This is a genomic window from Kitasatospora indigofera (assembly GCF_014655955.1).
GTDB classification, from domain to species: Bacteria; Actinomycetota; Actinomycetes; order Streptomycetales; family Streptomycetaceae; genus Kitasatospora; species Kitasatospora indigofera.
This window is the reverse complement of sequence record NZ_BNBO01000006.1, coordinates 201,630-258,055: the sequence shown is the minus strand read 5'-3', so window position 1 is coordinate 258,055 and position 56,426 is coordinate 201,630. Positions and strand designations below refer to the sequence as shown.

The window sequence follows — 56,426 nt, the reverse complement described above, 5'->3', positions numbered from 1 at the left end:
GCGGTTCGACGGCCGGGCGGCGCACAAGGGCGGGGACGGCGGGCGGGACGGCGGCCGCGACGGGCAGCGGGCGGCGGGCCCGGGCGGCCGGCGGGCGGACGGCCCGGACGCGAAGGCCGCGCCGGCTCCGCTGCCGTCGCTCGCGGCGGCGGACGCCGTGGCGAAGGCCGCCGCCGCCGTCCCCGACGGCCGGGTCGAGTCACTGGCCGCGGTCGCGGAGCAGGGCGGCGGCCGGGCCTGGCGGGCCGTGGTCGTCGGACCGGACGGGGTCCGGCACCTGGTGACCGTCGACGGCGTCGGCGGCACGGTGACCGGCAACACCGTGATCGGCGGCTGACACCGCCGGGCGGACGGCCGGCCCGCGGCGGCCGCGCCCTCGGTGCGGCCCGCAGCCCGGCCGCACCCCGGCGGCCCGGGCCGCACCCCGAACCTCGAAGAAAGGCGCAGACCGTGACGACCCTCTCGTCCACCTTGTCGGCCGTCAACCCGCTGGATGCGGGATCACTGCTCGGCGCGTTCGGCGCCCTGGGCATCGCCGTGGTGCTGTTCGCGGAGACCGGCCTGCTGGTCGGCTTCTTCCTGCCCGGCGATTCGCTGCTGTTCACCGCGGGTCTGCTGTGCACCGCCGGCGCCGGCGCCGGGCCCCGCCTCGACCTCGCGCAGGTCCTGGCCGCGGCCGCCGTCGGCGCCCTGGCCGGCGCCCAGGCGGGCTACCTCGTCGGCCGCCGGGGCGGCCGGGCCCTGCTGGCCCGCTCCCGCAGCAAGCGCCTGCACGAGGGCGCCGTGCGCGCGGAGGAACTGCTGGACCGCTACGGCCACGGCAAGGCCGTCGTCCTGGCGCGCTTCGTGCCCGTCGTGCGTACCGTCCTGAACCCGCTGGCGGGCGCGCTCGGCGTCGGCGTGCGGACCTTCACCCTCTGGCAGGTCGTCGGCGGTCTCGTCTGGACCCTCGGCCTGGTCCTGGCCGGCTTCGCGCTCGGCTCCTCGGTGCCGAACGTGGACCGGTACCTGCTGCCGATCGTCGCCCTGGTCGTCGTGGTGTCCCTGCTGCCGCTCGGGCTGGAGCTGCTGCGCTCCCGCCGCCGGGCGGGCGCGCGATGAGGGCCGGCCCGGTGCGGCTCGCCCTCGACGGCCGCGGCGTCGACGGCGGCCTCTACCTGCGGCTGGACCACTGGGCGCAGCACCTGCCGCCCGTGCTGCGCGGCGCGGTCGCGGCGTTCTCCGCCTACGGCCTGGGCCTGCTCGCGGTGCTGATGCTCGCGGCGTGGTGGCGGGCCCGGCGCGCCGACGGTACGACGATGGCCCGGGCGCTGGCCGTACCGCTCTGCGTGGTCCTGGCGTTCGCGGCCGACACACTGCTCAAGGGAGTCCTCCAGGAGCCCCGGCCGTGCCAGGTGCTGCCCGCCGCGCCGACCCTGGAGGCCTGCCCGCTGCCGGGCGACTGGTCGTTGCCGAGCAACCACACGGTGATCGCCTTCGCCGGCGCGGCCGCGCTGTGGCTGGTGGACCGCCGGCTCGGGGCAACGGCCCTCGTCCTGGCGGCGGCGCTGGGCGTCTCCCGGGTCCTGGTCGGCGTGCACTACCCGCACGACGTGGCGCTCGGTGCGCTGGTCGGCCTCGCCGCCGGCTACGGCCTGGGCCGGGCGGCCGGGCGCGGCGGGGTGTTGGTGGACCGCGCCCGGCCGGGCCCGTTGCGCCGGTGGCTCACCGCCTGACGGACGGGCCCGCGCCGACCCATGGCCCGCCCGGCCCCCGACCCTGCCCCTGACCCGCGCCCCCTGACCCCGGAGTCCCGCACTTTCCCCGGAGTGCGGGACTCCGGTCGTGCCCGGCCGGGCGGCGCGCCTCGCCGCGGTCGTGGGGCGCCCTGGCCCGGCCCGGACAGCTCGGGCCCGGAGCGGTTCAGCTCCGGGCCGATCGGGTCCGGGCCGATCAGGCGGGCGGGCGGGCCGGTCAGGCGGGCGGGTTCGGGCGGGTGAGTCCGAGGTCGTAGGCGAAGATCACGGCCTGCACGCGGTCCCGGGCGCCGATCTTCGCCAGTACCCGGCCGACATGGGTCTTCACGGTCGACTCCGACAGCACCAGGCGCTGCGCGATCTCGCCGTTGGTCCAGCCCCGCCCGACGGCGACCAGGATCTCCCGCTCGCGGTCGGTCAGGGCGGCTATCCGCCGGTCCTCGTCGGCGCCGCCGGGCGGCCGGCCCGGGAGGTGGCGCGCATAGGCGTCGAGCAGACGCCGGGTCACCGCGGGTGCCACCACGGCGTCCCCCGAGGCCACCGCGCGGATCCCCGCCAGCAGTTCCTCCGGACGGGCGTCCTTGAGCAGGAACCCGCTGGCCCCGGCGCGCAGGGCGGCATGAGCGTACTCGTCGAGGTCGAAGGTGGTCAGCACGAGGACCCGCGAGCGGCCGCCGGCGGCGACGATCAGCCGGGTGGCCTCGATGCCGTCCATCCCGGGCATCCGGATGTCCATCAGCACCACGTCGGGCCGCAGCTGCCCGGCCAGCCGCACCGCCTCGGCCCCGTGCCCGGCCTCGCCGAGCACGGCGGTGCCCGGCTGGCTCTCCAGCAGCATGCGGAAGCCGTACCGCTGCAGCGGCTGGTCGTCCACGATCAGGACGGTGGTCACGCCCGGCCTCCTGCGGCGTCCAGGCCGGGCGGGAGGCCGAGGCCGGGCGACGGGTGCGGATCGGGCGACGGGTAGGGATCGGGCGACGGGTCGAGGCCCGGCGAGAGGTCGAGATCGGCCAGCACGGACCACCCGCTGCCCGGGCCGGGCCCGGCGACGACGGTGCCGCCGTACAGCGCGGCGCGCTCGCGCATGCCGGCGAGCCCGTGCCCCTCACCCGGCGAGCCCGGCCCGCCGCCTCCGCCGGGCGGCCCGCTGTCCTCGACCCGGACCCAGAGCCGGGCGGCGTCGGCCGCCACCGTGACGCGCGCCCTGGTCGCCGGGCCGGCGTGCTTGAGCGAGTTGGTCAGCGCCTCCTGGACGATGCGGTAGGCCATCAGCTGAACCCCGCGGTCGAGCCCGTCCACATCACCCTCGGAACGATAGACGACCTCCGGTCCGGCGGCCCCGATCCGCGCGCAGAGCTCGTCGAGATCGGCGATGCCCGGCTGCGGGTTCAGCTCCGGGGCGCCGTCACCGCGTTCCCGCAGCAGGCCGAGCATCCGGCGCAGCTCGCCCAGCGCCTGGCGGCCGGAGTCGCCGATCAGCACCAGCGCCTCCCGGCCCCGCTCCGGCGACACCTCGGCGGCGTACGCGCCGCCGTCCGCGAGCGTGACGATCACGGACAGGTTGTGCCCGATGATGTCGTGCATCTCCCGCGCCACCCGGGTGCGCTCGGTGGCGGCGGCCAGCCGGCTGCGTTGGTCCCGCTCGATCTCCAGGCGGGCCGCGCGCTCGCGCAGCCCGGCGAGCTGCGCCCGGCGGATCCGGACCGCGATGCCGAGGGCGACGGCCGCCGTCGCCGCGCACAACAGGAAGAACAGGGCGTCCCACACGGCCACCGCGGCGGAGAGCCGGACGGCGACCACGCCCATGGCACCGGCCACCGCCGCGCACGCCCAGGCCAGGTGCCGGAGCCGTCCGTGCAGGGCCAGGCTGTACAGGGCGACGAGCAGCGCCACGTCCGCGCGCAGCGCCGTGCCGGCCGCCCACTGCAGCACGAACACCGCCGTGACGGCCGCACACGCGGCGGCCGGCCGGCGGCGCCGCCACAGCAGGGGCAGCAGCAGGCCCGCCTGGAGGGCCGTCGTCAGCGGCAGGGGGAGGCGGGTGAAGACGATCCGGTGCTCGCGCGGGCCCTCGCCGCCGTGCACCAGCTCGGGGAGGCAGAACACCAGGAAGACCACGGCCACCACCGCGGCGTCCAGGATCAGCGGGTGGGCGCGGTCCAGTTGTCGCAGGCGCTGACCCGCACGGGCCAGGTGGGTGAAGAACGGGTGCCCCGAGAGCGGGTCGCCGCCGGCCGGTCCGGCGGCGGCAGACACGTGGCGCCGCCCGGTGGCGGTGGCGGTGCCACTGCCCGTGCCGGTGCCAATGCCGGGGGCGGTGGCGGTGCTGTCCTGGTGGTTCACGGATTCACCTGTCCGTCGTGGGCGGGGAACGGCCGTCGCGGGCGCCCCGGCCGGCCGGGGCGCCCGCGGGCAGGGCGGGAGCGGTTCAGGTGTCGGTACGCGTCAGGCGTCGGAGCGCACCAGCCGGACGGCCGCACCGGCCAGCACCGCGACCGTCCACAGGACGAAGACCAGCAGCCCCGCCGTCGGGGAGAGCGTGCTCGCGTCGTGCTGCAGCGCGAACATCGCCTCACCGGCGTGGCTCGGCAGGTAGGGGCTGATGGTGTCCTGCCAGGAGCTGGGCAGCAGCGAGACCAGGCCGGGGACGAGCATCAGCGAGGCCACCAGGACCGAGATGCCGCCCGCCACGGAGCGTAGCAGCGCACCGAGCGCGACGCCGATCACCCCGACGAGCCCGAGGTAGAGGCCGGCTCCCAGCAGGCTGCGGAGGACGCCCGCGTCCGAGAGCGTCATCGCGGCCCGGGTACCGGCGAGGATGCGGCTGTCGGCCAGGAAGGCGACGAACACCCCGAAGGTGCCGAGCAGCAGCGCGACCGCGCCGTACGCGGCGGCCTTCGACCAGAGCACCGGCAGCCGGCGCGGCACCGCGGCCAGGGTGGAGCGGATCATGCCGGTCGAGTACTCACCGGCGGCGACCAGGACACCGAGGACGCCCAGCGCCAGCTGCGCGAAGTTGGTGCCGAACAGCGAGAGGCCCAGTGCAGTGGCGTCGGCGAAGTCTCGGTCCATGGGCCGGCCGGAGGAGATCCGCGACCTGAACTGGTAGGCGGCGATCAGGCCGAACGCGATCAGGAAGAGCAGGCCCAGGCCGCTCGTGATCCAGGTGGACCGCAGTGACCACATCTTGGCCCACTCCGAGCGCAGCACGCGCGCTCCGGTCACCCTGTGGACGGGGCGGGCCGGCCGCTCGGCGGCGGGCCCGGTCGCCCGGCTCGGTGCGACGGTGCTCATGCGGCACGCTCCTGGGGTTCGATGCCGGTGGTGGAGCCGTGGTACTCCACGGCGTCCCGGGTCAGGTCCATGAAGGCCTCCTCCAGCGAGACCGTGCGGGTGGCCAGCTCGAACAGGGCGATGCCGTGTTCGGCGGCCTTGAGGCCGATCGCCCGCGCCGTCAGGCCGGTGACGAGGAGCTCCTCGGAGCCGGCCTGGCCGGTGACCTCCACGCCGGGCCCGGCCAGGGCTTCGCGCAGGAGGGCCGGGTCGGCCGCGGCGACCTTCACCACGTCGCCGCCGGCCTGACGGACCAGCTCCCGCACCGTGGTGTCGGCCAGCAGGCGGCCGCGTCCGACCACGATCAGGTGGTCCGCGACCAGCGCGACCTCGCTCATCAGGTGCGAGGAGACGAAGACCGTCCGGCCCTCGGCCGCGAGGCCGGTCAGGAGGTTGCGGATCCACAGGACGCCCTCCGGGTCGAGGCCGTTGACCGGCTCGTCCAGCATCACGGTGGCCGGGTCGCCGAGCAGCGCGGCCGCGATGCCGAGCCGCTGCCCCATGCCGAGCGAGAAGGCGCCGGCCCGCTTGCCCGCGACGGACTGCAGACCGGTGAGCCCGACCACCTCGTCGACCCGCCGGCGCGGGATCCCGTGGGTGTGCGCGAGCGCCATCAGGTGGTTGAAGGCCGACCGGCCGGGGTGGATCGACCTGGCCTCCAGCAGCGCCCCGACCTCCTGGAGCGGCGCGGCGTGCCCGGCGTAGCGGCGGCCGTTGACGCGCACCGACCCGCTGGTGGGCGCGTCCAGGCCGATGATCATCCGCATGGTGGTGGACTTGCCCGCGCCGTTCGGCCCCAGGAAGCCGGTCACCGTCCCCGGCCGGACGGTGAAGTCCAGTCCGTCGACCGCGGTCTTCTCCCCGTACCGCTTCGTCAGCCGGTGTGCCTCGATCATCCGTCACCCCTCGCTCCTCGCGGGCCGGACCGTCCCGGCCGCCTCACCGGCAACGCTAGGTCCGGTGGCGGCGCGAACCGTGGTACCCCGGGCCGATCATCCGGCGGGGCGTGGTACCGCGGTACCACGCCCCGCCGGGGCCGGGCCTCGGCTCAGCGGCTCGCCCCGGCGGGTCCGGCCGGGGCGGGCCGCCCGCTGCCGTGGGGCCGCAGGGTCCGGCGGAGCAGTTCGGCGAACTCGGCCGGACGGGTGGTCAGGCCGGTGTGCCCGCCGGGGAAGTGCAGGAGCCCGGTGCCGAACCGCTCGGCCAGCAGGGCGGCCGGGCGGTACGGCAGCTCACCGCGGGAGTCCTCGCCGGCGGCGAGCAGCAGCCGGCCGGACAGGGCCTCCAGCCGGTGGAGGTCCGGGACGTAGGACATGAAGGCCGGGACGATGCGCCCGACGAAGAACGGCAGGCCGGCCATGGTCCGCTCGGCCCGCGCCGCCGCCTGCGGCGGCAGGGTGACCCCGGCCGGCGGCCCGGCGGTGTCGCCGGCCTTCCGCAGACCGGCGGCGAACACGGCCATCGCCGGCATCAGGCCCTGGGCGTGGAGGGTGTCCCGCACCCGCGCGAGCAGCGCGCGGTGTTCGGCGGCGTCCGGCAGGACCTCCACCACCGGCGGCTCGTGCGCCACCAGGAGTGCCACGCGTTCGGGCCGGGTGGTGAGCAGGTGCAGGGCGGCGACGGCGCCGGAGCTGGCGCCGAAGACCCGGGCGGGCTCCCCGGGCGACAGCAGCTCCAGCAGCCGGAACGCGTCGTCGGCGTGCTCGGCCACCGTCTGCTCCGCCCCCGGGTCGTCCAGCGTGCTGCGGGACATCCCGCGCGGGTCGTAGGTGGCGACGGTCCACTCGGTGGCCAGGGCCTCGGCGAGGCCGGCCACGGCGGCCGCGCCGCCCGTCCCGCCGGGGATCAGCAGCAGGAGCGGGCCGTGGCCGCGCACCTCGTAGTGCAGGGTCGCTCCGTCCACCCGCAGGGTGCCGACGGTCGGGCCGGTCATGAGTGGTCTCCTTCGCCGCTCGTGGGCCAGTGCTCCAACAGGACGTGCAGGGCGTCGAGGGCACGCAGCCAGGAGTCCTGCGGCGAACGCTCGTGCGCGAACCCGCCTGCGGCCTCCAGGGCGACGAACCCGTGGAAGGTGCTGCGGAGCAGCCGGACGGCGTCGGTCAGGTCGGGCTCGGCCAGCCCGTAGCCGCGCAGCATGCTGTAGGTCAGCTCGACGGCCCGGCGCGGTCCGGGCGCGTCCGCGGCCAGTGCCGGGTCGATCCGGACGGGGGTCTGCGTCGCCGTGTAGCGGCCCGGGTGCGCGTGGGCGTACGCCCGCCAGGCGTTCGCGTAGGCGACCAGCGCGTCCTTGCCCGCGAGCCCGGCGGTCGCCTCGGCGATCCGGATGGTCTTCTCGTCCGCCGCCAGCAGCGCGATCCGCCCGCGCAGGTCCTCCAGGCCGCGGACGTGGGTGTAGAGGCTCGGGTCCTTCACCCCGAGTCTCCGCGCCACCCGCGACATGGTCACCTGGTCCAGCCCCGCCTCGTCCGCCAGTTCGGCGGCCGCGATCGTCACCCGCTCCGCCGTCAGCCCGGCCCGTGCCATCATCTGCCCTCCCACTGATCCTAGGATCCTTAGGTATAACCTAAGACTCCTAGGATCAGCAAGCGTGACTCTGCACCCCGGCCGATCGGCGCGAGCGGGGCGTCCCGGGCCCCCGGACGGAGCGTCCGACTGCCGTGGGACCCGACTCACGCCGGCCCGCCGGCCACGGCCCGTGGCCGGAGCCCGCGTACGCGGGCTTGAGAGGCTCCGTCGCCTGACCGGTTCGATGCGTCAACGCCCCAGTCCCACAAGGGCGGTAGGGCAGGCCGGCTGCCCGGGGGTTCGGCGGCCGGTCGCCCGAGGACCTGGAGTCCCTGCTTCTGCCGGTCCTGGCGGAACGGCCCTGACCCCGGCGGCCTCCCGTCCGCGGGAGGGCCCGCACGCCGGGCCGCCCCGACCCGGGTGGCGCGGCTGTTCCGCGCGGACCGTTCGATCTCGACCGGCGGGCCGGCCGGCCGGGCCCTACGGCACCCGGCGGCTGCCCTCCGCCACCACGACCCGCCCCACCCGGTCGGCGGCGGCCTCCGACTCCGGCACCTCCCGGTCGGTGATCAGGTAGTCCAGTTCGTCCAGCGTCGCGAAGGTGGACAGGCCCACGACGTTCCACTTGGTGTGGTCGACGACGGCCACCACCTGGGCCGCGGACCGGACGAAGGCCCGGTTGGTCGCCGCCTCGCCCAGATTGGGGGAGGTCAGGCCGGCCTCCGCCGTGAGGCCGTGGCAGCCGAGGAACAGGATGTCCACGTGCAGCGCCCGGATCGCCTGGTCGGCGAGCGGCCCGACCAGGGCGTCCGAGGGGGTGCGGATCCCCCCGGTCAGCATCACGGTCGGTGGGGTCCGCTGATGGTCGCCGACCTGCTCGAACACCTCGGCGATCCGGATCGAGTTGGTGACGATGGTCAGCCGTTCCACCTTGACCAGGGCCTTGGCCACCGCGTACGTGGTGGTGCCGGCCCCGAGGGCCACCACCGCGCCTGGCCGGACCAGATCGGCGGCGGCCGCCGCGATGGCCTCCTTGGCCGCGAGCTCCCAGGCGAGCTTGGCCTCGAAGCCGGGCTCCAGGATCCGGGTCTGCTCCGCGGACACCGCGCCGCCGTGCACCTTGTCCACCAGCCCCTGGCCGGCCAGCGCGTCCAGGTCGCGGCGGACGGTCATGTCGGAGACGCCGAACTCCCGGGTGAGTTCGTTCACCCGCACCCCGCCGTACTGGCGGACCCGTTCCAGGATCAGCGCCCGTCGCTGCGGTGCCAGCAGCTGAGAATTCTCTGTCATCCGGCTTCCTCCGGCTGTCCGTGGCCCCGCCCGCGACCGCCCCGCGTCCTCATCATGGCAGCCGGCCTCTGACAGGGCGGGGCGACGCCCGGGGGCCGGCCCGCACGACGAACCGCGCGGACGACGGTGCCGGCCGAAGCCCGCGCACGTCCGAACCCGTCCACTATCATGATATCCAGTGTGCGGTTCTGTTGAAGCTGTTGCCCGGCTGAGGCCTTTCCCGGAGTGCAGCCGTTGCCCGGCGGAGACCGTCGCCGGCCGAGCCGTCGCCCGGCCGGGGCCGTCGCCCCCGGCACCGCACAGGGCCCTCCCGGCGCGCCGCGCCCACGGCCCGGCACAAGGGAGGTGCCCCGGTGCGGAAGACGGTGACCAAGCTGGCGGACGGCCGGGAACTGGTCTACTACGACCCGGACGGCGACGAGGTGCGCGACGCCGCCGACCTGCGCCCGCCGGAGCCGGCCGCCGTCCGCCCGGAGCTCCGCCTCGACCCGGTGCTGGGCGACTGGGTGACGGTGGCCGCGCACCGCCAGGGCCGGCCCTGGCGGCCACCGGCCGACGACTGCCCGCTCTGCCCGTCACGAGGCGGGCGGTCCACCGAGATCCCGGCCGCCGACTACCACGTGGTGGTGTTCGAGAACCGCTTCCCCTCGCTGTCCACGGAGGGGGCCGGCCGCGCATCGGACAGCCCTTCGCCGCTGTTCCGGGCGGAGCCGGGCACCGGCCGCTGCGAGGTGGTCTGCTTCACCTCCGACCACGACGCCTCCTTCGCCGGCCTCTCGGAGTCGCGGGCCGCGCTGGTGCTGGACGCCTGGATCGACCGCACGACGGAGCTGGCCGCCCTGCCCGGCGTCCGGCAGGTCTACTGCTTCGAGAACCGGGGGGCCGAGATCGGCGTGACCCTGCCGCACCCGCACGGCCAGATCTACGCCTACCCCTTCCTCACGCCGCGCACCGCGAAGATGATCGCCCGCGCCGCCGAGTACCGCTCCCGGACGGGTCGCAACCTCGCCGAGGACCTGCTCGCCGCCGAGCGGCTGGACCGCAGACGGCTGGTGCTGACCGGCACGCACTGGACGGCCTTCGTGCCGTTCGCCGCCCGCTGGCCGTACGAGGTGCACCTGTACCCCCACTGCCGGGTCCCGGACCTGCCCGCCCTCGGGCCCGCCGAGCGGGCCGAACTCCCGTCGATCTACCTCGAACTGCTGCGCCGCTTCGACCGTCTCTTCGACACCCCGGCGGACGGCGAGGACACGGCGGACGGGGACGGCACCGGCGGCGGCGGGGCGGACGGCGGGGGCGGACCGACGCCGTCCGCGCCGACCCCCTACATCGCGGCCTGGCACCAGGCCCCCCGGTACGGCGGCGGGGAACTCTCGCTCCATCTGGAACTCTTCACAATTCGACGCGCGGCAAACAAATTCAAATTCCTCGCCGGTGTCGAATCCGGCCAGGACGCATTCGTCAACGACGTGCTGCCCGAGGCCGCCGCCCGGCGCCTGCGCGAGGTCGCCTCCTGACGTCCGGACGATCCCCGGCCGGGCCAACTCCCCAGCACCGCACCCGGACAGCGGGTGACGGCACCCCGGCCCCCACCCCCCGCACGACCACTCCCCCGGCCGCCGTGACAAGGCCGCCCGCACGACCCTCCCGGTCCGTTCCACGCACCCGGGCAGACCACCGCACAATCGAACATTTCTACCGGCCAGGCCTTGACGCTCGCGCGCAATAGGCGTTTTATGTTGCTTATGAACGTTTGAACATGTTGAAACACGAGGAAGCCGACCCCGTATCACCGCCGATTCAGGCGGGACCGATCGGCCCTCGCGATTCGAGGCCCCCCGGTCCCCTTCCGTCCCGGCGGCGGCCGTCACCGGGCGGTCCCCCCCGGTCCGCGTACCCGGTCCGTCCGCCCGCAGCCGCCACCCGGAAGTCAGCACCACTTCCGCGGGCACGTCACACCCGGAGAGAACCATGTACACGTCCGCCGCCTTCGCCCAGCCCGTGGAGTCCGCCGAGGCGGCCGGAACGCTCCGCGCCGACCCGGTCGCGAGCCCGGCCGCGAGCCCGCTCGCCGGCCCGAACCCCGGCCCGACTGCCGGCCCGGTCGCCAGCTGGAGCAGGCGGATCAGCAGCCCGTGGTACGTCACCGTCCCGGTGGTCCTCCCGGACGGCCGGACCGGCACCCAGACCTTCGTCGAGTGGGCCGACAGCCGGGGCCAGGCCCGCGAGGAGGCCATCCGCAAGGCCGCCACCCCGGACGCCCTGCGCCACCGCCGGAACGCCGTGATCGTGCTCGCCGACCGGGTGACCGTGGAGCCCTGGCGGCGTCCGGCCTGGTGGTAGCCCCGGCAGACCCGCCGCCCCGCCGCCCCGCCGCCCCGCCGCCCGGCCGCCCGGCCGCCCCGAGGGTCAGCGCGGGTCCGGACCGGCCGGATCCGGGCCGTCCGGGCCGTCCGCGCCCTCCGGGTGGGCCGGCCCCGGGGGCAGCCGGATCGGCCGCAGCGCCGCCCAGCCGGCGAAGGCCGCCGCCCCGAGCAGCATCCCGACCCCGACCCAGAGGTTGACGTTCACCCCGCCCGCCCGGTCCAGGTCGGACTGCGAGGTGACGGTGGCGCCCATCACCGTCAGCACGGTGCCGTAGACGGCGAACAGCAGCGCCAGGATCCGGCGCAGGTCGAAGAGCCCCGCCTTCGCCGCCGGCTCCGCCCCGGCCTCCGGGTCCGTCACGCTGCCGCCCCTCTCACCAGAAGATCACGTTGAGTACGGTGGCCAGCAGCAACGCCCCGACCCCGAGGATCGCCGGGCTGCGGTACCAGCCCGAGTCCTCGGCCGTGTCGTCCGCCCTGAGCCGGTCCCTCGGCGTCAGGGACCAGACCAGGCCGACGAGTTCGCTGTCCGGCTTGGGCCGGGTGGCCAGCGAGACCGCGACGCTGACCAGGATGTCCAGGACGAAGGCCGCACTCGCCGCGACGAAGCTGGGCCCCTGCCCGGCCAGGTGCAGGACGTGGTGCCGGACGAGCTGGTCCACCGTCACGGCGGCCGCGGTCCCCACGATCAGCCCGACCCCGCCGGCCAGCGGCGTCGTCCGCTTCCAGAACATCCCCAGGATGAAGGTGGCGAAGAGCGGGGCGTTGAAGAAGGAGAACAGCGTCTGCAGGTAGTCCATGATGTTGTTGTAGCCACTGGCGATGAACGCGGTGCCGACCGCGATCACGCAGCCGAGCACGGTCACCGCGCGCCCCACCCGCAGGTAGTAGTCGTCCGGCCGGCCCTTCACCACGTACGCCTGCCAGAGGTCGTAGGTGAAGACCGTGTTGAACGAGCTGACGTTGGCCGCCATGCCCGCCATGAACGCGGCCAGCAGCCCGGTGATCGCCACCCCCAGCATGCCGTTGGGCAGCAGGTCGCGGATGAGCAGTTCGATCGCGTTGTTGTACGTCACGCCTTCGGTGGACGTGCCGCCGGAGGCCTTGTACGCCGCGAGCTCCGGCGAGAGGACCGCGGCCAGCATCCCGGGGATCACGATGACCAGCGCGATCAGCGCCTTCGGGTACGCGCCGATCAGCGGCGTGCGCCGGGCCGCGGACATGTTCCTAGCGGCGAGGGCGCGCTGCACCTCGGCGAAGTTGGTCGTCCAGTACCCGAAGGAGAGCACGAACCCGAGGCCGAACACGATGCCCAGCACGGACAGGGTGGCGTTGGAGATGCCGGTGAGGTTGCTGGCCGGCCAGGCGTTCAACTGCTCCGCCGCGTCGGGGTTCACCGCCCGGATCCGGTCGCTCAGCCCGCTCCAGCCGCCCACCTTGTGCAGCCCCACCAGGGTGATCGGCACCAGCATGGCGACGATCAGGAAGAACTGCATCACCTCGTTGTACACCGCCGCGGAGAGGCCGCCCAGCGTCGTGTAGGCCAGCACGATCAGCGCCGCGACCAGGACGGAGGACCACAGCGGCCAGCCGAGCAGCGCGTTGACCACCGTACTGAGGGCGTAGAGGTTCACCCCGGCGATCAGCACCTGGGCCAGCGCGAAGCTCAGCGCGTTCACCAGGTGCGCGAAGCGGCCGAACCGCAGCCGCAGGAACTCCGGGACGCTGCGCACCTTGGACCCGTAGTAGAACGGCATCATGACCAGGCCGAGGAAGACCATGGCCGGGATCGCGCCGATCCAGTAGTAGTGCACGGTCGGGATGCCGAACTGCGCCCCGTTGGCGGTCATCCCGAAGATCTCCACCGCCCCGAGGTTGGCCGAGATGAACGCCAGCCCGGTGACCCAGGCGGGCAGCGACCGCCCGGCCAGGAAGAAGTCCAGGCTGGAGGAGACCGACCGGCGGGCGAGCGAACCGATCCCGAGCACCAGGGCGAAGTAGACGGCGAGCAGGGCGTAGTCCACCGGCCCCGCGTCCAGCCGCAGGTTGGCCTCGGCAAGGGCGTTCACTGCGGCCTCGATCCTTTGCGTGCCGTTCCTCCGCTGCCAGATTCCTAGCAGGGCCCGAACGGCGGCCACCCCCGCGTCACCCGTCCGTGGGCGAGCCGGTCGGCCAACCGGGCGACGGGGCCGCGCCCGCACTCCGGTGGGGCGGCGGGCGGCCCCCGGACCGGAAACCCCGGCTCCGAGAACCCCTTCCCCCGTACCGCCTGTCAGCCACTGCCGGCCCGCCGGGCGGCGCAGGGCCGCTGTTGGCGTGCTTCCGACATGGCGCGATCCTGCAGATTCGATCCATTGAACCGCAACCAGCGGGTTGCTTCACTTGACTGTGTCCAATCACTGATCATTGGAGGCGGGCCACCGCATGACCTCAGCAGACGCCCACGCGGCCTTCCCGTTGACGGAGATCCAGTACGCGTACTGGGTAGGCCGCGGCCCCAACTTCGTACTCGGGAACGTCGCCCCGCACGCCTACTTCGAGATGGAGGGCAGGCGCCTCGACCACGAGCTGCTCACCCGCGGCTGGCGCCGCCTGCTGGAGCGGCACGGCATGCTCCGGGCGGTGGTCCACAAGGACGGGCGCCAGCAGGTGCTGCCCGAGGCGCCGCCCTTCGAGGTCGGCTTCGAGGACCTCTCCGACGCCGATCCGGCCACCATGACGGAGCGCCTCGCCGAGATCCGGGCCGACATGTCCGAACGGGTCTACGACCCGGCCGTCTGGCCGCTGTTCGACATCCGGATCAGCCGGCTCCCGGACCACGACCGCCTGCACGTCAGCCTCGACCTGCTGATGGTCGACCTGGCCAGCATCACCCTGCTGTTCACCGAGTGGAGCGCGCTCTGCCAGGACGAGACCGTCGAGCTGCCGCCGATCGACGTGACCTTCCGTGACTACGTGACGGCCCTTGAGGCGGGCACCGACGCGCCCCGCTACAAACGGTCCCTGGACTACTGGGCCTCGCGGGCCGAGACGCTGGCCCCGCCCCCCGAACTCCCGCTCGCCCGGCCGCCGGTGCAGATCCACAAGCCCCGGTTCACCCACCGCGAGTACCACCTGCCGCCGGACGAGTGGCAGCGCTTCCAGCAGCTCGCCGAGGAACGCGGCCTGACCCCGACCGCCGTGCTGGCGACCGTCTTCGCCGAGGTGCTGGCGGCCTGGAGCGGCACCCCGCGCTTCAGCCTGAACCTCACCATCTTCAACCGGCTGCCGCTGCTGCTCGCCGAGAACGAGCGTGGCCACCGCACGGTGCACCCCCATCTGCGGCGCGTGGTCGGGGACTTCACCTCGATCTGCCTGCTGGAGATGGACACCACCGGTGACCTCGCGGTCACCGACCTCGCCGCCCGGACCCAGACCCAGCTCCAGCACGACCTCCGCCACCGTTACGTCAGCGCCCTGCACACCCTGCGCGAGCGCCGCCGACGCGGCCTGCAGACCGGCTTCGAGGGCATGCCGGTGGTCTTCACCAGCGGACTCGGCACCGTGTCGGACGCCTCCGGCCCGATGGCCTACTTCGGCGACATCACCTACCGGCTCAGCCAGACCCCGCAGATCTGGCTCGACCACCAGGTGCTGGACGTCACCGGATCGCTGGACCTCACCTGGGACGCGGTCGAGGAGCTCTTCCCCGAGGGCGTCCTGGACGACATGTTCGCCGCCTACTGCGGCACCGTCCAGCGGCTCACCCGGGCCGCCGCCTGGGACGACCGGCTGGACATCCCGCTGCCGGCGCACCAGCTCGCCCTGCGCGAGGCCGCCAACCGCACCGAGGGCCCGGCCCCCGAGGGCCTGCTGCACGAGGCCCTGTTCCAGGGCGCGCTGGCGCACCCCGACCGGCCGGCCGTGCTGCACGGCGCCGGCACCGTCAGCTACCGCGAACTGGCCGACCAGGCAGCCGCCGTCGCCGACGGGATCGGCCGGCTGGCCGACGGGCCGCTGCGCGACCGGCTGGTCGGCATCACCCTGCCGAAGGGCCCCGGCCAGGTGGCGGCCGCGCACGGCGTGCTGCTCGCCTCCGCCGCCTACCTCCCGGTCGGCCCGGCCCTGCCGGCCCGCCGCCGGGCCGAGCTGTTCGAGAGCGGCGAGGCACTCGCCGTGGTCACCGACCCGGAGCACGACGACCGGCTGGAGTGGCCGGCCGGGCTCCCCCGGATACGCTCCGCCGCCGGGGACGACGTCCAGGCCGCCCCGGGCGCCGGGGTGCGGGCCGCCGCCGACCCCGCCGACCTCGCCTACGTGCTCTACACCTCCGGCTCGACCGGCCGCCCCAAGGGCGTGATGATCGAGCACCGGGCCGCGCTCAACACCGTCGTCGACATCAACGAGCGGTTCGGCGTCGGCCCGGACGACCGGCTCTTCGGGCTCGCCGACCTCGGCTTCGACCTGTCGGTCTACGACGTCTTCGGCAGCATGGCGGCCGGCGCCGCGCTGGTCCTGCCCGACGAGGACAAGCGCCGTGAGCCTTCCCACTGGGCCGAGTTGATGGCCCGGCACGGCGTGACGGTCTGGAACTCGGTGCCGGCGCAGATGCAGATGCTCGTCGAGCACCTGGAGGACGCCCCCGCCGAGAGCCTGCCCGCCGACCTGCGGCTGGTGATGCTCAGCGGCGACTGGATCCCCCTCGACCTGCCCGACCGGATCCTCGCGCTCTGGCCGGACGCCGAGGTGATCAGCCTCGGCGGCGCCACCGAGGCCTCGATCTGGTCCAACTGGCACCCCGCCGACGACGTGGCCCCGGACGCGCCGAGCATCCCGTACGGGAAGCCGCTGCGGAACCAGGCCTTCCACGTCCTGGACGCCGCCATGCGGCCCTGCCCGGTCTGGGTGGCCGGCGAGCTGTACATCGAGGGTGCCGGGCTGGCCCGCGGGTACTGGCGCGACCCCGAGCGGACCGCAGCGAGCTTCGTCCAGCACCCCGTCACCGGCGAACGGCTCTACCGCACCGGCGACTTCGGCCGCTACCTGCCGGACGGCGCCCTCCAGTTCCTCGGGCGCAGGGACGGCCAGGTCAAGATCGGCGGCCACCGGATCGAGTGCGGCGAGGTGGAGGCGGCGCTCGCCAGGCACCCCGGCGTGGAGTCCGCCGTGGTGGTCAAGTCCGTGGAGGAGGGGGCCGGTGCCAAGCTGCTCGGCTTCGTCGTCCCCGACCGCACCGACGGCTCCCTGCTGCACACCGAGACCGCCGACCCGGCCGAGACCGCACGATGTCGCCAGGCACTGGCCGACGCCGCCCAGGTGCCCGCGCCGGGCCCCGGAGCCGCGGAACTGCGCACCGCCTGGGCCGCCATGGACGACGTCTACGTCGCCGCCGCGGCCACCGCCTTCCGGGCGCTGGGCCTGCCGCACACCCCCGGTGAGCGCTTCGACCCGGCCGCCGCGCTGGCCGCCGGGGTCGCCCCGCGCTACGAACGGTGGGTGGCCCGCGCGGTCGGGGTGCTCTGCGACCGCGGGATGCTGCGCCGCACGCCGCAGGGCCTGGAGGTGGCCCGGACCTTCCCCGCGCTGATCGCCGACCCGGTCGCCGAGGGCGCCAGGCAGGCCCTGCGCAGCACCCTCGGTGTCCCGGACGACCTGATCGACTGGATGCTGTCGCTGGCCGGCGGCCTCGCCGACATCCTCACCCAGTCGATGCACTCGGCGGAGCTCTACGCCTCCGACCGCACCCCCGAGGTCTACGCCCGGCTGTTCGGGCCCGCCTACCACGTCGCGACCGAGGCCGTGCGCCGGTTCGTGGCCGACTGGCCCGAGGACCGCCCGCTGCGGATCCTGGAGGTCGGCGGCGGCTACGGCACCCTCACCCGCCACCTGCTGCCGCTGCTGCCGGCCGACCGCACGGACTACCTCTTCACCGACATCTCGCCCTACTTCACCGACCGGGCCCGGGAGGTGTTCGGCGAGTACGGGTTCCTCCGGCCGGGGCTGTTCAACCTCGACCAGTCGCCGGAACTCCAGGGCCACGAAGGCCTGTCCGCCGACCTGGTGATCGCGGCCAGCGTGCTGCACGACATCCGCCGGATCGGCCCGGGGCTCGACACCCTCCGCTCCGCGCTGGCCCCCGGCGGCACCCTGCTGATGGTCGAACAGACCGCCTTCCACCCCTGGTTCGACCTCACGATGGGTCTACAGCAGGGCTTCGACGGGTACGAGGACACCGAACTGCGCGGCTGGGGGCACCCGTTGCTCGACCGCTCGCAGTGGGCGGACCTGCTCGACGCCACCGGCTTCGGCGGCAGCAACGTCCTGACCCGGGCGGAGGACGGCCCGGCCTCGGTCGGCTTCGACGTGATCGCCGCCGAAGGGCCGCTCACCGTCCGCCGGTTCGACCGGGAGGCGCTGCGGGAGTACACGGCCGAGCGGCTGCCCAAGCACATGGTCCCGACCCGGCTGCTCGCCCTGGACCGGCTGCCGCTCAGCCGCACCGGCAAGGTCGACCGCGGCACCCTCGCCAAGGCCGGCGCCCGCCGGGTCGGGCGCAGCCGCGCGGTGCAACCCCCGCAGACGGACCGCCAGTTGAAGCTGGTCGAGATCTACCGCGCGGTGCTCGGCCTGAACCAGGTGGACCTCGCCGACGACTTCCTGGAGGCCGGCGGCGACTCGCTGCTCGCCGCCCGCATCTCGGCCGCGCTGCAGCGGGCCTTCGGGACCGAGGTGCCGGTGGGGATCATCCTGCAGCACCCCACCGTGGCGGCCCTGGACAGTTGGCTGGAGCCGATCCTCGGCCCGGCCACGGCACTGGACGACCAGCCGGCCACCGGCACCGTCGAAGGCGAGGTCAGCGCATGAACCGGCAGCAATTGACCGACTGGTTGCGGGACTACCTGGCGGACCTGCTGGACGTCACGCCCGAGCAGGTGGGCACCGACATCCCGCTGGAGTACCTCGGGGTCGACTCGGCCACCACCCTGGTGCTCAGCGCGGACCTGAGCGCGCGGACCGGCCGGGAGACCAGGCCGGGCGAGATCCTGGACCACCCCACCATCGAGCGGCTCGCCGCCCACCTCAGCGGCTCCGACGAGCCGGCCCAGGTCGGGTGAGCGCGGTGGACGCCCGCTCCAACACCACCGCCCCGCCCCGCTGGACCATCCGCGCGCCCGGCGCGGAGGGCGCCACCCGGACGCTGTACTGCCTGCCGCACGGCGGGGGTTCGGCCGCCGAGTACGTCCGTTGGGCCCGGGACCTGCGCAAGGTCGCGGTCTGCGCGGTCCAGCTGCCGGGGCGCGGCTCCCGGTTCGAGGAGCCGCCGCACACCGGGATGGCGGAGCTCGTCGGCGCGCTGGCCGAGGAGCTGGAACTCACCGCGCCGTACGTGCTGTTCGGGCACAGCTTCGGGGCGTTGCTGGCCTACGAGCTGACCCAGGCCCTGCACGCGGCGGGGCGGGTGCTGCCCGAGCGGCTGATCCTGTCCAGCTACCCGGCGCCGCACCTGCCGCGGGAGCGGAGCCGGCTGCACCGGCTGCCCGACGACGAGTTGCTCGCGGAGGTCGCCCGCCTGCACGGGGGCATCCCCGAGGAGGTGCTGGGCAATCCCGAGCTGTGCCGGATGACGGCGGTCTGCGTCCGGTCCGACTACCGGGTCCTGGAGACCTACAGCTGGCTCCCGCGGCCTCCGCTGCCGGTGCCGATGACGGTGCTGCGCGGCCGGCAGGACGTGGTGTCCGAGGAGCAGTCGGCGGCCTGGGCGGTGCACACGACGGCCGGCCCGATCCAGCAACGGACCTTCGCCGGGGGCCACTTCTACTTCCGCGAGCGGCAGCGCGCGGCGGTGCTGCGGACGGTCGAGGCGGCCGCATGCTGACCTTCGCGGCGGCGGCCCTGCTGCTGATCATGATTCCGGGCCCCGACCAGGCGCTGATCACCCGCAACGCCCTGGTCGGCGGCCGGTCCGCCGGGCTCTTCACCATGGTGGGGGGCATGCTGGGGCTGAGCGTGCACGTGAGCGCGGCCTCGCTGGGGGTCTCGGCCCTGCTGGTGGCCTCCGCGACGGCCTTCACGGCGCTCAAGGTGATCGGCACGCTCTACCTGGTGTGGATGGGGATCTCGACACTGCGCAGCGCCCGGAACCGGGCGCGGCAGGGCGACGGGACGGCCCCGGCCCAGTCCCTCTCCTGGGGGCAGTGCCTGCGGCAGGGGTTCCTGTCGAACGCGCTGAATCCGAAGGTGGCGCTGTTCTTCGTCACCTTCCTCCCGCAGTTCCTGCCCGAGACGGGCCGGACGCTGGGCAGTGCGCTGAAGTTCTCCGTCGTCTTCGTGCTGCTCTACCTGATGTGGTTCAGCCTCTACACCGTCACGGTGGACCGCTTCGGGGCGTTCCTGCGCCGTCCGGTGGTGCGGCAGCGGATCGAACGGTCCACCGGGGCGCTGCTCATCGCGTTCGGCATCCGGCTCGCTCTGCAGCACTGAGCGGCCGGCCCGGGGCACCCCGGCCGTTCGGGCCCGGCGGTTCGGGGCCCGGCGGTTCGGGGCCGGGCGGTTCGGGGCCGGGCGGTTCGGGGCGGCGGCTCAGACCAGGCCCCGGGCGCAGGCCAGCACACCGGCCTGGAAGCGGCTGTGCGCCCCGAGGTGGCGGGCCACCTCGGACACCAGCCGGCTGACGGTACGGACGGACACGCCCATCGAGCGGGCGATCCGTTCGTCCGTCAGCCCGTTGGCGAGCAGCCGCAGCGAGGTGCGGTGCTGTTCGGTGAGCCAGTCGGTCTCGGCGTCGCCGGCGTCGGGCGCGGGCCCCTGGTACGGGAAGGAGCGCAGCCAGTAGTCCTCGTACAGGGCGACGTAGGTGCGGACGAGGGAGGCACCGCGGATCACGATCAGCGCGTCGTCCGGCTGGTCCGAGTAGGGCGGGAGGAGGGCGACGTCGTGGTCACCGACGATGAGGCTGAACGGGACCTGCGGGGCGAGCCTCAGCTCGACCCCGACCCGCTGCACCTCCGCGAGGTACTTGCACTGCCAGCGGGCCGAGTTGAAGCCCTGCGGGTAGATGGCGCGGACGGTGACCCCCCGCCGGACCATCCGGCTCTTCTCGGTCAGGAAGCTGTTCAGGGCCTGGCTCACCGTCCGGGACGGCACCCGGTCGGCGTGCAGGGTCAGGCTCTCGGTCCGGGGTACGTCGGAGAAGTCCCGGATCACCCGCCGCTGGTCGCGGGCTCCGACGATCACCTCCACCCGGACCTGCTCGCCGGGCCCCGCCGCGGCCGGCCGGTAGCGGTCGAGCAGGGACTCGGTGGCGGCGACGATCGAGGTCAGCTCCTCGTACTGGGCGCGGAGCATCCCCTGCTTGTGGCGCAGCAGGTTGAGCAGCGCGGTGTCCGGGTCGACCAGGTCGCTGTCGCCGATCAGGGAGCCCGGCCGGACGAGCCTCAGCGTACGCAGTTCGGCCCAGGCCGCGGCCGCTTCGCGCGGGTCGAGTCCGAGTGCGGTGGCGGCCTGGGCGAGGCTGCCCTCGTCGTTCGCCCGTAACCACTGGTAGAGGAGCGGTCCGGCGTTCTCGTTGGCTGCTGCATCCTCCATGTTGGTCATGGTGCCGACCTCCCGTTGTCCGCCGCACAGTTTCGGATTCCGGACCGCGCATGCGCGTGGTGTGATTTTGTGCTCGCATCCAACCACGGTGCGGTGCCGGTCAGGCAGTGCTCGGGCCAACTGGCCGAAATGTGATCCGTACGGCGGGCCGTGGCCCGACGGGTGGTCAGGTCGTCCACGGTCGAAGCCCTGTGCTCCCGGGGCCTGCCGGAACGCCGGCCCGCGGACCCCGGCGGCGGACGGCGGCTGCGCGGGACGGCGGCGGCGCGCCGCGCCGGGCGGCCGCGCCGGGCGGCCGGTCGCGGGTCAGCCGGCCGGTGGCGCCTCGCGGTCGGTGATCGGCAGCAGCACCCGGAACCGGGTGTCGCCGGGCACCGACTCGACCCGGAGGTCGCCGTGGTGCCGGTTGACCACGATGCGCCAGGAGATGTCGAGGCCGAGGCCGGTGCCCTCGCCCACCGGTTTGGTGGTGAAGAACGGCTCGAAGATCCGGTCGCGGATCTCCTCCGGCACGCCCGGCCCGGTGTCGCCGAACTCCACCAGCACGTTCTCGTGGTCGACGGCGGTGCGGACGGTGAGCCGGCCGGAACCGGCCATCGCCGACAGCGCGTTGTCGATCAGGTTGGTCCAGACCTGGTTCAGCTCGCCCGGGTAGGCCGGCACGCTGGGCAGCTCCCGGTCGTAGTCGCGGACCACGGTCACCTCCGCCGGGATCTTGCCGGAAAGCATCATCAACGTGCTGTCCAGCAGTTCGTGGACGTCGACCACCCGGTGCGGGGCGCGGTCCAGCTGCGAGTACTGCTTCGCCGCTCCCACCAGGTCGGAGATCCGGGTGGTGGAGTCCTCGATCTCGTTCATCAGCAGCTCGGTCTCGACCGTGTAGTGCAGCCACCGCAGGGCGCCCTCCAGGCTCTGCGGGCCGACGGTGTCCTCGACCCGGCGCAGCCAGTCGAGGTCGAGGCCCGCCTGGACGAACGCCGGTCCGAGCTGCCACCCCTCGGCGATGCCCTTCTCGTCCAGCCACTCGTCCACGGCGTCCTCGCGGTCGGCCGCCTCCAGCGGGCCGAGCGAGACGGACTTGGTGGCCGCCACCTGGTCGACGGCGGCGTCCTGGAGGGTGATCAGGGCGTCCAGGCCGTCCTGCGGGTAGGGGCCGGCGGCGATCTTGCCCAGTTTGTGCCGCATCCCGGCGACCCGCTCGCGCAGGGCGGCGGTGGCCCGTAGCGCGGCGGCGGCCGGGTTGTTCAGCTCGTGGGTCAGGCCGGCGGAGAGCGATCCCAGCGCGAGCAGCCGCTCCCGCTGGCCGATCGCCTCCTTGGCCACCTGCGCACCGAGGAAGAGCCCTTCGAGCAGGTGCACCGCCATCGGGAACCAGTCCCGCATCAGCCCCGCGAAGTTCTCCGCCGACAGCACGAAGAACCGCGAGGGCTCGACCGCCCGCAGCGAGCTGTTGTACACCTGCGGCACCCGGTCCCCCAGGTAGGCCTGGAAGGCACCGGAGTACACCCCGCGCTGCGAGGTCCGGTTCACCTCCACGTCGTCGACGCCGACCCGCCGGGAGAGTACGACGGTGCCGTCGAGCAGCACGTAGAAGCAGGTCGCCGGGTCCCCCTCGGCGTACACCGGGCCGGGCTCGTACCGCTCGACCCGGCCTTCGCGGCAGAGCCAGCCGAGCTGCTCGGGGGTCAGCCGTTCGAACAGGAACAGCGTGCGGAGCTCGTCCGGACTGCAGAGGACCACCGGTCCGGTCATGCCCTCACAGCCTCTCCAGGTAGCGGTGCACCAGCATCACGGCCATCGCCCCCTCGCCGACCGCCGAGGCCACCCGCTTGGCGGACTCGGACCGCGCGTCGCCGGCCACGAACACGCCGGGCACGCTGGTCTCCAGGTGGTAGGGGACGCGGTCCAGCGGCCAGCCCTTCGGCGGTTCGCCGCCCGGTGCCAGGTCGGGCCCGGCGACCACGAAGCCGCGCTCGTCGCGGACCACCACGCCCTCCAGCCACCCGGTGAGGGGAGCGGCGCCGATGAAGACGAACAGCCACTGGGCGTCCACCTCCTCGGTGGCGCCGGTGACGGTGTCCCGCAGGGTGAGCCGCTCCAGGTGGTCGCTGCCGTGCGCCCGCGCCACCTCCGTCCGGGCGCGGACGGTGACGGACGGCAGCTCGGCGATCTGCTGGACGAGGTAGTGGGACATCGACCGGGTCAGGTCGTCGGCCCGGACCAGGATCGTCACCGACCGGGCGCCCTTGGCGAGGTGCACGGCGGCCTGGCCGGCCGAGTTCGCGCCGCCGACGACGTACACGTCCTTGCCCGCGCAGCCCGCCGCCTCGGTCAGCGCCGCGCCGTAGAAGACGCCGCGCCCGGTCAGGCCGGCGACACCCGGCGCGTCCAGCTGCCGGTAGGTGACGCCGGTCGCCAGGATCACCGTGTGCGCGGCGATCGCCGAGCCGTCGGCGAAGCGCACCGCCCGGGACGGGCCGTTCACCTCCAGGCCGACCACCTCGCGGGCGGTCAGCATCTCGGCGCCGAACCGGGCGGCCTGGCGCCTGGCCCGGTCGGTCAGCTGCGCGCCGGACACGCCGTCGGGGAAGCCCAGGTAGTTCTCGATCCGCGAGCTCTGGCCGGCCTGGCCGCCGGTCGCGGTGCGTTCCACCAGCACGGTCCGCAGGCCCTCGGAGGCGCCGTAGACGGCCGCGCCGAGGCCCGCGGGGCCGCCGCCGACCACGATCAGGTCGTAGAACTCCGCGGACGGCGCGGTGGCCAGCCCCACCCGGCCGGCCAGCTCGCGGGCGTCCGGTTCGACCAGCACCCGGCCGTCGGGGGTGATCACCAACGGCAACCGCAGCCCGTCCTCGCCGGCGGCGGCCAGCAGGCGCTGTCCCTCGGGCTCGTCCGACGGGTACCAGCGGTAGGGCACCTGGTTGCGGGCGAGGAACTCGCGGACCTCGGAGGAGTGGGCGGACCACCGGTGCCCGACCACCTTGGTCTCCGGCACCGGCCGGTGGTCGGAGGCCAGCCAGCTGTCCAGCAGGTCGTCGACCACCGGGTAGAGCTTCTCCTCCGGCGGGTCCCACGGCTTGAGCAGGTAGTGGTCGAGGTCCACCAGGTTGATCGCGTCGATCGCGGCGCCGGTGTCGGCGTAGGCCGTGAGCAGCACCCGGCGGGCCCCGGGGAAGACGTCCATCGCGCGTTCCAGGAACTCGATGCCGTTCATCTGCGGCATCCGGTAGTCGGCGACGATCACCGCGACCAGGTCGCCGCGGAGCTTCATCTCCTGCAGCGCTTCCAGGGCGGCGCTCGCCGTCTCGGCCCGGACCACCCGGTGCGAGCCCCCGTAGCGGCGGCGCAGGTCCCGGGCGACCGCCCGGGACACCCCGGGGTCGTCGTCGACGGTGAGGATCACCGTTCTCGGTGCCTCGCCGCTCTCCGCCATCGCTGTCCCCTGCCTGTGCCGGCCGCCGCTCGGGTCGGCGGTGCCCCGGACCGCGCTCCACCTCCCGCTCACCACCGATTCTCTGCCCGCGGGGCCCGGTACCGCCTCCCGGGCGGGGCATCGGCGGGCGGGTCGGGCCGGGTGGAGCGGGTCCGGGCGCGGGCGCGGGCCCGGGCCCGGCGCGGTCAGGGCGGCGCGGTCAGGGCGGCGGGGCCGCGCCGCCGGGCACCTCGTGGCGGACGAGGCCGGTCACGTGGTCGGTGATCATGTCGAGGATCTCGGCCGCGGCCGCCTGGTCGCCGAGGACCAGGAAGTTCAGCGTCAGCCCGTCCGTCATGGCGGCCAGGTGGCGGGCCAGCACCGGGACGGGGACGCGCAGTTCGAAGCCCATGGCGCGGCGGAGCTGTTCGAGGAGTTCGGCGTAGGTGGCGGAGTACCGCTCGTACTGCCGTCTGGCCAGCGGCTCGAACCCCGGCTGGCGCAGGGCGTACTGGGTGAGCTCGTAGGTGAGCATGTGCTCGCCGGGGTTGGCGGCCACGTGGTCCCAGTACGCCTGGAAGCCGGCCCGGACGGTCTCCCGGAGGGTCTCCCTGGGCCGGATCGCCTCCTTGACCACCCCGACGTAGTGCTCGGTGAGCGTGGCGATGACGGACTCCAGCAGGGCCTGCTTGGAGTCGAAGCAGTAGTGGAAGACGCTCAGCGAGACGCCTGCCTCGGCGGCGATGGAGCGGGTCGTGGTCCGGGCGACACCGTCACGGGTCATCGCGCGGATCGCGGCCTCGGTGAGCTGTCTGCGCCGCTCGGCCGACGGCATCCGTGCCATGCGGTCCCTTCCCTCCGGTCGGTGCGGTGCCCGCATCCGTCCCCCGGGCCCCTCCCCCGGCGTCCTCCCCCGGTGGGCCGCCCGGCATGCGGCCGGAACCGGACGGGCGCCGGGACGGCCGAGGCGGGCCGGGCGGCGAAGGGGCCGGGGGCGGGCGGCCGAGCGGCCGGGACGGGCGGGGCGCGAGGCCGGTCCGCCCGCCCCGGCCGGGGGCGAGGACGGCACCGTCAGGTGCTGTAGACGCCCACCTCGCGCAGCGAGTACCCCCATTGGGTGCCGCGCTGCAGGCCGTGCACGCGCACGTAACGGGCCGGCGTCCCGGCGAACCCGGCCGTGTCCAGCCCGCCGTCACCCGTGTCGGTGGACCAGGCGGTCGTCCAGTTCACGCCGTCGGCGGAGAGCTCCACGCGGTACGCCTTGCCGTACGCGCGCTCCCAGTCCAGGGTGACCCGCCGGACCAGCTGCGAGGACCCGAGGTCGATCCGCAGCCACTGGTCGTCGCTCCACTCGCTGGCCCAGCGGGTGCCCGGGTCGCCGTCCACGGCCCGGCCCGGCGCGAAGCTCACGAACGGGTTCCACCACTCCGCGGTGGACGCCGAGGCGGACGCGCCGGCCGCGAGGTTGACGCCGGCCCGGTGGTTCTCGGAGGCCCCCCAGGTGCGCAGGTAGGACTCGGCGCCGCGGAACAGGTCGTCCACCACGTCCTGCCCGCCGACCAGCCGGATGTCCTCGATCCAGTCCGGGACCAGGCCGTAGTGCGCGGCGCCGTCGGTGTTCAGGTCCCAGGTGCGCTGCCCGGCGGTCTGCCGGTCGATCAGCGAGCCGCCGTCGGTGCTGCGGAAGGGGTACTTCACCGGGTTGGGGGTGTCCGCCCCGCGGGGCCCGGGCCAGCCGCCGACGCCGTTCATGTCGGTGCCGTAGCCGTACCCGACCTGGTACTTGTCGCGGAGCGCGTCGGTGCGCCGGGCCTCGGCGCTGAACGCCTCCGCGCCGCTCATGTACTGGGCGGCGAACCCGCCGAGCTTGTAGAGCCGCTCGGTCCAGGCGCTGTCCATCCAGCTGTGCGAGGAGAGGACGCCGGGGTACGAGGCGGACTCCAGGATGTCGAAGGCCCGCCCGGCGGCCTTGACGCTCATGTGGTCGACCTCCAGCATCATCTTGCGCTGCATCATTCCGCGCACCGCGTACTCGCCGAGATCGGTGAGGCCACGGGTGTTGCACTGCGCGCCGCCGGCGTACGCGGGCACGGCCACGCCCTGCGGGAGCTGCTGCTCCGCCGCGGGCGCCGCCGCCAGGCCGATCGGGTTGTCGTGCTGCGGGCCGGCGCAGGCCTCGGTCTGCCAGAACGTCCCGGTGGAGAGGAACTGGCCCACGTTGATCGCGGTCCCGAGCGCCCCTTCGTCGAACCGGACCCCGCAGAGGGCGTTGTCGAACTTGTGGCAGAGGAACATGCTGCGCACGCCCAGCCCGTACAGCTCGTCCAGGCCGCGGTCGATGTCGGCCTTGCTGCACTGCGCGACGTCCAGGATCTGCTTGCAGCCGAACGGCTCGGAGGTCTCGACGCCGAGCACCACCGCCAGCTTGCCCTGCCGGACCACCTCGCGGGCCTGCGCGGAGTCGGTGACGATCCGGAACCAGCCCTTGCCGGGCCCGCCGTACATCTTGTCGATGTAGGCCTGCATGTCGTAGGTCTTCTGCGCCTCCAGGCGGATCGCGGTCATCTCGTCGCAGCCGCGGTCCTTGAAGAAGTAGACCGAGCAGATCACCCCGTTGGTGACGAGGTCGTTGACCAGCACCCGCTCACCGCCGCGCCAGGCCCGCTCGACCCAGGCGTAGTAGTTCTGCTGGTGGGTCAGCGAGTCGTGGGCGGGCCAGTCCTGGAAGGTCGGCCAGCCGACCGGGTCGTGCTTGCCGTCCCCGCCCTTGGTGATGAAGTCGAAGATCGCCAGGGTGCCGTCCGGGTAGTGCTCGGGACAGTCCTTGAGCGCGTCGGCGACGCCGAGTTCGGAGAACGGCTTGCCGCAGATCAGCCGGCCGCCGAAGCCCTCGTTGGCCATCAGGTGGTCGTGCGCGTCGACGAAGCCGCGCACGCGCCCCTGGGCGTCGGTGCCCTTGAAGGGCTCCCCGGTGACATTGATCCCGGAGTCCGGGGCCGGCCGTGCTGCCGGGATCCACCAGCCGGATTCGGCCGAGGCGCGCGGCGCGGGTGCGAGCGCCATCGCCACCAGGGCGAGCAGTAAGGACAGCACCGCGATGAGCCTGCGCCTGCTGTACGAGGGTCGGGCCATGGTCACCACTCACGTCTCCCGTCGACGGACGACGCGGTTGAGGAGGCAGACCGCCCGGGCACCGGCACGGCCGCCCGGCCGACTGTCATGTCCCGCGTCCACGATGTGACGAGAATCCCGACTGTTGTAATCCGAGTCAATAGTCCGGGACAAATGACCTGATGACCCGTCGGAAACGGGCGGCGGCCGGGGCGGGAGCCCGCATCAAGGGGCACTCCCGTCCCGGCCGCACCGCGCCGACGGCCGGCGCCGGGCCGCTGCCGACGACTGCCGGCGGCTACCGGCTCAGACCGCCGCCCCCGCGCACTGCGGGTGACCCCAGCTGCTGCCGACCTTGGTGATCTTGTCGCCCTTGGCGTACGGACGCGAGCACGGGCAGGTGCCGGCGAACCGCGCGGAAAGCGTCCGCCCGCCGCCCGAGGAGGCTCCCCGCGCCGCGCCGGCGGAGGACTTCCGGGCCCCACCCGCCGCGGCCGCCGGACGCGCGCTCCTCGACGACGCCGACACCGGGTCGGGCACGGGGAGGTCGGCGGCGGTGCCGGCGGCGGCCTCCTGGGTGCGGGCCGCGTCACTGGCGGCCTTGTCGGCGATCGCGTTCAGCGGATCGCCGTCCACCTGATGGGCGGGGACGTACACGAAGGTGACCTCGCGACCGTCCAGCAGCGCGTCGATGCGCTGGATCAGCTCGCGGTTGGCCACCGGCTTGCCCGCGGCGGTCTTCCAGCCGTTGCGCTTCCAGGCCACCAGCCACTTCGTCGCCGCGTCCCGGGTGTACGTGCTGTCCAGCCGCACCTCCAGCGGCACGGCGGGATCCGTCGCGGCCAGCAGCCGCTCCAGCGCCGTCAGCTCACCGATGTTGTTGGTGCTGTGCCCCAGCGGGCCGGCCTCCCAACGGGTGGGGGCCCCGGCGCTGTCGGCGACCACGTAGGCCCACGCCGCTGGACCGGGATTCCCCTTGGCAGCTCCGTCACAGGCTGCGATGACTCGTTCGACCATGCATCGATCATGCCAGGCCCGGCCGCGGCCCCCGCTCACCGGCGATCCCCCCGGACCCGCTCCGGGGCACTCCGGGACCACCGGAGGGGGTGGTGGCGGGCGGCCGGCGCGGACGGGCTCAGGGACGCGGCCAGGGGCGGCCGCCCAGCCGTTCGATACCCGCGTTGAAGCGCCGCAGGCAGGCGGCGAAGACGGCGATGTCCTCGTCCGTCCAGTCGGCCATCACCCGGTCCAGGCCCCGGATCGTCCCGGCCCGCTCCTCGTCGAGCATCCGGGCGCCCTCCTCGGTGATCCGGAACTTCCGGGCCATCCCGCCCTCCGGGTCGGGGATGCGCTCCACCAGGCCGGCCCGCCGGGCGGCCGTGGTCTGCCGGTTGAGGGTGGAGACGTCGAGGTCGAAGGCCTCGCTCAGTTCGCCGATCGACATCGGCCCCTGCACCCGGATGCGGCTGAGCAGGATGTAGGCGCTGCGCTCCAGCAGGCCGTCCCGGCGCCGGCCGCCGCCCTGCCCGGGCAGGCCGTGCCGGCTCAGGAGCATCTGCTCGTACTCGACCTCGTGGGTGGGTCTGACCATGATCCTGCCGCCTTCTCGCCGCCGACCGGCGCGTATCGCCCGGGCCCGCTCACGCCGGCCGCCCCCTCCAGCATTATGCATCAGGCATGGAATATGCATGATGCATGCCACATGTATGCTGCACTCCTCTGCCATCGACCCGACAGTCAGGAGTGCCCCCATGGCCGCCCCTCAACGACCAGCATCATCCGGCGCCGTCGTCGCCACGCTGGCCTTCGCCGGCACCGTGGCCGCGATCATGCAGACCCTGGTCACCCCGCTGATCGCGGAGCTGCCGCAGATCCTGGACACCAAGCCCTCGAACGCCGCCTGGGTGATCACCGTCACCCTGCTCGTCTCGGCGGTCTGCGTGCCGGTCTCCGGACGGCTGGGCGACATGCTGGGCAAGCGCCGGATGCTGCTGGTCTGCTCGGTGCCGCTGGTGGCCGGCTCGGTGGTCTGCGCGCTCGCCTCCTCCGTCGTCCCGATGATCGTCGGACGCGGCCTCCAGGGCGTCGGCATGGGCATGGTGCCGCTCGGCATCGCCCTGCTCCGGGACATCGTCCCGGCGGAGAAGCTCAGCTCCTCGATCGCGCTGGTCAGCGCCTCGATGGGGATCGGCGGCGGCCTCGGCCTGCCGATCGCCGCGGCCGTCGCCCAGTACGCGGACTGGCGGGTGCTCTTCTGGGGCGCGGCCGTCCTGGCACTGGCGGTGTCCGCCCTGATCTGGTTCCTGGTCCCCGAGGTCCCGGCCACGGCCAAGGGCCAGCGGTTCGACCTGCCCGGCGCGATCGGCCTCGGCGTCGGCCTGGTCAGCCTGCTGCTCGCGGTGTCCAAGGGCGCCGACTGGGGCTGGGCCTCCGCGACCACCATCGGCCTGTTCGCCGCCGCCGTCCTCGTGCTGGCCGGCTGGGGCGTCTGGGAGGTGCGCACCAAGGACCCGCTGGTCGACCTGCGCACCACCGCCCGCCCGCGGGTGCTGTTCACCAACCTCGCGTCGGTCTTCGTCGGCTTCGGCATGTACGCCAGCATGCTGATCGTCCCCCAGCTGCTGCAGTTCCCGGCGGCCACCGGCTACGGGCTGGGCCAGTCGATGCTCGCAGCGGGCCTCTGGATGGCACCCGGCGGCATCATGATGATGATCGTCTCCCCCTTCGGCGGGAAGCTCACCAACGCCCGGGGCCCGAAGTTCACCCTGATCAGCGGTGTCCTGGTGATCGCCGCCGGCTACGGGCTGTCGCAGGCGCTGATGGGCTCGGCCTGGGGCCTGATGGTGGTCACCATGGTCACCAGCAGCGGTGTCGGCCTCGCCTACGGCGCGATGCCCGCCCTGATCATGAGCTCGATCCCGCCCGCCGAGACCGCCGCCGCCAACGGCTTCAACACGCTCATGCGCGCGCTCGGCACCTCGGTCGGCGCCGCCGTCATCGGTACCGTCCTCTCCCAGCTGACCACCACGACGGGCGGCCACACCTTCGCCTCCGAGAGCGGGTTCCGCACCGGCCTGCTCGTCGGGCTCGGAGTGGCCCTGGTCGCCGCGGCGGTCGCGGCCGTCATCCCCGCGGTCCGGGCCGACACGGCCCCGGACGGGCCGGACGACAGCCCCGGTGCCCCCTCCGCCGAACGCACGGCGGCCGCGGTCTAGGGCCTCGTCCGCAGTGGCCCGGGCCCGGCCCGCCAGGTGCCCGGGCCTGCGCCACCGGACGCGCGGCCGGCAGCTCGGGCGTCACCGGTGACGACGGCGCGTCACAGCGCTTTCCGGTCATGTTGATCCGTGATCCGGCCGGGCGGTCCGGCCACCCGAGCGGCCGGTCTGGAGGACGGTGCGTCCCGCTGTTTCGTACCCGTCGGCGATCCTGCCCGCCGACGGGGACCCGCCGATCGGACCGGTGTGAAAGACCAGCAGCTTCTTCCGGTTCCGGCCCCGCGTGCAGGCGGCCGGGCCTCGCCGCCGGCTCGCCCGCACTGCCGGCGCGGTGGCCCTGCTCGTGGCCGCCCTCACCGGTATGGCCACCGCGACGGCCTCGGCCACGCCCGCTCCGGCGCCGGCAGCGGTACGTACGGCGGCCCCGGCGGCGGCACCTGGTACCACCAGCTCGTCCGCAACGGCATCTGGACCTGCCCGTACTCGCCGATCCCGGCCGGCTACCGCAGCACCGGCTACGACGCCCGCGGGTGCAGCGGCCTCGGCGCCTGGCTGACCGTCCGGGCCTGAGCCGACCGCCCCGTCAGAGGCTGCGGAGCACGGCCACGACCTTGCCGAGGATGGTGGCGTCGTCGGCCGGGATCGGCTCGTACGCGGGGTTGTGCGGGACGAGCCAACTGCGGCCGTCGCTGTTCCTGAGGCGCTTGACGGTGGCCTCGCCGTCGATCATGGCGGCGACGACGTCGCCGTTCTCGGCGACCGGCTGCCGGCGGACGGCCACGATGTCGCCGTCGCAGATGGCGGCCCCCACCATCGAGTCGCCGTGCACGGTGAGCGCGAACAGGTCACCCTCACCGACCAGCAGGCGCGGCAACGACAGCATGTCCTCGCTGGTCTGCTCGGCGGTGATCGGGGCACCGGCGGCGATGCGGCCGACCAGCGGCACCTGCACACCGGCGCCGGACGCCCGGGCCGGAGCGGGCGCCGGGACGTCGTCCTCCCACAGGCGGTAGGCGCGCGGTCGGTGCGGGTCCTGGTAGAGCACGCCCTTCTTCTCCAGGGACCTGATCTGGTGGGCCACCGAGGAGGTGCTGGTCAGGCCGACCGCCGCGCCGATCTCGCGCATGCTGGGCGGGTACCCCTGACGCGAGACTGCCGAGCGGATGGCCAGCACGATCGCCCGCTGGCGGTCGGTGAGCCCGTCCTCCCCGGCCCGGACTCCGCGCGGCCGGCCGGGCCCCGTACCCGCCGGGTTGCTGATGTCGGCCATGGCCCCTCCTGATGATCTTCCCTGCTCCCGGACTGTAACCCGCCGGACCGGCGATGGGAATGCCTCAGCCCCGTTCGACGATCAGCAGCGTGCCGTGACTGCCGGCCCGGACGGCGTGCGGGGTGTCCGCCGGCACCACGTACAGCTGCCCGGCCAGGACGGGGACCAGCCGGCCGGCCACCTCCAGTTCGAGCCGGCCGTCGAGGACCATCAGGGCCTCCGCCGTCGGGTGGGACTCCTGCGGCAATCCGGCCCCGGACATCCGCAGCACCTTCACCCTCGCGTCGCCGATCTCGGCGAGCGGCCGGGAGGACCAGGGGCCGGGCAGGACGGCGGCGACCGCCGTCAGGTCGACGGGCGTCATGGCATACCTCGTTCCGGCGGCCCGGCGGACGCACCGGGCCACCTTGTTCGCGTCGGGGTGGATGACCGCAACGCTAGCCGCGGACGACCCCGCGTTGGTCGACCGTTCGGCAAAATCCTCGGCCGGCCGGACGGGCCACGCCGCTTGGCGACGGCGGGAGGGTGGCGACGACCGGGACGGCCGGCGACGGACGGACGATCGGGCGGCGACGCCTCGGCCGACCGGGCGACGTCCGGCCCTACCGCCGGGCGGTTGGACCGGCCCGGGCCCCGCACCCCTGACGCTCCGTGATCCGCCGGATCACCAGGATCGCCGGCACCGCGGCACCGACGCCGACACCTCGTCATGGGCCGAGCATCCGTAGGGCCGCGCCCCAACCGGGCGGCGACCGCGCCGCCGACCTTCATGGCGGGCCACGCCACCCACCACGCCTCGATCGGCCAAGGCCCTCCTGCCCGCTCCGGCGCAGACGGCGGGCCGGCCCCGATCCTGCTCCGGGACCGGGACCGGCCGGCTCCCGCGCCCGGCCCGGGCGCGGGAGCGTGATGGCGGTGTGGCGTGATGGCGGTGTGGCGTGATGGCGGCGGCCGCCGGCGTGCGGGCGGCCGGGGAGGACCTTCCACTCCCTCGTCCGAGAACGCCAACCATGCACCCTGCCGAGGGAGTCAGCGTCCCGCCGGGCTACGGGAGCGGGGTCACCAGATCGCCTCGACCCACTCCGGGTGGTCGATGAACGGGTTGCGGTTGTGCTGGTAGGTGTCGTAGATGACCTGGTTGCGGCGCTCCTCGAAGGCGCTCGGCGGGTCCTGCTCGTTCCACTGCTTCAGGACGGTGAGCTTGCCGATGTAGGGGTTGCTGCCGTTGCCGACCTTCTCGTTGGGCTCCAGGTCGGCGAAGCCGTCACCGCCGTCGTAGCGGACGGCCATGTAGAGGATCATGCGGGCCACGTCGCCCTTGTCCGCGTCGCGCGGCTCGAAGGAGTCGGAGTCGACCAGACTGCCGCCACCGTTGGTGACCGCGCTGCCGCCCTTGTCGAAGTCCAGGTTGCCGCGGATGCTGTTGACCTGGACGTCCGCGGCGCGCAGGTGGTGCAGGTCGGTGCCGGGGCCGGTGACCTCGCCGAAGTTGCCGTGCGACTTGGCCCACACGTGCTCGCGGTTCCAGTCACCCACGGCACCGCCGTTGAGGGACTTGCTGCGTGAGACCCCGCTGTACAGCAGGATCACGTTGTTGGTGTTGTTCGGGTCCTGGTCGGTGGCCTTCAGCGCGTTCCAGACCGCGTCGTACGAGATCTTGCTCTGGCTGCTGATGATCGTGTGCAGCGAGGCCTTCAGGCTCGTACCGGTCTTGCCGACCGCGTTCTTGTAGTACGTGGCGTCGTACGCCGTGGTCGTGGCACTCGCGGGAGTCGCGGCGGCCGTCGGGAGGGCGAGGCCGACCAGGACGGCGGCCACGGAGGCCGCCAACGTCTTCCATCTGCCTGTCTGCGCAACGGACATGGGGGTGCCCCTTCCCGGGGGACGACACGCGACGGAGCACCGCCCGCGCTCGACAGGGCGGCGATCTACGCGTGTTGACTGTTGGTTACCGGGAGCATGACATGTGTTGGGCGCCGACCGTGTAACCGGGAGAAGGCCTTTCCATGACGTTCTCGCATACGGCACACCGCATCAACTTCGTTGGCGGAGCATCTTCTTGTTGACTTCGCCGAGTCCTTGGCGGCGGGGCCGGTCGACAAGGCGACGGGTGTGGCGCTCGACACCGGGACACCGGTCGCCGTCCGGCTGACGGCCTCGGCGGCGCTGGCGCTGACCGCGCCGGGTGCGTTCTTCCTGCGGCGCGGCGGCCGCCGCAGCTGACGACGCCCGGCCCCGCCCGGTGAAGCTTCCCCGATGACCCGGGACGGGTGACCGGGTGCGGGGCGCCGGTCGTCGCCCGGGCCCCCGGAGGGGCGCACGTGGCCGGCCGGCCGGGCGGGCGGACCCGGTGCTCGGCTCGACCGAGCACCGGGCACCGAGCACCCGGCGCCGGCCCGAGGGCCCGTCAGGGCTGGAGGGGCATCGTCCAGCAGTTGGAGCCGGCGGCCTTGCCCGCGAGACGGTCGGTCAGCCAGGAGATGGCCTCGCCCTGGTCGGTGAGCAGCGGCGCGAGGTGGTTGGTGAGCAGCCCGTCCCCGAGGTCGGGCAGGGCGATGGCGTCGTAGGTGACGTCGACGCCCTTGCGGCACCAGTCGACGGCGAGTTGGCGGGCCTGGGCGTGCGGGACGATGTCGTCCTGGATGCCGGTGGCCAGCCGGACCGGGCCGGCGGGCTTCAGGGTGCCGATCCGCTGGGCGTCGAGCATGGCCCGCAGCTTCGGCTCGGCGGCGACGATGTCGCTGACCGATTCCCCGCCGTTCGTCCACGCGGTGCTCTTCGTGAACGCGTAGCCGAAGATCGCGTCACCCACGCACATGGTGGAGAGGTCGTTCAGTGCGGCCTTCCCCTTGGCGTTCAGCCGCGCGTCGGCGATGGCGCGCAGATCGGGGTCCGCCTGCAGGAAGCCGTTGAGGGACCAGCCCAGCGCTCCCGCCAGCGCACTGCCGTCGATGCCCTTCATCACGTCGGTCAGATTGGCCGGGGGCGCGCCGGCGTAGGTGCCGGCCAGCTTGAGCTCGGGGGCGTAGGAAGGCTGGAGTTCGGCCGCCGCCGCGCTGGCGCCGCCGCCCTGGCTGTAGCCGAAGAGGCCGATCCGCGAGGCGGCGGTGACCGTGCTGCCGGGCAGCGCACGGGCGGCGCGCACCGCGTCCAGCAGGGCGTGCCCGCCGTCGAGGCGGTTGACGTAGGTGTGCAGCCGGTCCGTGGTGCCCAGTCCGGCGTAGTCGGTGACGACCACCGCGGCGCCGGCGGCGAGCAGCCGGTAGATGGCCACGTCCTCGTAACCGACCGACACCGACGTCCCGTTCAGGGCGATCGGGTGTTGCAGGCCCATCGAGGCCGCGCACTGGTCGCCCTGCCCCATCGTCCCGGGTGCGACGGCCACCAGCGGGCTCGGGCCGCCGCCCTTCCAGGCCGCCGACGGCTCGATGTAGGCGCCGGTCACCGCGACGGGCCGGCCGGTGGAGTCGGTGGACTTGTACATCAGGCGGGTGGCGGTGCCGGGGAGCGGTCCACCGGGTCCCGGCAGGGTGAGGGCCAGCGGGAGCGGCTCGGTGCGGACGAGGGCGCCGTCGGCCGTGGGCAGGGAGGCGGGCGGCTGGTAGAAGGCGGGGACGGTGACGTCCCGGGAGGTCACGTCGCCCGGGGCGGCGGCCGCGGCGGGGAGCGCCTGGATGCCGAGGCAGGCGAGCGCGGTGAGCGCGGTGGCCAGCAGGCGGGCACGGGTCGCCCCCGCGGATCCGGGTCTCGCGGAGGACTCGGCCCGCCCCGCGTCGGCCGGGCGGGCGGACGCCGGCTCGGGCAGAGGGGTGCGGGTGGTGCGGTGGGTGGGCTGCATGCGGCTCACTTCTCTTCTTCCTCCGAGGGTTTCGGGCCGTGGCGGCCCGGGCGTGGCGGAACCACTCCGTGGCCGTGGCCCGCTTTCGGGCGGGCGGCGGCGGTGACGGCCGGCCGGCAGGTGGGCGGACCGGGCCGAGGCGGTGGAGATGGTGGGGACGGCGCCGTGCGGACGGGTCGCGGTGCGGGTCGGGCACGGTGCCGGCGCGGTCGGCGGCGAGCGGCGCGCAGCTCGTGGCTGCGCCTGCACCGACCGGCCGACGGCCGCTTGATCTTTGAAATCCCCTGCACGGCAGTCTAGTTACCGGCTGGTCACATCGAGAGACTAAAGGCGGGTGTCACTCAGTGACAAGACTTCTGCATGTGTCAATTCCGGCTGGATCGCTATGCTGCCGGGGGCGGCGACCCGAGGACGTGAACGATGGCACGCGAGGCGACACCCGATGACAGGACCGCTGCGGAGCCGGTCACCCGACCGTCACTCGGCGAGCGGCGCCGGACGGCGCTACGCCTGGACATCGCCCGCGAGGCCGTCCGGCTCTTCACCTCGCAGGGCGTCACCGGCACCACGGGCGAGCAGATAGCCCAGGCCGTCGGCATCTCAGCCCGCACCCTGTGGCGCCACTTCCCCACCAAGGAGAGCTGCGTACTCCCCCTGCTCGCGGCCGGCCTGGACGCCGCCATGGAGCAGCTGCGCCACTGGCCGCCGCACACCGGCCTGCTGGACTTCCTGGAGCGGTCCTGGAGCCACGGGACACTGCCGGCGCCCGATCCCGCCGTCCTCGACCTGATCCGGATGACTCCCGCCGAACCGGCCCTGCGATCCGTCTGGCTCCAGGCCCACGACGACGCACTGCCCGTCCTCGGCGCGCTCCTCGCCCACCGGTCCGGCCGGAGCCCCGAGGACCTCCGGGTGAAGGTGCACGCGGCCACCCTCAACGGCGCCCTCCGCGCCGCCGCCGAGGATTTCGCCCAGCGCTTCGGCGACGCCCCGGGCACCGCGGCCGGGGAACTGACCGCGTGCCTGCGGACGGCCCTGCGCGCCGCGTCCGAGGGGCTCCCCTACTGAGAGGCCCGTCCGGCCCTGAGCCTGATCGCGGATCAATCCCGGGACGGGATGCGGAACGGGACGCGGAACGGAACAGGGAACGGGATGTCGGCGGCGCTTGCTACCGTGCGGGCTCCGATGGTCGAGGGGACGGGAGGCCGGCATGTCGCAGTTCATCGAGGTGGCGGCGGCTTTGGTGATGGCGGAGCCGCGGCTGGCCGCCTTTCTGCGGGCGCCCGTGGCACCCCCCTCGGCATGGGCGGCGGAGGAGTGGGCCGGCGTCTGCGAGCCGTGGCGCGACGGCGCTGTGCGGCGCCGGTACCGCGATGAGCTGGCGGGTGCCGTCGAGGCGTGCGACAACTGGGCCGACGGCGACCACGCGGGCCTGTTGCGCGGGCTCGACGACGGGGACGGCGGCCTCACGATCGGCCACGACCCGGCCGGCGGCTCGCTCACCGTCGACTTCGCCGCTCGCGTCGACTTCGAACTCCCGTCCCTCATATGGGCGTTCTCGGTCCTTCGCGGCATGGCCGCGTTCATGGCCGACGAGGACGCGGGGCTGGTGACGGTCACCGCCGACTGGGACGAGACCCCGGTACTGATGCTCCTGGGCCCGAACAGGTCCTCGTTCCTCGACCGGACCCGGGACGCCGCCGCCTGGCGCAGGGCCCGGGACATGGAGTTCGACGTCCGGTGCGCGGTCTCGGAGGCGGACGCGGACACGGACGGGTCGGCGACCAGGACCGTCGAGCGCCTGCTGGGAGGTTGACGCCCCGTTGTCCGGGTGCGGTCCGGGCGCCGCCGCACGCGGGGCGGGACGGGGGTGACGGCTCACCGCAGCACGAGCAGGTCCAGCGACGACGTCAGGTCAACCGCCGCCGGGTCCGCCGCCGGGTCCTGGGCGCCCACGGCCTCGCGCAGCCGCTCCTTGCCGCGGGTGAACTCCTGCTCGGAAAGGCTGCGCATCAGCGTGTCGGCGTCCCGGAGGGCGTCCGCACGCTCCAGGAGTTCGGCCAGGCTCGCGATGTCGGTCTGCGGGACGGACTCCAGGGCGGTCGGCGCGAAACCCGCCCCGGCGAAGGCGGCGCAGGTCTCCTCGACGGACGGGTAGGTGTCGAGCACCCTGGCCGTCTCGGGGAACCAGCGCACGATCCGAAGGCGCTCGTAGCGGCCCGCGAACGCGTTGCGGACGAGTACCGGTGCCCCCGGCCGCAGAACGCGGCGGATCTCGCGCGCGGCCGCCGGCAGGTCGGGGACGTGATGGGTCACGGTGGACAGCCAGGCCGCGTCGGCGCCCGCGTCCGGCAGCGGCAGGGCCGCGGCGTGTCCAGCCCGGACCTGGATGTCCGGGCGGACCGGGATCAGGGCCCGCATCGCCTCGGAGGGCTCGACCGCGACCACCCGCGCGCCGAACCAGTCGCAGAAGGCCGCGGCGAAGGCTCCGGTGCCCGCGCCGATGTCCACGACGGTCATGCCCGGGGACGGGTCCAGATGCCGTCGTACGGCGTCCTCCCAGGCCGCCAGCCCGTCGCGCGGGATCTCGCGAACGGCCCGGAAGGAGTTCGCTGTCGTGGCGTCATAGGTGATTCTGGCCATGCCCGTCCCGTCCGTCGGCCGCCCCCGGTGGGACGCCCGGGCGAGGATAGCCGCTGTCCGTGACCGCCGGGAGGGCGCCGGTCCGGCCGGCCGTGCGCCTCCCGGGACGGTACGGGCCCGGGGCGGCCAGGGCGGCGGGCCGGACGGCGCCGGTGCCGAAGCGCAGGTCGGCCTTGTCCAGGACCGGCTCCAGCCGGCGGCGGTCCTCGGTGGCGGCGTCGAAGGTGAGCTGGACGTAGCCCCGTTCGGCGGCGGCGAGGGCGCCGACCCGGGCGGTGACCGCGCGGATCCGCGCCCGCTGCAGGCCCAGCGAGGCGAACATCGCGTACAGGACCTCGGTGATCGCCGGGGTGTGCGCGGTGGGCTCCCGCAGGGTCCGGGACCGGGAGGTGTGGGAGCGGTCGGCGTAGGTGACCTGCAGTTCCACCCCGCGGGCGATCTTGCCGCCGGCCCGCAGCCGGGCGCCCAGGTCGACCGCGAGGGCGAGCAGCGCCCGGCGGGCCTGGCCGGGGTCGAGGACGTCCTGCTCGAAGCGGCGGGTGGCGGCGATGCCGGCGGGCGGCCCGCCGGCGGTGACGGGGCGGGGGTCGTGGCCCAGGGCGCGGTCGTGCAGGAGCCGTCCGGTGCCGGCCCCGGCGATCCGCTGCACGGTGGCGAGCGGCAGGCCGGCGAGGTCGCCGACGCTGCGGACCCCGTAGCGCTGCAGGCCGCGGGCGAGCGCGGGGCCGACGCCGGGCAGTGCCTCGACGGGCCGGGAACGCAGGAAGGCCCGGGCGGCCTGCGGGTCCCGCGGGTCCAGGACGCGGGTCTCCCCCGGCCGGCAGGTGTCGCAGGCCATCGCGGCGAGCTGGCGGGTCCCGCCGCCGCCGATCGCGGCCTGCAGGCCGTACCGGGCGGCGAGCCGCGTCTGCAGCAGGTCGGCCAGGCCCTCCGGGGTGCGTCGGAAGAACTTCAGCGCGCCGGTGACGTCCAGCAGCGCGCCGTCCGGCGGCAGGGCCTGCACGACGGGGGTGATGTCGGCGAGGACGGCGAACAGCTCCCGGTAGCGCTCGAAGGACACTCCCGCGACCCGCACCTGGAGGATCGCCCTGGGCAGGGTGCCGGTCATCCCGCACCCCCGGGGGCGGCGACGAGGAGGGGGTGCACGGCGACGTGCGGATGCGTGAACAACGGTGGTCGCCTCCCAGCTCCACGACCCCCAGGTCCTGATCTCCGGTGCCCCCGCCCGACACCCACCCTAGAGCCTGTTCGAACATTTGAGCTAATGGAATTCGATCGAACATCCTCGCTTTCACCTGCAAGGACGTACCGCTCGGATTCGAACACGCCCTGTGACACCGCGAGCCCGGGGCGGGGCGAGCCCGCAGCACCGCGATCCCGGCGCGGGCAGCGCGGCCGGACGCGTCAGGCGGTGACCTTGGCGATGAACGCGGCGAGGTTCGCGACGGCCCGCCGGATCTTCTCCTCCACGGTGAGCGACTCGGGGAGCCGGGCGCCGACGCCCTCCACCCCCTTGCCCCGGACGTACAGCGGGCAGGCGAGGTCGCTGCACATGTAGGCGCCCACCGAGTTGCCCTGCTGCCCGGCCCGGCCGGCCTTCGCGGCGACCATCAACGAGACGCCCCCGGTGTGGGTCGTCATGCAGATCGAGCACATGCTGCGCCGCAGCTGCCAGGAGGCGGTACCGGGCAGCCGCAGGGCGAGCGCCACCGTGCGGCCGTCCGACTCGGTGGCGAGGTAGGCCCGGCCGGGCGCCTGCGGGTCCCGCCAGCCCAGGAAGTCCAGGTCGTCCCAGGGCTGCTCGGCCAGGTCCCGGGGGACGGCCAGGCGCTTCGCCTCGCCCTTGGTGCAGTTCACGAAGGCGGTACGGATCTCTTGCTCGGTCAACGGCTTCATGACCACTACGCTAATTTGCCTATAGGCTTTAGGCAAATGCATAACCCTTGTCGCCAGACGGCATGAAGGCCCTGGGGCGAAGGGCATGGGATTAAGGTGACGGGATGAAGGCAACGGGAGGCAGGTCATGGTTCGAGCAGGACTGACACCGGAGCGCCTGACCCGGGCGGGGGCGGAACTGGCCGACGAGGCCGGCTTCGACCAGGTGACCCTCTCGGCGCTCGCCCGGCGGTTCGACGTCAAGGTCGCGAGCCTGTACTCGCACCTCAAGAGCTCCCAGGAGCTCAAGACCCGGATCGCCCTCTTCGCACTGGAGGAACTCGCCGACCGGGTCACCGCCTCCCTGGCCGGGCGGGCCGGCAAGGACGCGCTGGCCGCCTTCGCCGATGCCTACCGCGACTACGCCCGGGAGCACCCCGGCCGCTACGACGCCACCCGGCTCAGGCTCGATCCCGAGACGGCGGCCGCCAGTGCCGGCGTCCGGCACGCGCAGATGACCCGGGCGATCCTGCGCGGCTACGACCTGGCGGAGCCGGACCAGACGCACGCCGTCCGGATGCTCGGCAGCGTCTTCCACGGCTACGTCAGCCTGGAGACGGCCGGTGGCTTCAGCCACACCGCCGTCGACCCCCAGGAGTCCTGGGAGTGGATCCTGGATTCGCTCGACGCCCTGCTGCGGGCCAGGGCGACGTCCTGACCGGCGGGGGCCGGCGCCCGCACCCCGCCGTCGCCCGCCCGGGACGGACGCCCCGCACACGGCGGGGCGCCCCCGTCCCCGCCCCTTCGCGGGGGCGGGGACGGGGGCGCCCGTACGGTGTGCCGGACGGTCAGTTCCAGCCGGTCAGACCCGCTCCGTACGGGTAGAGCGGATTGCCGTACGTCGTCGGCACCGGCTGGCCCGCGTCGATCCTGGCCCGGATGTCCGCCCGTTCGGCGGCGGTGGCGCCCAGGTCGTACGGCAGGTCCCAGTTCTCGTTGGCGTCGGCGAGGGTGTCGGTGCCGCCCGGCCTGAGCACCTGGTCCAGGCTGCGCGGCAGCTGCCACGGCAGTTTGCCCGACGGCGCGTAGTCGCCGAACAGCAGTCCTGCGGTGGCCGGGCCGACCTCCTCGCCACCGCGGTAGGTCACCACCACGGCGTCGGCCAGGTCGTTCCACTCGCTGATCACGATCGGCCGCGGCAGCGTCAGCACGACGACCACCGGAACGCCCTGCTGCTTGAACTTCTGGATGAGCGCCAGTTGGTCGGCCGGCAGGTAGGGCTGTTCCTTCACCCACGCGGTGGCATGGGTGTACGTGGGCTCGCCCACCGCCACCACGGCCAGCTTCGGCGCGGGCCCGGTGTCCTGGTAGACGTTGACCCCGGCCTTGGCCGCCCGCGCCTTGACCGCGTCCAGCAGCGTCTGCGAACCGTAGTTCTCGTGGAAGTAGCTGGTCCAGATGCAGCAGGCCGAACCGTCGGCGGCCCGCGGGCCCGCGACCACGATGTTGTCCCCGGCGTTCAGCCGGACCGGCAGCACGCCGTTGTTCTTCAGCAGCGTGTCGGACTCCCGGGCCGCCTTGTTCGCCAGCTCCACGTAGCCGGGCTGGTGGAACCGGTAGGGGCCGTTCACCGGGTCGCCGTACGGGTGCTCGAAGACGCCGAGCTGGAACTTGAGCCGCAGGATGCGGGTCACCGCGTCGTCGATCCGGGCGAGCGGCACCTGCGACTCGAAGGTCGCCATGCTGTAGCCGGGGGCGCCCGGGTCGGCGCCGCCCATCACGTCCGAACCGGCGTTGGCCGCGTTCACCCACGCCGAGGAGGGCAGCCAGTCGGTGGTGATCAGGCCGGTGTACCCGAGGTTCTGCCGCAGGTACGCCAGGATCTTGGCGCTGTCGCCCGCACCCGGGCCGCCCGGGTCCAGGTACGAACTGCCCGCGTAGCCCGGCATGATGTTCACCGCGCCGGCCTGCATCGCCGCCCGGAACGGGATCATGTGGTACTTGATGGTGACCCCGTCGTAGGTGATCCCGGCCTCGCCGCCGGCGCCCTCGCCGGGCCAGTGCTTGACCGTCGCCAGCACCGAGCCGGGGTTGAGCTCCGGACCGCCCTGGAGACCGGCCACCAGGGCCCGCAGCTGCGCCGCCGCGACGTCGGCGTTCTCGCCGCCGCCCTCCTGGATCCGCGGGTACAGCACCTTGGTGCCGACCTCCGCGAGCGGCGACAGGGTGCCGCGCGCCCCGACCTCCAGCTCCTCCAGCCGCTGCATGTTGCCCAGTTGGTAGTCCAGCGCGTAGTCCTTGCCGGCCGCCAGGGCGCTCTGCAGCGGATAGGTCGTCTGGTAGCCGGCCGTGGTGTCGCCTGCCGAGACCGGCGGGATGCCCAGCCGGGTGGCCGCGGTGGAGAGCAGCACGGTGTGCAGGTCGCCCGGCTGCGCCGGGCCGAAGTGCCAGCCCGACATGGGGTAGGACTGGACGTTGTAGAACATCTGGTAGGCCTTCTCCTCCAGGGTCATCCGGCCCAGGAGGTCGGCGACCCTGGTCTCGACGGGCCGACGCCAGTCCTCGTACGGCTCGATCGTCCCGTTCTTGTTGAGGTCACGGGCGCCGTTGACGACGCCGATGCCGTCGTCGGTGGTCTCGATGTCCGGCAGGTAGAGGCTGAAGGTCCGGATCTCGGAGGTGGTACGGGCCCCGGCGGCGGTCACCGCGACCACGTACCACTTGTAGGTCCAGCGGTCGGAGATGTCCCAACTCGGCGTGTAGGTGGTGCCGGTGGGCTCGGCGACCTTGGTGTAGAGGTCGATCAGGTCGACGTTCTGGGTGAAGTCGTAGTCGGTGCGGCTGAGGTTCAGCCACACCTCGTAGCGCGCGGCGCCCGGCACCGAGGCCCAGGAGAGGGGCGGCCGCCGGGTACTGGTGACCATGGCCTTGTCCGCCGGGGCGGAGAGCGCGAACTGGCCCGGTGCGGCGGGCGCCCTGGTGGGCCCGGAGAGCAGCGGCGGCGTGGCGGCGGAGGAGTCGACCGTGCCGTAGACCTGGAACTCCCACAGCGAGTAGCCGTAGCCGGTGGCCCGCGCCGTGCCGTAGAACCGCACGTACCGCCCCTTGCCGGTGACCGCCAGCCGCTCGACGCCGCCGGTGCCCGCCGTGGTGGTGTGGATCGGCGTCCACGCGACGCCGTCCTGGGACACCTCGATGCGGTAGCCGGTGCCGTAGGCGGTCTCCCAGTTCAGCACGACACCGGTGACGGTGGCGGCGCCGCCCAGGTCCACCCGCAGCCACTGGGTGTCACCGGGCTGGCTCGACCAGCGGGTGGTGGTGCGGCCGTCCAGCGCCGCCGCCGGGGCGTTGCCGCCCTCGTAGGACGAGGCGGCGACCTGCTTGTAGGCGGAGATCACCGAGCCGGAGAAGTCACCGCCGCCACCACCGGAACCGGCGAAGACCTGGAACTCCCAGAGCGAGTAGCCCCAGGCGCTGCCGCGGGCGGTGGCGTAGAGGCGGATGTAGCGGCCGCTGCCGGAGACGGCGAGGTCCTGGACACCACCGGCGCCGGTGGCCGTGGTGTAGACCGGCGTCCAGGCGGCGGCGTCGGCGGACACCTCGATCCGGAAGCCGCTCGCGAAGGCGGCCTCCCAGTTCAGCACCACCCGGCAGACCGCGGTCGTGGCGCCGAGGTCGATCTGCAGCCACTGGGGGTCGGCGGCCGCGCTGGACCAGCGGGTACCGGCGTTGCCGTCGACCGCCGCCGAGGCGGGGGTGCCGACGTTCTCCACCGACGAGGCCGTCGCCGGCCGGCCCTGGGCGGCGTTCGTGGTGCCGCAGCCCGGGCCGGTGCCGCCGGTGCCGTAGACCTGGAACTCCCAGAGCGAGTAGCCGTAGCCGGTGCCGCGGGCGGTGGCGTAGAGGCGGATGTAGCGGCCGCTGCCGGAGACGGCGAGGTCCTGGACACCGCCGGCGCCGGTGGCCGTGGTGTAGACCGGCGTCCAGGCCGCGGCGTCGCCGGACACCTCGATCCGGAAGCCCTTGGCGAAGGCTGCCTCCCAGTTCAGCACCACCCGGTCGACGGTGGCGGTGGCGCCGAGGTCGATCTGCAGCCACTGGGGGTCGGCGGCCGCGCTGGACCAGCGGGTACCGGCGTTGCCGTCGACCGCCGCCGAGGCGGGGGTGCCGGCGTTCTCCACCGACGAGGCCGTGGCCGGCCGGCCCTGGGACAGCAGGGCCGAGGCGGCACTCGCGGTGCCGGCCGTGACACCGACCGCTCCGCCGGCCGCCAGGGCGAGCGCGACCAGGACGGCCAGCAAGGGGCGGCGGCGTCGCAGCACCCGGGCCGGCGGCCCTAGGAGCAGGGGCAGGAATCGCATGTGCATCTCCCTGGGGGTGGGATGCCGTGGCCCGGCCCCGAGCCGTCGCGCGGTACGGCGACGGCTGACGGGTGGGTACGGCGACTGCCTGACGGGGGGCGGAACAGGCTTTGACAGCTCGCACATCGAGCATGAGAGAGCGCTCTCCCGGGAGTCTCGGGGTACGACTGACCACTGTCAACCCTTGTGCAGCGGCGGGCCTTTGCTGCCCCTGGGCCCACCGGACGGCGGTGGGGAAGGACCGCGAGGTGAGGGCGGGGGAACACCTGCCGGCCGGACCTCCGGACAGCCGGGGCACGGAGGCATGGAGGCATGGAGGGACGGCGAAGCGGAGCGGAGAGGCGCGGAGGCGCGGAGAGACGCAGGCGCGGAGGCGCGGCGGAGCGGTCACGCTGCGGAGCGGTCACGCTGCGGACGGCGGGGACGTTCACGCCGAGGGCGGGTCACGCCGGGGATACGGTCACGGCCCAGACGGACGCGACGGGCGGGAACGGCGAGGGCCGGGACGAGCCCGCCCGTCCCGGCGCCCGACAGCCACGGCGGGCGGCCCGCCACCGGCAGGGCACGCCCGCGCCGCCACCGACCGTGCCGCCGCCGGCCTTCACGGGGCCCTGCCGGCGGCTCCGCGCCGCGGCCCGGGAAAGAGACCGCGGCGCGTCCGCCCCACGGCCCTACAGCGTGGGGATCGCCAGCAGCAGCCCGCCGTCGAGGCGTTCCTGCATGTGCCGGCCGTGCGCCGCGCAGACGATGACCGTCCCGCCCTGCGCGTCCATCGCCAGGAAGGTCGCCGCCTCGCCGCAGGGGCCCTGGGAGCGGTCGTAGCCCCATCCGGCGCCGCACTCCTGGCACCAGGAGCGACCGTCCTCCGTCCGCAGCGTCGGACCGCAGCGCGGACAGATCCCCCACCACGCCGTGCACGACCCGGGCTGCTGGGCGGCGCGCACCCGGGCCAGCTTCTCGGCCGCTCCCCCGATCCGCCGGGCCGCCTGCCCGAGGGCCTCGTCCACCGCACCCGGCAGGGCTCCCCGCACCCCGCGCGGCAGGTCCGGCTGTTCCCTCAGCCGCTCGCGCATCGCGGCGACGTCCCGCGCCAGCGCGTCCGCGCGTGCCTGGAGATCCCGCAACTCCGCCGGAGTCGGCTCATCACCGCCGCCGACGGGGTCGGCATCAGCATCCGCGAACAAGCCCTCCACCCCCTTCTCGACACCACCGCCGCGCACGGGACCACCGGCACACCTGGTCCGGCACCCCGCCCCCGGCGGCCACCCACAGAAAGCATCGTGATCAAACCATGACAGGCACGTCCCGACAAGAGGCGTGGGTCACGTGGCCCGCCCGCCCGACCGGTGCCGGCAGCCGTCCGACCGCCGCGGACGGGGGCACCGACGGTGGCCCGGACGGCGGCCCGGCCACGCTCCCGCCCGTGGAAGGCAGCCGAGCGGGGCGGCCGACCCGCCGTCGCGACCGGGTGCCCACGGTCACCCGCCCGCGGCCAGCAGCCGCAGCTCGCCGAGCGCCTCCCGCAGATGGTCCGCGAGGCTCCGGCCCCCGTCGTCACCGACCCAGCGCTCGAAGCCGACCTTGAAAACGGCGATGCCCGCCTCCGCGGCCAGGCTCGCGGCCGGGTCCTCGACGCCGCGGCGGCGCAGGGTGCCGGCGAGCGCCGCGGACAGCGAGGCGAGCTTGACGAGTTCGCGCTCGCGCAACTCCGCGTTCGCCGTGATGACGGACTGGCGTTGCCGGGCGAACTCGTGGCGGCCCTGGAAGAAGGCGGCGACGGCCTCCAGCGTCGCGGCCATCGCGTCGATCGGCGCGGCCGTGTCCGGGGTGCCGGCGAGGGTGTCCACGAAGACCTGCTCCAGCGCCTGCGAGCCCCCGAACAGCACCTCGCGCTTGTCCGCGTAGTGCCGGAAGAACGTCCGCTCGGTGAGCCCGGCGCGTTCGGCGATCTGCGCGGCGGTGGTCTGCTCGAACCCGCGCTCCCGGTAGAGGTCCAGCGCTGCCTGCTCAAGGCGCCCGCGCGCGTTCGGCTCCCATCGACCCATGCGCCGATCCTACGCGATGACAGTCACTGACATCAGGTGCTACGGTCGATGACAGTCACTGACATCGACTCGCCCGCCCTGATGGTGCCCCGGTACCCCCGGCGGGAGGGGTCGACCTACCCGGAGGTTCTCCTCATGCGCGTGTTCGTCACCGGCGCGTCCGGCTGGATCGGTTCAGCCGTCGTCCCGGAACTCATCGGCGCCGGCCACCAGGTCGTCGGGCTCGCCCGCTCGGACGCCGCGGCGGCCGCCCTCGCCCGGGCCGGCGCCGAGGTGCGCCGCGGCACACTCGACGACCTCGGAATCCTGCGCAGCGCGGCCGGCGAGTCCGACGGCGTGATCCACCTCGCCTTCAAGCACGATCTCGCGTTCAGCGGCGGCTTCGAGAGCGCCGCCGAAGCGGACCGGCGGGCCGTCGACACCTTCGGCGAGGCGCTCGCCGGCTCCGACCGCCCGTTCCTGATCGCCGCGGGGACGCTCGGGCTGGCGCCGGGCCGGGTCGCGACCGAGCGGGACGGCCAGGCCGACGGCCCGGTCACCGCCCACCTGGCCGGCGGCCCGGCCAAGCGGCTGGCCAACGCGCACGCGGCGATCGCCCTCGCCGGCCGGGGCGTCCGCTCGTCGGTCGTACGGCTGCCACCGACCGTGCACGGCGACGGGGACCACGGCTTCCTCGCCACGCTCGTCGCCATCGCCCGTGCGAAGGGCGTCAGCGGCCATCCCGGCGACGGGTCCAACCGCTGGCCCGCCGTGCACCGCTCCGACGCCGCGCGGCTCTTCCGCCTCGCGCTGGAAGGCGCCCCGGCGGGCTCCACCCTCCACGCGGTCGCGGACGAAGGCGTACCGGTCCGCACCCTGGCGGAGGTGATCGGACGCCACCTCGGCCTGCCGGTGGCCGCGGTCTCCCCCGAGGACGCGGCCGGGCACTTCGGCTGGCTGGCCGGCTTCCTCGGCGTGGACGGCCCCGCCTCCGGCGCGCACACCGGCGAACTGCTGGGGTGGGTGCCGACCGGGCCCGGGCTGGTCGAGGACCTCGACCAGGGCCACTACTTCGCCACCGCGTCCGCCTGACCGTCCGCACGGGGGGGGGCGCCCGCGCGCAGGTGCCACGGCACAGGGGCGCGGCGCGGCCCGGCCGTTACGGGGGGAGCGGCCGGGCCGGAAGCAGGGCGCAGCAACGCCCGCTCCTCGACGGTAGGCCGCCGGTGCCGCGGTGCGGCAGGACACGCCGCACCGGCACCCGGCCTCCCGGCCGGATCGCTCGTGCGGGCGAGCCGGCGGAGCTTGGCCCGGGCCGCGGCCGGCCTGACGGCAACCGGCCGGCCGGCCGCCCGGGCCCGTCGCTCGTCGGCGGGCTCGGTGGCGGAGACCGAGAGGCGTCCACGTACGGAGTGCACCCGGTGCTCCGTCCGGGTGCGGGTCCGCGTCCGGTTGACGATGCCGGGTCCGGGTCCGGGTCCGGCCGAGGGGCATCCGCTCCAGCCGTCCGCCGACAGGTGGGCGGGGGCACTGAGCAGCCGTCAGAGGGTCACCACCGGCACGCCCTCCGGGCGGCCGGCGAGCAGCGCCGCGATGTGGTCCGCGCAACGGATCGCCGCCGTGGCCGTCGCACTCCTGGTCATCCCGGCGAGATGCGGGGTGAGCAGGGCGTTCGGCAGGCCGAAGAGCGGCGAGGCGAAGGCGGCGTGCTCGTGCTCGAAGGTGTCGACGGCGGCCGCGGCGAGCGGGTGCGCCGGGTCGCCCAGCGCGTCCGCCAAGGCCTGCTCGTCGACGATCCCGCCCCGGGCGGTGTTCAGCAGGACCGACCCCGGCCGCATCAGCGCCAGCTCCGCCCGGCCGATCGTCCCCCGGGTCAGCGGGGTCAGCGGCAGGTGCAGGGAGACCACGTCAGCGGTCGTCAGCAGGGTCCTGAGGGAATCCACCCGCGGCACCGGAGTCCCGGCCGGGCCCCTGGAGTGACCCAGGACGGTCATGCCCAGGGCTCTCGCCCGCTCGGCCAGGGCGAGGCCGACCCGGCCCAGCCCGACGATGCCCAAGGTCAGTTCCGACAGCTCCGGTGCGGGGGCGGCCGGCGCGGTCCAACGGCCTTGGTGCGCAGCCTCGTTGTGCGCCGGGAGGTTCCGGAGCAGGGCGAGCAGCTGGGCCAGGGCGAACTCGGCGACCGCGTTCGCGTTGGAGCCCGGGGTGTGGGTGACGACGACGCCGTGGCGGGCGGCGGCGGCCAGCTCGACATGGTCGGTGCCCGCCCCGGCCCGGCCGACCACCCGCAGCGGGTGCGCCAGTGCGGGATCGGTCGCCGCCGCGAGGAAGGCCGCCCGCAGCGGGACGCCCGCGCGGGACTTCACCGCGTGGTGACCGGTCCCGTCCCGGACGGTCTCGGCGATCAGCGCCGGCTCGTCGAAGCCGTCGAAGTCGGTGAAGTCCACCCGGCCGGCCCAGGCGGCCCGGGCCCCGGCCCGGTCGGTCACCCTGCGAAGGTTCAGCGTGACGGCCAGCCCGTGGCCGAGCAGGCGTTCCAGCTCCCGGTCGAGCAGCTCGCCGGGAGCCGCGTCCACCAACAGGATCCGCGCCTTCTCCATCTGGTCCCCCTTCCGCGGTCACCGGACCCTACTGCGCTCGGGGAAGCGGCCGCGAGGAGCCCTTCGCCCGGCGCCCGGGGACGTCACGGCCCCGCTGCCGCCCGGTACCGGGTGGCACAGAACGAGTGGACGCCAGTTCCCGGAGCCGCACGCGCACGGCTGCAGCGACGAGACACCGGGCGGCGGGATCACCGACCCGACGGACCGGAAACCCGGTTGTGCCTGGGCGGCGGCCGGTACCACCGCGTCAGCAGCCGCCCGGGGCCCGGCGACGGGCCACCGGGGACGGGCCACCGGGGACGGGGCCGGCCCCGCGCGCCCCCGGACGCCCGCCGCCGGCGAGGCCTACGATGCGCCGCATGGACATCGTGATCCTGCTCTTCGACCGCTTCGAGCCGCTCGACGCGATCGGACCGTACGAGATCCTGGCCCACCTGCCCGGGGCCACCGTGCGCTTCGTCGCCCCCGAGCCCGGCCTGGTGCGGGACGTGCTGGGCGGGCTGCCGGTGCACGTCCCTGCCCGGTACTCCGAGGTGGAGCGCTGCGACGTCCTGCTGATCCCCGGCGGGGCCGGCTCCCGGACGGTGGCGAGCGACCCCGATCTCCTCGACTGGGTCCGCCGCGTTCACTCCGGCACCCGCTTCACCACCTCGGTGTGCACCGGAGCCCTGGTGCTCGCGGCGGCCGGCCTGCTGAACGGCCTGACCGCCACCACCCACTGGGGCGCGGTCGCCGAACTGGAGTCGTACGGCGCCCTCTACACCCCCGAACGGGTCGTCCGTCATGACCGGATCATCACCTCGGCCGGGGTCTCCTCGGGTATCGACATGGCGATCCGGCTGGCCGCCCTGCTCAGCGACCGGACCACCGCACAGGCGATCCAGCTCCACACCGAGTACGACCCGCAGCCCCCGTTCGACACCGGCTCGGTGGCCAAGGCCCCGGCCGAGGTGATCGAACGGGCCCGCGCCCTGGCCCGGGGCGTGCCCCGGCCCGGCCTCCCGCCGGCCGGTGCGCGGGGGTAGGTCGCTCGGCCTCCGGCCGCCGCCCGGACCACCCGAACCTCACGAACCACCCGATCGACCGATCGTCCGATCGGCCGATCGTCGAAGTCGGGTCAGCCGGCGCGTGGGGGTGCGTGGTTCAGCCCGCGGACCCGGGAGAGGCGTGCCAGAGCCGGCCGGGGCCGGCGCCCGGGCCGCGGCGGGACGGGCGCCGGCCCCCTGGGTCCGGGCCGTCGGCGTCGCCCGGCGGGGTGGCCGCGAGGAGGGCGCGGACGGCGGCGGTGCCGCCGCTCGCGTGGGCGTCGGCGACGTCCTGGAGGTTCCAGGCGTGGGTGCCGATGACGGTGACCGACCTGCCCCGGCGCGAGACGGTGCCCCGGCCCAGGATCAGGAAGTGGTGGAACAGCGGGTGCGCGGCCTGGGCGTGGGTGTCGTCGAAGTAGGTGAGGTCGACCTGCCCGCCCTGGCTGCCGTCGTCCAGCGAGACGAAGATGGTGCGCCGGCCGGAGCGCATCGGCGGGGTCTGGATGGCGACCTTCGCCCCGGCCACCAGGACGGTCTCCCCCGCCGTCCGCTCCCCCAGCCGGTGGGAGGGGGTGACGCCGAGTTCGGCGAGCAGCGGGTGGAAGGGCTCCATCAGGTGACGTGAGGCGTCCATCCCGATGACCTCCAGTTCGGCCTGCAGCTCCTCGTCCGGGGTCATGGCGGGCAGGCCGGTGCTGCCGGCCGCCGGGGCGGCGGGCGGGGCGAGGACGAGTTGGGCGGGGATCTGGGCGGTACGGTGCTGGCGGTGCAGTTCGTCGACCTGGAGCAGGAGCTCGCGGCGGTGGGCGCCGGGGGCGAGGGCGTCCAGGGCGCCGATCCGGACCAGGCGGTCGGCGACCGGCTGGCTGGGGCGGGCCCGGGCCCAGAAGTCGGGGATGTCGGTGTAGGGGCGCTCCGCCGCGATCCGGGCGGCCTCCTCGTCGGTGATGCCGCGGACGTCGGCGAGCGGGATGCGCAGGCCCAGCCGCCCGTCGGGGAGCTGCTCGGTGCGGTAGTCGGTGCCGGAGTGCTGGACGTCGACGGGCAGCACCGGCACGCCGCGCCGGCGCGCGTCCGCGAGCACGAGGCGTTTCGGGTACATGCCGGGGTCGTGCTCCAGCAGCCCGGCGTAGAACGGCGCCGGGTAGTGGGCCTTCAGCCAGGCCGACTGCAGGGTCGGCAGGGCGAACGCCACCCCGTGCGAGCGGGCGAAGCCGTAGGCGCCCATGTTCCTGAGCATCTTCCAGACCTGGTCGATCACCTCGGGCCGGCGCCCGGCCGCGGCGCCGGCCTTGCGGTACCAGGACTCCAGGGCGGCGATCCGCTCCGGCTCGGCGAGCGCGCGGCGGGCCTCCTCCCCCATCGCCAGGTCGGAGCGGGTCATGGTCGCGAAGACCCCGGCCACCTGTTCGTTGAAGATGACCACGCCGTACGTGCTGCGCAGCCACGGCTCCAGGTCGGGGTGCGGGTAACTGACCGGCTTCTTCCCGTGCCGGCCGAGCAGGAACGGTTTGATCATGTCGGCCTGGACCGGGCCGGGCCGGAAGAGGGAGATCTCGGCCACCAGGTCCTCGAAGGTCTCCGGCTGCAGGCGGCCGAGCAGGTCCTTCTGGCCGGGCGATTCGAGCTGGAAGACGCCGAGGCTCTCGCCCTCGCGGAGCAGCCGGTAGGCCTCGGGGTCGCCGAGGGGCACCTGGGTGCGGTCGTCGAGGTCGATCTTCCTGCCGGTGGTGCGCTCGATCTCCTGGACGGCGTAGGCCATCGAGGACTGCATCCGGACCCCGAGGACGTCGAGTTTGAGCAGGCCCAGGTCCTCGACGTCCTCCTTGTCGAACTGGGAGGCGGGGAAGCCCTCGCCGGCCGTGGGGAAGACGGGGGTGCGCCGCAGGAGGGTGTCGTCGGAGAGGATGACGCCGCAGGGGTGCATGGCGGTGCCGCGGGGCAGTGCGTCCAGGCCCTCGACGAGGTCCCAGAGCCGGCCGTAGCGGTGGGCCTGCTCGGCGAGCTGCCGCAGCTCGGGGAGTTCGGCGAGGGCGGTCTTCGCGGAGCGGGCGGTGAGGTGCGGGAAGGCCTTCGCCAGGGTCCCGGTCTCGTCGGGGGGCAGGCCGAGGGCGAGGCCCGCGTCGCGGATCGCCCAGCGGACCCGGTAGGTCTCGGGCATGGAGAGGGTGCAGACCCGGTCGGTACCGAAACGGTCCATGATCCGCCGGTAGACGTCCAGCCGGCGGGCCGACTCCACGTCGATGTCGATGTCCGGCAGCGACTTGCGGCGCAGGTTCAGGAACCGTTCCATGATCAGTTCGTGGTCCAGCGGGTTCGCGAACGAGATGCCGAGCAGGTGGACGACCAGCGAGCCCGCGCCCGAGCCGCGGGCCTGCACCCGGATGCCCATCTCCCGCACGTCGTCGACGACCTGGGCCACGGTCAGGAAGTAGGTCGGCCAGCCGAGGGTCTGGATCACCCGCAGCTCCTCCTCCAGGCGGCCGCGCATGGTGGCGGAGCGGTCGTAGCCGTGCCGGACCATCGCCGCCTCGCAGCGTTGGCGCAGCGTGCGCGCCGAGGTGCCGGGGGCGGCGCCGATGACGTGCTCCTCCGGGAAGTGCACCCGGCCGATGCCGAGGTCCGACTCCGGGTCGAGGCGGCAGTCGCCGGCGGTGCGCTCGGTGGTGGCGAGCAGGTGGGCCGCGCCGCCGTTCTCCTGGCCGGCCGCCCGGGCGACCTCCTCCGCCAGGGCGGCCATCTCCGGCTTGTCCTTCAGCGAGCGCTCGCCGTTGCAGGTCCGTCCGGCCCGGACGGGGACGAGCAGCCGGGCGGCGTCCAGCACGTCCGCGACCGGCGCCTGCGCGCGGTCGGCGTAGCGGACGGCGTTGGTGAGGACGGCGAGCAGGTCGAGGTCGGCGGCCAGGCCGACGGTGCGGGCGGCGAGGCGCAGCGAGCCGGGGCCGGTGCCGGTCCGGCGATGGTGGACGGCCTCCAGGCGCAGGTGCGGGCCGTAGGCCTCGCGCCAGGGGGCGAGGAGTTCGGCGGCCCGGTCGGGGCGGCCGGCCGCGAGGGCCCGGACGGGTTCGGAGGCGGGGCCGAGCAGGGCGGTGAGACCTTCGGTGTGGCGCCGGAGGGCGCTCCAGGGGACGACCGGCTGCCCGCCGCCGGCCTCGGCGCGGGCGGCCCAGCCGGCGGTGATCAGCGCGCACAGGTTGGCCCAGCCGGTGCGGTCACGGGCCAGCAGGGTGATCCGCGGGGCGGACTCGTCGACGAACGCTCCCCCGCGCGCCGGGGTCCTCCGGCGGGCGGCGGTCGCGGTGGCCGCGGCCGGCTCCAGCAGGGGGACGGCGAGGTCCGCGCCGAACACCGGCCGCACCCCCGCCCGGTGGCACGCCTTGGCGAAGCGCACCGCCCCGGCGACGGTGTCGCGGTCGGTCAGTGCCAGCGCGTCCATCCGCTGCTCGGCGGCCCGCTCGGCCAACCGGCCGGGCAGGGAGGCCCCGTAGCGGACGGAGTACCCCGAGGCGACGTGCAGATGCGTGAACAACGGTGGTCGCCTCCCAGCTCCACGACCCCCGTCCTGATCTCCGGCGCCCCCACCTGACACCCACCCTAGAGCCTGTTCGAACATTTGAGCTAATAGAAATCGATCGAACGTTCCTGCTTTCACCTGCAAGGACGCACCGCTCCGACTCGAACACTCCCGGTGATCAAGGCGGGGCGGGGCGGGCCGAGCCGGACGGTCCCGGCGGCGCCCCCGACGGGCGGCGGCCAGGACGACCGCCACAGCGACCGCCACACCGACGGCCACACCGACGGACGGCGACCGGGGCGGCAGGCGGAACGGCGAACGGCACGGCACGCGTCCGTGCCGTGCCGTGCCGTCTGCCGGACGCCGGACCGCCGGACCGCCCGCCGGGCTGCAGCCGGTTACGCGCCGGGTGCCGCGGCCTCGGGGGCCGGGCCGGCCGCGGCCATGATCGCCTGCCAGGGGGCGGAGTCGAAGATGAGCATGATCTCGGTGATCCGCCCGTCGCGGAGCCGGAAGTGCTCGGCCGTGCGCTGGACGATGCCGACGGCCGGGACGGTGTGGACGTCGTAGACCAGGGTGGCGTCGCTCTCGCCGAACAGCTCGCTGATCGGCTCCACCCTGGCGACGATGCCCAGCAGCCCTTCGAGGCCGTCGAGGTGACCCGCCGGGCTGTCGGAGGTGATGAACGGACTGCGGAAGGCGAACTCCTCGCCGACGAGGGCGGCGGCCGCGGCGACGTCACCGGCGAACCGGGCGGCGTGATAGGCCCTGACGACGTCCCGGACGGACGGACTGGCGGCCATGCGGATCTCCAAGCGCTCGTTTCAGGAAGCCGGCCGGTCGGGCCGGACGCCGTTCAGGTACTGCTCGATCCGGCCCTGGTTCTCGACCAGGCGCAGGCACAGGTGCCGGAGCCGGGCCAGTTCGTCCTCGTCGAAGCCCTGGAAGATCGCGGACATCGCGCGCCGGGTCGGCCCGCGGAAGGCTTCCAGCCACTCCTGGCCGGCCGGGGTGATCAGCACCCGGACCGACCTGCGGTCCTGCTGGTCCTGGACCCGTCGGGCCAGGCTGTCGCGCTCCAGCGTGTCGACCAGGCCGGTGATGTTGCGCGAGCTGACACCGGCCGCACGGGCCAGTTCGCCGATGCTGAACCCCTCGTCGGAGCCCGTGCTCAGCCGGACGAGCAGGTCGAGGGCACCCGCACTGAGCCCGCGTTCGCCGGAGCCGTACGAGCGCAGCCGGTCCACGGCCTGCGCGGCCGAGCGGACGGCGGCGGCCGCCTCCAGCGCCAGGGTGTCGCCGCCCTCGGCGAAGGCCTGCATGGACGCCCGGACACCGGGGTCGTAGAGAGAGCCGTCGGGGTCGGCGGCCAGCCCGCGAGAATTATGTACGTGCTTCATAATGAAGCAGCACTCTATATCGGCCGAGGCCGATGGCGCCATGGGCAGCCGTACACGGGAATGCCGAAGTGCCCGCCGGCGGAGCTGGACTGAGGACCGGTCAGGGACCGGCGGCCCACGGCGGGACCCCGAGCACCGGCGGCCGGGGCCGGAGGTGCCCGGCGGCACCGCACGCCCGAGCCCCGGCCGTGGCCGGGGCTCGGGACTCGGGGCTCAGGCCCAGGGCTCAGCGGCCCGGGCTCAGGGAGGCGGTACGGGTCAGCGGGCGGCGAGAAGCCCGACCGTGTCGATCACCCGGTTCGAGAAGCCCCACTCGTTGTCGTACCAGGCGACGACCTTGATGTGACGGCCCTCGACCCGGGTCAGGGCCGAGTCGAAGATCGACGAGGCCGGGTTGCCGGTGATGTCCGAGGAGACCAGCGGGTCCTCCGAGTACTCCAGGACGCCGGCCAGCGGCCCCTCCGCCGCCGCGCGGTAGGCCGCCAGCACCTCGTCGCGGGTCACCTCGCGGGCCACCGTGGTGTTGAGCTCGACGATCGAGCCCACCGGGACGGGCACCCGGATCGAGTCGCCCGACAGCTTGCCGTCCAGGCCCGGCAGCACCAGGCCGATCGCCTTGGCGGCGCCGGTCGTGGTGGGCACGATGTTGACGGCGGCGGCCCGGGCCCGGCGCGGGTCGCGGTGCGGACCGTCCTGGAGGTTCTGCTCCTGGGTGTAGGCGTGCACGGTGGTCATGAAAGCGTGCTCGATGCCGGCGAGGTCGTCCAGGACGGAGGCCAGCGGCGCGAGCGCGTTGGTGGTGCAGGAGGCGTTCGAGACGATGGTGTGCAGCGCGGGGTCGTAGGCGTCGTTGTTCACGCCGAAGGCGAGCGTGACGTCCGCGCCGTCCGAGGGCGCGCAGACCAGCACCTTGCGGGCGCCGGCCGCGAGGTGGGCGCCGGCGGCCGAGGCGGAGGTGAAGCGGCCGGTGGCCTCCAGCACGATGTCGACGTCGAGTTCGGCCCACGGCAGCTGCGCCGGCTCCCGCTCGGCGAGCACCTTGATCCGGCGGCCGTCCACGACCAGGGTGTCACCGTCGACGGTCACCGGGCGGCCCAGCCGGCCGGCCGTGGTGTCGTAGGCGAGCAGCCGGGCAAGAGTGGCGGGCTCGGAGAGGTCGTTGACGGCGACCACGTCGAGCTTGCTGTCCCGCTCCAGCAGGGCCCGCAGCACGTTGCGCCCGATGCGGCCGAATCCGTTGATGGCGATGCGAGTCATGAGTGGTGTCCCTTCCACCGTGATCAGGTCTGTCAGGAACAAGACTCGCGCGCGGCGTCGGCCGGCGGCAGCGGC

The 56,426-nt window shown here is 74.3% G+C and carries 48 protein-coding genes and 1 pseudogene (1 of these 49 only partly in view); 17 read left to right on the top strand and 32 right to left on the bottom strand.

What is annotated here, in order from left to right:
• The 3 genes from IE329_RS08980 to IE329_RS08970 form a co-directional block, all read left to right on the top strand.
• A protein-coding gene (locus IE329_RS08980; protein ID WP_190210296.1) for a hypothetical protein crosses the window boundary here: on the top strand, nt 1–337 show its 3' portion. Its footprint begins 221 nt before the window's first position; the window shows 337 of its 558 coding nt (coding positions 222–558); its start codon lies off the left edge, out of view; the stop codon is at nt 335–337.
• 113 nt (nt 338–450) lie between these two features.
• Nucleotides 451–1,101 (top strand): DedA family protein, encoded by a 651-nt coding sequence (locus tag IE329_RS08975; protein WP_190210295.1) that lies wholly within the window; start codon nt 451–453, stop codon nt 1,099–1,101.
• Nucleotides 1,102–1,112: 11 nt separating this feature from the next.
• On the top strand, nt 1,113–1,715 hold the full coding sequence (locus tag IE329_RS08970; RefSeq protein ID WP_229927275.1) for a phosphatase PAP2 family protein: 603 nt from the start codon (nt 1,113–1,115) through the stop codon (nt 1,713–1,715).
• A gap of 238 nt (nt 1,716–1,953) precedes the next feature.
• Here the strand turns inward: IE329_RS08970 and IE329_RS08965 are convergent, their stop codons facing one another.
• The 7 genes from IE329_RS08965 to IE329_RS08935 form a co-directional block, all read right to left on the bottom strand.
• Complete coding sequence (locus IE329_RS08965; RefSeq protein WP_190210293.1) at nt 1,954–2,628, bottom strand: response regulator; 675 nt, start codon at nt 2,626–2,628, stop codon at nt 1,954–1,956.
• Nucleotides 2,625–3,992, bottom strand: coding sequence for a sensor histidine kinase (locus tag IE329_RS08960; RefSeq protein WP_190210329.1), 1,368 nt, complete (start codon nt 3,990–3,992; stop codon nt 2,625–2,627). Before IE329_RS08960 ends, IE329_RS08965 begins: the two co-directional genes overlap by 4 nt.
• A 189-nt stretch (nt 3,993–4,181) precedes the next feature.
• Nucleotides 4,182–5,030: an ABC transporter permease gene (locus tag IE329_RS08955; protein WP_190210292.1), complete on the bottom strand. Its 849-nt coding sequence runs from the start codon at nt 5,028–5,030 to the stop codon at nt 4,182–4,184.
• Nucleotides 5,027–5,965, bottom strand: a complete 939-nt coding sequence (locus IE329_RS08950) for an ABC transporter ATP-binding protein (RefSeq protein ID WP_190210291.1) — start codon at nt 5,963–5,965, stop codon at nt 5,027–5,029. The genes IE329_RS08955 and IE329_RS08950 overlap by 4 nt, the downstream gene beginning before the upstream one ends.
• Before the next feature lie 152 nt (nt 5,966–6,117).
• The gene (locus IE329_RS08945; protein WP_190210290.1) at nt 6,118–7,002 is read right to left on the bottom strand and encodes an alpha/beta fold hydrolase; all 885 of its coding nucleotides are present in this window, start codon (nt 7,000–7,002) and stop codon (nt 6,118–6,120) included.
• Nucleotides 6,999–7,592 (bottom strand): TetR/AcrR family transcriptional regulator, encoded by a 594-nt coding sequence (locus IE329_RS08940; RefSeq protein WP_190210328.1) that lies wholly within the window; start codon nt 7,590–7,592, stop codon nt 6,999–7,001. The genes IE329_RS08945 and IE329_RS08940 overlap by 4 nt, the downstream gene beginning before the upstream one ends.
• A 462-nt stretch (nt 7,593–8,054) precedes the next feature.
• Nucleotides 8,055–8,864 (bottom strand): DeoR/GlpR family DNA-binding transcription regulator, encoded by an 810-nt coding sequence (locus IE329_RS08935; RefSeq protein ID WP_190210289.1) that lies wholly within the window; start codon nt 8,862–8,864, stop codon nt 8,055–8,057.
• A gap of 353 nt (nt 8,865–9,217) precedes the next feature.
• Here IE329_RS08935 and galT point away from each other — a divergent pair, with 353 nt between their 5' ends.
• Nucleotides 9,218–10,381, top strand: a complete 1,164-nt coding sequence (gene galT, locus IE329_RS08930; RefSeq protein WP_190210288.1) for a galactose-1-phosphate uridylyltransferase — start codon at nt 9,218–9,220, stop codon at nt 10,379–10,381.
• 454 nt (nt 10,382–10,835) lie between these two features.
• A complete protein-coding gene (locus IE329_RS08925) occupies nt 10,836–11,207 on the top strand; it encodes a hypothetical protein (RefSeq protein ID WP_190210287.1) in 372 nt (123 codons plus the stop codon).
• 66 nt (nt 11,208–11,273) lie between these two features.
• Here IE329_RS08925 and IE329_RS08920 read toward each other — a convergent pair whose 3' ends face one another.
• Together IE329_RS08920 and IE329_RS08915 are read right to left on the bottom strand one after the other, a co-directional pair.
• Nucleotides 11,274–11,591 carry a hypothetical protein gene (locus tag IE329_RS08920; RefSeq protein WP_190210286.1) on the bottom strand — a complete coding sequence of 106 codons (318 nt, stop codon included), beginning with the start codon at nt 11,589–11,591 and terminating at the stop codon, nt 11,274–11,276.
• Nucleotides 11,592–11,604: 13 nt separating this feature from the next.
• Nucleotides 11,605–13,299, bottom strand: coding sequence for a sodium:solute symporter family protein (locus IE329_RS08915; protein WP_190210285.1), 1,695 nt, complete (start codon nt 13,297–13,299; stop codon nt 11,605–11,607).
• A gap of 355 nt (nt 13,300–13,654) precedes the next feature.
• On the opposite strand from IE329_RS08915, the gene IE329_RS08910 reads away from it, so the two are divergent.
• Genes IE329_RS08910 through IE329_RS08895 form a run of 4 tightly spaced genes read left to right on the top strand, consistent with a single transcriptional unit; the run spans nt 13,655 to nt 19,690 of the window.
• Nucleotides 13,655–18,073 (top strand): non-ribosomal peptide synthetase, encoded by a 4,419-nt coding sequence (locus tag IE329_RS08910; RefSeq protein ID WP_190210284.1) that lies wholly within the window; start codon nt 13,655–13,657, stop codon nt 18,071–18,073.
• Entirely contained in the window at nt 18,070–18,324 is a 255-nt protein-coding gene (locus IE329_RS08905; RefSeq protein ID WP_190210283.1) for an acyl carrier protein, read from the top strand. Before IE329_RS08910 ends, IE329_RS08905 begins: the two co-directional genes overlap by 4 nt.
• Entirely contained in the window at nt 18,321–19,085 is a 765-nt protein-coding gene (locus tag IE329_RS08900) for a thioesterase II family protein (RefSeq protein WP_190210282.1), read from the top strand. The genes IE329_RS08905 and IE329_RS08900 overlap by 4 nt, the downstream gene beginning before the upstream one ends.
• Nucleotides 19,079–19,690, top strand: coding sequence for a LysE family translocator (locus tag IE329_RS08895; protein WP_190210281.1), 612 nt, complete (start codon nt 19,079–19,081; stop codon nt 19,688–19,690). Before IE329_RS08900 ends, IE329_RS08895 begins: the two co-directional genes overlap by 7 nt.
• A 99-nt stretch (nt 19,691–19,789) precedes the next feature.
• Here the strand turns inward: IE329_RS08895 and IE329_RS08890 are convergent, their stop codons facing one another.
• From IE329_RS08890 to IE329_RS08860, 7 genes are all read right to left on the bottom strand, one after another.
• Entirely contained in the window at nt 19,790–20,794 is a 1,005-nt protein-coding gene (locus IE329_RS08890; protein WP_190210280.1) for a helix-turn-helix transcriptional regulator, read from the bottom strand.
• Nucleotides 20,795–21,109: 315 nt separating this feature from the next.
• Nucleotides 21,110–22,555, bottom strand: a complete 1,446-nt coding sequence (locus IE329_RS08885; RefSeq protein WP_190210279.1) for an ATP-binding protein — start codon at nt 22,553–22,555, stop codon at nt 21,110–21,112.
• A 4-nt stretch (nt 22,556–22,559) separates the two neighbouring features.
• Entirely contained in the window at nt 22,560–24,236 is a 1,677-nt protein-coding gene (locus IE329_RS08880) for an NAD(P)/FAD-dependent oxidoreductase (protein WP_190210278.1), read from the bottom strand.
• Between the two features lie 199 nt (nt 24,237–24,435).
• Complete coding sequence (locus tag IE329_RS08875) at nt 24,436–25,059, bottom strand: TetR/AcrR family transcriptional regulator (RefSeq protein ID WP_190210277.1); 624 nt, start codon at nt 25,057–25,059, stop codon at nt 24,436–24,438.
• Between the two features lie 227 nt (nt 25,060–25,286).
• Entirely contained in the window at nt 25,287–27,347 is a 2,061-nt protein-coding gene (locus IE329_RS08870; RefSeq protein ID WP_190210276.1) for a galactose-binding domain-containing protein, read from the bottom strand.
• A 285-nt stretch (nt 27,348–27,632) separates the two neighbouring features.
• Nucleotides 27,633–28,343 carry a ribonuclease H family protein gene (locus IE329_RS08865; protein WP_190210275.1) on the bottom strand — a complete coding sequence of 237 codons (711 nt, stop codon included), beginning with the start codon at nt 28,341–28,343 and terminating at the stop codon, nt 27,633–27,635.
• Nucleotides 28,344–28,461: 118 nt separating this feature from the next.
• Nucleotides 28,462–28,917, bottom strand: coding sequence for a MarR family winged helix-turn-helix transcriptional regulator (locus IE329_RS08860; protein ID WP_190210274.1), 456 nt, complete (start codon nt 28,915–28,917; stop codon nt 28,462–28,464).
• A 160-nt stretch (nt 28,918–29,077) separates the two neighbouring features.
• On the opposite strand from IE329_RS08860, the gene IE329_RS08855 reads away from it, so the two are divergent.
• Both IE329_RS08855 and IE329_RS41435 read left to right on the top strand, forming a co-directional pair.
• Nucleotides 29,078–30,541 (top strand): MFS transporter, encoded by a 1,464-nt coding sequence (locus IE329_RS08855; RefSeq protein WP_190210273.1) that lies wholly within the window; start codon nt 29,078–29,080, stop codon nt 30,539–30,541.
• 246 nt (nt 30,542–30,787) lie between these two features.
• Nucleotides 30,788–31,111: a hypothetical protein gene (locus IE329_RS41435; RefSeq protein ID WP_190210272.1), complete on the top strand. Its 324-nt coding sequence runs from the start codon at nt 30,788–30,790 to the stop codon at nt 31,109–31,111.
• A 13-nt stretch (nt 31,112–31,124) separates the two neighbouring features.
• Here the strand turns inward: IE329_RS41435 and lexA are convergent, their stop codons facing one another.
• From lexA to IE329_RS08835, 3 genes are all read right to left on the bottom strand, one after another.
• Nucleotides 31,125–31,811: a transcriptional repressor LexA gene (gene lexA, locus IE329_RS08845; protein WP_190210271.1), complete on the bottom strand. Its 687-nt coding sequence runs from the start codon at nt 31,809–31,811 to the stop codon at nt 31,125–31,127.
• 64 nt (nt 31,812–31,875) lie between these two features.
• Complete coding sequence (locus IE329_RS08840) at nt 31,876–32,175, bottom strand: cupin domain-containing protein (protein WP_190210270.1); 300 nt, start codon at nt 32,173–32,175, stop codon at nt 31,876–31,878.
• 695 nt (nt 32,176–32,870) lie between these two features.
• Nucleotides 32,871–33,674: an endonuclease I family protein gene (locus IE329_RS08835; RefSeq protein WP_190210269.1), complete on the bottom strand. Its 804-nt coding sequence runs from the start codon at nt 33,672–33,674 to the stop codon at nt 32,871–32,873.
• Nucleotides 33,675–33,854: 180 nt separating this feature from the next.
• On the opposite strand from IE329_RS08835, the gene IE329_RS08830 reads away from it, so the two are divergent.
• Nucleotides 33,855–34,034: a hypothetical protein gene (locus IE329_RS08830; RefSeq protein WP_190210268.1), complete on the top strand. Its 180-nt coding sequence runs from the start codon at nt 33,855–33,857 to the stop codon at nt 34,032–34,034.
• A gap of 184 nt (nt 34,035–34,218) precedes the next feature.
• On the opposite strand, the gene IE329_RS08825 is transcribed toward IE329_RS08830, so the two are convergent.
• On the bottom strand, nt 34,219–35,649 hold the full coding sequence (locus tag IE329_RS08825) for a lipase family protein (protein ID WP_190210327.1): 1,431 nt from the start codon (nt 35,647–35,649) through the stop codon (nt 34,219–34,221).
• 420 nt (nt 35,650–36,069) lie between these two features.
• On the opposite strand from IE329_RS08825, the gene IE329_RS08820 reads away from it, so the two are divergent.
• Nucleotides 36,070–36,717, top strand: coding sequence for a TetR/AcrR family transcriptional regulator (locus IE329_RS08820; protein ID WP_190210267.1), 648 nt, complete (start codon nt 36,070–36,072; stop codon nt 36,715–36,717).
• Nucleotides 36,718–36,859: 142 nt separating this feature from the next.
• A complete protein-coding gene (locus IE329_RS08815) occupies nt 36,860–37,465 on the top strand; it encodes a hypothetical protein (protein WP_190210266.1) in 606 nt (201 codons plus the stop codon).
• A gap of 62 nt (nt 37,466–37,527) precedes the next feature.
• Here IE329_RS08815 and IE329_RS08810 read toward each other — a convergent pair whose 3' ends face one another.
• From IE329_RS08810 to IE329_RS08800, 3 genes are all read right to left on the bottom strand, one after another.
• Complete coding sequence (locus IE329_RS08810; protein WP_190210265.1) at nt 37,528–38,292, bottom strand: class I SAM-dependent methyltransferase; 765 nt, start codon at nt 38,290–38,292, stop codon at nt 37,528–37,530.
• Nucleotides 38,273–39,400, bottom strand: a complete 1,128-nt coding sequence (locus tag IE329_RS08805; RefSeq protein ID WP_190210264.1) for a DNA polymerase Y family protein — start codon at nt 39,398–39,400, stop codon at nt 38,273–38,275. Before IE329_RS08805 ends, IE329_RS08810 begins: the two co-directional genes overlap by 20 nt.
• Before the next feature lie 296 nt (nt 39,401–39,696).
• Nucleotides 39,697–40,188 (bottom strand): FBP domain-containing protein, encoded by a 492-nt coding sequence (locus IE329_RS08800; RefSeq protein WP_190210263.1) that lies wholly within the window; start codon nt 40,186–40,188, stop codon nt 39,697–39,699.
• 127 nt (nt 40,189–40,315) lie between these two features.
• Between IE329_RS08800 and IE329_RS08795 the strand changes: the two genes are divergently transcribed.
• Nucleotides 40,316–40,885, top strand: a complete 570-nt coding sequence (locus IE329_RS08795; protein WP_190210262.1) for a TetR/AcrR family transcriptional regulator — start codon at nt 40,316–40,318, stop codon at nt 40,883–40,885.
• A 130-nt stretch (nt 40,886–41,015) separates the two neighbouring features.
• Here the strand turns inward: IE329_RS08795 and IE329_RS08790 are convergent, their stop codons facing one another.
• The 4 genes and pseudogenes from IE329_RS08790 to IE329_RS08780 form a co-directional block, all read right to left on the bottom strand.
• On the bottom strand, nt 41,016–43,565 hold the full coding sequence (locus IE329_RS08790; RefSeq protein WP_461782286.1) for a glycoside hydrolase family 3 C-terminal domain-containing protein: 2,550 nt from the start codon (nt 43,563–43,565) through the stop codon (nt 41,016–41,018).
• A gap of 60 nt (nt 43,566–43,625) precedes the next feature.
• Nucleotides 43,626–44,528: pseudogene (locus tag IE329_RS42210) on the bottom strand (discoidin domain-containing protein); the annotation flags it as partial.
• A gap of 671 nt (nt 44,529–45,199) precedes the next feature.
• Nucleotides 45,200–45,652, bottom strand: coding sequence for a hypothetical protein (locus tag IE329_RS08785; protein ID WP_190210260.1), 453 nt, complete (start codon nt 45,650–45,652; stop codon nt 45,200–45,202).
• 354 nt (nt 45,653–46,006) lie between these two features.
• Nucleotides 46,007–46,573: a TetR family transcriptional regulator gene (locus tag IE329_RS08780; protein WP_190210259.1), complete on the bottom strand. Its 567-nt coding sequence runs from the start codon at nt 46,571–46,573 to the stop codon at nt 46,007–46,009.
• Nucleotides 46,574–46,708: 135 nt separating this feature from the next.
• Between IE329_RS08780 and IE329_RS08775 the strand changes: the two genes are divergently transcribed.
• Entirely contained in the window at nt 46,709–47,644 is a 936-nt protein-coding gene (locus IE329_RS08775; protein WP_190210326.1) for an SDR family oxidoreductase, read from the top strand.
• Nucleotides 47,645–48,093: 449 nt separating this feature from the next.
• Here IE329_RS08775 and IE329_RS08770 read toward each other — a convergent pair whose 3' ends face one another.
• On the bottom strand, nt 48,094–49,152 hold the full coding sequence (locus tag IE329_RS08770) for an NAD(P)-dependent oxidoreductase (RefSeq protein WP_190210258.1): 1,059 nt from the start codon (nt 49,150–49,152) through the stop codon (nt 48,094–48,096).
• A gap of 359 nt (nt 49,153–49,511) precedes the next feature.
• Here IE329_RS08770 and IE329_RS08765 point away from each other — a divergent pair, with 359 nt between their 5' ends.
• Nucleotides 49,512–50,177 carry a DJ-1/PfpI family protein gene (locus tag IE329_RS08765; RefSeq protein WP_190210257.1) on the top strand — a complete coding sequence of 222 codons (666 nt, stop codon included), beginning with the start codon at nt 49,512–49,514 and terminating at the stop codon, nt 50,175–50,177.
• 118 nt (nt 50,178–50,295) lie between these two features.
• Here IE329_RS08765 and IE329_RS08760 read toward each other — a convergent pair whose 3' ends face one another.
• From IE329_RS08760 to gap, 4 genes are all read right to left on the bottom strand, one after another.
• Nucleotides 50,296–53,709 (bottom strand): DNA polymerase III subunit alpha, encoded by a 3,414-nt coding sequence (locus IE329_RS08760; RefSeq protein ID WP_229927273.1) that lies wholly within the window; start codon nt 53,707–53,709, stop codon nt 50,296–50,298.
• A gap of 383 nt (nt 53,710–54,092) precedes the next feature.
• Entirely contained in the window at nt 54,093–54,497 is a 405-nt protein-coding gene (locus tag IE329_RS08755; RefSeq protein ID WP_190210255.1) for a nuclear transport factor 2 family protein, read from the bottom strand.
• A 21-nt stretch (nt 54,498–54,518) separates the two neighbouring features.
• Complete coding sequence (locus IE329_RS08750; protein WP_190210254.1) at nt 54,519–55,094, bottom strand: MarR family winged helix-turn-helix transcriptional regulator; 576 nt, start codon at nt 55,092–55,094, stop codon at nt 54,519–54,521.
• 258 nt (nt 55,095–55,352) lie between these two features.
• Nucleotides 55,353–56,351: a type I glyceraldehyde-3-phosphate dehydrogenase gene (gene gap, locus IE329_RS08745; RefSeq protein ID WP_190210253.1), complete on the bottom strand. Its 999-nt coding sequence runs from the start codon at nt 56,349–56,351 to the stop codon at nt 55,353–55,355.
• Nucleotides 56,352–56,426 lie beyond the last annotated feature (75 nt).

What these genes read in the sequence shown, in the direction of transcription:
- IE329_RS08955 (WP_190210292.1), bottom strand. Translation starts at nt 5,030, where the DNA reads ATGAGCACCGTCGCACCGAGCCGGGCGACCGGGCCCGCCGCCGAGCGG.
- IE329_RS08950 (WP_190210291.1), bottom strand. Translation starts at nt 5,965, where the DNA reads ATGATCGAGGCACACCGGCTGACGAAGCGGTACGGGGAGAAGACCGCG.
- IE329_RS08945 (WP_190210290.1), bottom strand. Translation starts at nt 7,002, where the DNA reads ATGACCGGCCCGACCGTCGGCACCCTGCGGGTGGACGGAGCGACCCTG.
- IE329_RS08940 (WP_190210328.1), bottom strand. Translation starts at nt 7,592, where the DNA reads ATGGCACGGGCCGGGCTGACGGCGGAGCGGGTGACGATCGCGGCCGCC.
- IE329_RS08935 (WP_190210289.1), bottom strand. Translation starts at nt 8,864, where the DNA reads ATGACAGAGAATTCTCAGCTGCTGGCACCGCAGCGACGGGCGCTGATC.
- IE329_RS08925 (WP_190210287.1), top strand. Translation starts at nt 10,836, where the DNA reads ATGTACACGTCCGCCGCCTTCGCCCAGCCCGTGGAGTCCGCCGAGGCG.
- IE329_RS08910 (WP_190210284.1), top strand. Translation starts at nt 13,655, where the DNA reads ATGACCTCAGCAGACGCCCACGCGGCCTTCCCGTTGACGGAGATCCAG.
- IE329_RS08905 (WP_190210283.1), top strand. Translation starts at nt 18,070, where the DNA reads ATGAACCGGCAGCAATTGACCGACTGGTTGCGGGACTACCTGGCGGAC.
- IE329_RS08895 (WP_190210281.1), top strand. Translation starts at nt 19,079, where the DNA reads ATGCTGACCTTCGCGGCGGCGGCCCTGCTGCTGATCATGATTCCGGGC.
- IE329_RS08890 (WP_190210280.1), bottom strand. Translation starts at nt 20,794, where the DNA reads ATGGAGGATGCAGCAGCCAACGAGAACGCCGGACCGCTCCTCTACCAG.
- IE329_RS08885 (WP_190210279.1), bottom strand. Translation starts at nt 22,555, where the DNA reads ATGACCGGACCGGTGGTCCTCTGCAGTCCGGACGAGCTCCGCACGCTG.
- IE329_RS08880 (WP_190210278.1), bottom strand. Translation starts at nt 24,236, where the DNA reads ATGGCGGAGAGCGGCGAGGCACCGAGAACGGTGATCCTCACCGTCGAC.
- IE329_RS08875 (WP_190210277.1), bottom strand. Translation starts at nt 25,059, where the DNA reads ATGGCACGGATGCCGTCGGCCGAGCGGCGCAGACAGCTCACCGAGGCC.
- IE329_RS08870 (WP_190210276.1), bottom strand. Translation starts at nt 27,347, where the DNA reads ATGGCCCGACCCTCGTACAGCAGGCGCAGGCTCATCGCGGTGCTGTCC.
- IE329_RS08865 (WP_190210275.1), bottom strand. Translation starts at nt 28,343, where the DNA reads ATGGTCGAACGAGTCATCGCAGCCTGTGACGGAGCTGCCAAGGGGAAT.
- IE329_RS08860 (WP_190210274.1), bottom strand. Translation starts at nt 28,917, where the DNA reads ATGGTCAGACCCACCCACGAGGTCGAGTACGAGCAGATGCTCCTGAGC.
- IE329_RS08855 (WP_190210273.1), top strand. Translation starts at nt 29,078, where the DNA reads ATGGCCGCCCCTCAACGACCAGCATCATCCGGCGCCGTCGTCGCCACG.
- lexA (WP_190210271.1), bottom strand. Translation starts at nt 31,811, where the DNA reads ATGGCCGACATCAGCAACCCGGCGGGTACGGGGCCCGGCCGGCCGCGC.
- IE329_RS08840 (WP_190210270.1), bottom strand. Translation starts at nt 32,175, where the DNA reads ATGACGCCCGTCGACCTGACGGCGGTCGCCGCCGTCCTGCCCGGCCCC.
- IE329_RS08835 (WP_190210269.1), bottom strand. Translation starts at nt 33,674, where the DNA reads ATGTCCGTTGCGCAGACAGGCAGATGGAAGACGTTGGCGGCCTCCGTG.
- IE329_RS08825 (WP_190210327.1), bottom strand. Translation starts at nt 35,649, where the DNA reads ATGCAGCCCACCCACCGCACCACCCGCACCCCTCTGCCCGAGCCGGCG.
- IE329_RS08820 (WP_190210267.1), top strand. Translation starts at nt 36,070, where the DNA reads ATGGCACGCGAGGCGACACCCGATGACAGGACCGCTGCGGAGCCGGTC.
- IE329_RS08815 (WP_190210266.1), top strand. Translation starts at nt 36,860, where the DNA reads ATGTCGCAGTTCATCGAGGTGGCGGCGGCTTTGGTGATGGCGGAGCCG.
- IE329_RS08810 (WP_190210265.1), bottom strand. Translation starts at nt 38,292, where the DNA reads ATGGCCAGAATCACCTATGACGCCACGACAGCGAACTCCTTCCGGGCC.
- IE329_RS08805 (WP_190210264.1), bottom strand. Translation starts at nt 39,400, where the DNA reads ATGACCGGCACCCTGCCCAGGGCGATCCTCCAGGTGCGGGTCGCGGGA.
- IE329_RS08800 (WP_190210263.1), bottom strand. Translation starts at nt 40,188, where the DNA reads ATGAAGCCGTTGACCGAGCAAGAGATCCGTACCGCCTTCGTGAACTGC.
- IE329_RS08795 (WP_190210262.1), top strand. Translation starts at nt 40,316, where the DNA reads ATGGTTCGAGCAGGACTGACACCGGAGCGCCTGACCCGGGCGGGGGCG.
- IE329_RS08780 (WP_190210259.1), bottom strand. Translation starts at nt 46,573, where the DNA reads ATGGGTCGATGGGAGCCGAACGCGCGCGGGCGCCTTGAGCAGGCAGCG.
- IE329_RS08775 (WP_190210326.1), top strand. Translation starts at nt 46,709, where the DNA reads ATGCGCGTGTTCGTCACCGGCGCGTCCGGCTGGATCGGTTCAGCCGTC.
- IE329_RS08770 (WP_190210258.1), bottom strand. Translation starts at nt 49,152, where the DNA reads ATGGAGAAGGCGCGGATCCTGTTGGTGGACGCGGCTCCCGGCGAGCTG.
- IE329_RS08765 (WP_190210257.1), top strand. Translation starts at nt 49,512, where the DNA reads ATGGACATCGTGATCCTGCTCTTCGACCGCTTCGAGCCGCTCGACGCG.
- IE329_RS08755 (WP_190210255.1), bottom strand. Translation starts at nt 54,497, where the DNA reads ATGGCCGCCAGTCCGTCCGTCCGGGACGTCGTCAGGGCCTATCACGCC.
- IE329_RS08750 (WP_190210254.1), bottom strand. Translation starts at nt 55,094, where the DNA reads ATGAAGCACGTACATAATTCTCGCGGGCTGGCCGCCGACCCCGACGGC.
- gap (WP_190210253.1), bottom strand. Translation starts at nt 56,351, where the DNA reads ATGACTCGCATCGCCATCAACGGATTCGGCCGCATCGGGCGCAACGTG.